Raw genomic sequence first — 42,149 nt, 5'->3', positions numbered from 1 at the left:
GCAAAAGATTGGCAACGTTTTGAAGAAGTATCTTTAGTACTTGCTGGTTTAGCAACACCTTTAGTGCTTTCTGTACATACCATTGTATCTTTTGATTTCGCAACATCAGTTATTCCAGGTTGGCATACAACGATATTTCCACCCTACTTTGTTGCAGGTGCGGTTTTCTCAGGATTTGCTATGGTAAACACACTTCTTATTATTATGAGAAAAGTGTGTGACCTTGAAGATTATATCACAGTACAACATATAGAATTAATGAACATTGTAATTATGATTACAGGTTCTATAGTTGGTGTGGCTTATATTACAGAATTATTTATAGCTTGGTATTCTGGTGTAGAGTATGAACAATATGCATTCTTAAACAGAGCTACTGGACCTTACTGGTGGGCATATTGGTCAATGATGTGTTGTAATGTGTTCTCACCACAATTTATGTGGTTCAAAAAATTAAGAACAAGTATTATGTTCTCTTTCTTTATCTCTATTGTAGTAAATATAGGTATGTGGTTTGAGCGTTTTGTAATTATTGTAACATCGTTACATAGAGATTATTTACCATCATCTTGGACTATGTTCTCTCCTACATTTGTAGATATCGGAATCTTTATCGGAACCATAGGTTTCTTCTTTGTACTATTCTTATTGTATTCACGTACATTCCCAGTAATTGCTCAAGCAGAAGTTAAGACTATTTTGAAATCATCTGGTGAGCGTTATAAAGCAATTAGAGAGCGTGGTGATAGTTTAGTTGGTACAGGTTCAGATGCAAGAACATCGAATTTGTTGTTAAGTAATGCAGTTCCAACAAAAAATGAAACACTTTTAACAAGCGATAATTCTGCAAAAGTGAACGATCTTTTAGCTAGTATTGGTGCTTTTGATATAGCCTCTGGTATTGTTGATGATTTAAAGAAAGTAAATGGTATTGGATCTAAAATGGAAGAAGTACTTAATAGTATAGGTGTTTATACGTTCCTACAGGTAAGTAAGATGACTAAAAAAGAATATGATTTGTTAGATTCAATTACTGGTTCTTTCCCAGGAAGAGCAGAACGTGATGATTGGTCTGGACAAGCTAAAAATTTATTAAATAACTAATATAGTATATGGAAGCTTCAAAAGTAATTCATGCTATTTACACAGATGATGATGTATTAATGCTAGCCGTTAAAAAGGTTAAAGCAGAAAAATATCACATTGAAGAAATATACACACCATTCCCGGTTCATGGACTAGATAAGGCCATGGGACTTGCACCTACGCGTTTGGCGATTGCAGCATTTATGTATGGCTGTGTTGGGTTGATAGTTGCCACAGTAATGATGAACTATATAATGATAGAAGATTGGCCTATGGACATTGGTGGTAAACCAAGCTTTAGTTACATAGAAAATATGCCAGCTTTTGTTCCTATTATGTTTGAACTGACGGTATTTTTTGCAGCTCATTTAATGGTAATAACTTTTTATTTGAGAAGTAGAATGTGGCCGTTTAAAGAAGCAGAGAATCCAGATCCGAGAACAACAGATGATCATTTCTTAATGGAAATTGCGATACACAACAATGAAGAATCATTGTCAGCACTTTTAAAAGAAACTGGAGCAGTTGAGATAAATATTATTGATAAAGAAGATGCACATTAATATGAAAGCTACACTCAAAATAACAGTAGTATTAGTAATGCTATTAAGTATAGTGTCTTGTAATAAAAAATCAGGGCGAAGCTATCAATATATGCCAAACATGTATGAATCGATTGGTTATGAAGCTTACCAAGAGTCAGAGATTTTTGAAGGTGGTATAGAAGCGCAATTACCAGCAGATGGATCTATTCCTAGAGGTGACTTTATGCCTTTTGAAATTGAGAATACAACAGAAGGTTATGAATATGCCAAAGCAAATTTAGCTAATCCATTAGATACGATTGAGCTTGATGACGATGTTGCAGGACCTTTATATAATATTTATTGTGCTATATGTCATGGTAATAAGGGTGCAGGTGACGGAATGTTAGCAAAAAAGGAATTGATTATTCCAGGAAGTTATGCGGATAAAGATATTACAGCAGGCAGTATTTACCATACTATATACTATGGTAAAAACTCAATGGGCTCTTATGCTAACCAACTGAATGAAAAAGAGCGTTGGCAAGTTGTAGCTTTTGTTGAGAAATTAACGGCTGATTTAAAAAAATAAGATTTAGATAAAGATTATATAAATGGAATATAAAATTTCAAATCGATTAAAATTAGGGGCTATTATCTTAATTGTTCTAGGAGCGTTAGGTGTAAGCTATGGTTTTTGGGATTCACATCAAATAGAAGATGTTGAAGATGTAAAAGAGCTATTAGCTAGTGAGTCACATCATGGTGAGAGTCATGACACAGAAGGTCACGGTGAAGAGCACGCAGAAGAAAGCCATGAAGAAGATCACGGTGAGTCTGCATCACATACAGAAGAAGGTCACGGAGATGAGGCATATAGTGCAGAAGCTGAAGATCATAAGATGACACATGAAGAGCATGTACTACATCAAATACATAACAGACCTTATTCAGCATTATACGTAGCAGCATTCTTTTTCTTTATGATAGCTTTAGGTGTATTGGCATTTTATGCGGTTCAGTATGCATCGCAAGCAGGTTGGTCACCAGTTATCTTTAGAGTTATGGAAGGGATTACGTCATACGTGTTTCCAGGTGGATTATTAGTTCTTGCAATTATTTGGGTTGCAGATAAACATTTATTTATTTGGATGGATCCAGATATTGTAGCGCATGATGCTATAATTCAAGGTAAAGAAAGTTGGTTAAATAAACCTTGGTTTTTTATTAGAGCTTTAATCTTTTTAGGAGGTTGGTCATTATATAGGCACTTTTCAAGAAAATTTTCATTGGCACAAGACGAAGCTGATGATAACAGATATTTTAAAAAGAACTTTAGAATTTCAGCAGCTTTTTTAGTATTCTTTATTTATACAGAATCGATGATGTCTTGGGATTGGATTATGAGTGTAGATCCACACTGGTTTAGTACATTGTTTGGATGGTACCTTCTAGCAAGTATGCTTGTAAGTGGAATTACTGTGATTGCAATGGTAACAATTTACCTAAAATCTAAAGGTTTTTTAGAGTATGTAAATGATAGTCATATTCATGATTTAGCTAAGTTTATGTTTGGTTTTAGTATTTTCTGGACTTATTTATGGTTCTCTCAATTCATGTTAATATGGTATTCAAATATACCAGAAGAAGTAACTTATTTTGTTACACGTATTGAGGACTATAATTTACCATTTTTTGGTATGGTAGTTATGAACTTTATATTTCCACTATTGTTATTAATGAATAGTGATTATAAGCGTGTCAACTGGTTTGTTATTATGACTGGTATCATAATTCTTTGTGGACACTATTTAGATATATTCAATATGATGATGCCTGCAACGGTTGGTGATAGATGGTTTATCGGAATCCCAGAAATAAGTTCCATATTATTATTTGCTGGTATCTTCTTATTGATTGTTTTCAGAGCTTTAGGAAAGGCACCATTATTAGCCAAAAGAAATCCATTTATTAAGGAAAGTGAAAATTTCCATTATTAATTTTTAAGAACAGAAACGATAATGACTGCTTTATTAACTATTATAATTGTAATTTTTGTAGCTGTTGCCTTATGGCAAATGGTGAAGATTTTTGATTTAGCTCAAGTTGGATCATCAAATACACAAGTAGCTGATGACAACGATAATAAGCTGCAAGGCTATTTAATGATGGGGTTCTTGGTGTTTATCTATGCTATAACTATTGCTAGTTTTTGGTATTTAGGTGACTTACCTCTAACATCTAATTCAGCATCAGAGCACGGTCCAGGAATTGATAATCTTATGATCATTTCTATGATTGTAATATTTATTGTTCAAACCATAACACAATTCTTATTGCACTATTTTGCTTACAAGTATAGAGGTGAAAAAGGAAGGAAAGCGTTATTCTATGCAGATAATAATACCTTAGAATTTATTTGGACAGTCATTCCAGTAATCGTTTTAGCTGGTTTAATTATTTGGGGTCTATTCACATGGAACGATATTATGAATATCGATGAAGATGAAGATCCAATGGTTATAGAGCTATATGCACAGCAATTTAATTGGAAGGCAAGATATGGTGGAGAGGATAATGTACTTGGTAAAGCTAATGTTCGTCTTATAGATAACGATAGAGCTAACGTTCTTGGTGTAGCCGAAGATGATCCAAATGCACAAGATGATGTTATAGTTACAGAATTACATCTACCAGTTGGAAGACCAATTCTATTTAAGATGCGTTCTCAAGATGTTTTACACTCTGCTTATATGCCTCATTTTAGAGCTCAAATGAATTGCGTACCAGGTATGGTAACTCAATTTGGTTTTACTCCTACAGTTACAACAGCTGACATGCGATTAAATCCTGATATTGTTGAGAAGGTTAAAAATATTAATGAATTAAGAAGAGACAGAAAAGCAGAGATTGAAGAAGCAGGTCAAGATTTACTTTATGAATTTGACTATTTGTTATTATGTAATAAGATCTGTGGAAAATCACATTACAATATGCAAATTAAAATTATTGTAGAAACTCAAAAAGAATTCGACGCGTGGATAGCAGAGCAAAAAACATTTGCTAATTCACTAAACTAACATTATAATTATTTAAGAAATATATAAAGAGATTATGTCAGCAACAGCAGATACACACGGTCACGATGACCACGACGTACATCATCACAAAGAAACTTTTGTAACTAAATATATATTTAGTCAAGATCATAAAATGATTGCAAAACAGTACCTAATTACTGGTACCTTAATGGGTGTTGTAGGTGTTTTAATGTCTATGATGATGCGTATGCAAATCGCTTGGCCAGAAGAGCCAAATGTATTGTTTGAAGCATTATTAGGAAAATGGGCACCAGAAGGTGTTATGGATGCAGATATTTACCTAGCGTTAGTTACTATTCACGGTACTATAATGGTATTCTTTGTATTAACAGCTGGTCTAAGTGGAACATTTAGTAATCTATTAATTCCACTACAAATTGGTGCTAGAGATATGGCCTCAGGATTCCTAAATATGGTTTCTTATTGGTTATTTTTTGTATCTAGTGTTATAATGGTTATATCACTATTTGTTGAAGCTGGTCCAGCTGCTGCAGGATGGACAATTTATCCACCTTTGTCTGCTTTACCAATGGCTCAAGGAGGATCTGGTATGGGTATGACGCTTTGGTTGGTTTCTATGGGGATATTCATTGCATCATCATTATTAGGATCATTAAATTATATCGTTACTGTTATCAATCTCAGAACTAAAGGCATGTCAATGACAAGATTACCATTAACTATATGGACATTTTTTGTCACAGCAATTATTGGTGTTATTTCATTCCCAGTCTTATTATCAGCAGTTTTATTGTTAATAATGGATAGAAGCTTTGGAACGTCATTCTTCTTATCAGATATATTTATACAAGGTGAAGTCTTACATTATCAAGGTGGCTCTCCTGTGTTATTCGAGCATTTATTTTGGTTTTTAGGACACCCAGAAGTATATATTGTATTATTACCAGCCTTAGGTATAACTTCTGAAGTTATTGCAACTAACTCTCGTAAACCAATCTTTGGTTATCGTGCGATGATTGCTTCAATTTTAGCGATTGCCTTCTTATCAACAATAGTTTGGGGTCACCATATGTTTATTTCAGGAATGAACCCATTCTTAGGATCTGTATTTACTTTTACAACGTTACTGATTGCAATCCCGTCAGCAGTAAAAGCATTTAATTACATAACCACACTTTGGAAAGGTAATCTACAACTGAATCCAGCTATGCTGTTTTCTATTGGTTTAGTTTCTACTTTTATTACAGGAGGTTTAACAGGTATCATTTTAGGTGATAGTGCTTTAGATATTAATGTACATGATACTTATTTTGTAGTAGCTCACTTCCACTTGGTAATGGGTATATCTGCTCTTTATGGAATGTTTGCCGGTATCTATCATTGGTTCCCTAGAATGTTCGGTAGAATGTTAAATAAAAACTTAGGATATTTACACTTTTGGGTAACTGCTATCTGTGCTTATGGTGTATTTTTTCCAATGCACTTTATAGGTATGGCAGGTTTACCGAGGCGTTATTATACAAATTCTAATTTCCCATTATTTGATGATACTACAAATGCTAATGTTATAATTACAATGTTTGCTTTAGTTGGTGGTATCTTCCAATTGGTATTCTTATACAATTTCTTTAGTAGTATGTTCTATGGTAAAAAGTCTGTACAGAATCCTTGGAAATCAAATACTCTAGAATGGACTTCGCCAGTAAAGCATATACATGGTAACTGGCCAGGTGAATTACCTACTGTATATAGATGGCCTTACGATTATAGTAAACCAGGGCATGATGAGGATTTTGTACCTCAAAATGTACCAATGAAAGAAGGAGAAGAAGAATTACAGCATTAGATATAATCACATAATATATTAATGAAAAGCCTTTCTAAATTTGAGAGGCTTTTTCTTTATATTTGTTTTGTATGAATGAAAACCTAGACCCATCTAACGATAACTTTACTCCAGAAGAACTTGATGTCGAAAAGAAGTTAAGACCATTAACTTTTGATGACTTTACAGGTCAAGATCAGGTATTAGAAAATTTACTTGTTTTTGTGCAAGCTGCAAATCTTAGAGAAGAAGCTTTAGACCATACATTATTTCATGGCCCTCCTGGGTTAGGAAAGACTACGCTAGCGCACATATTGGCTAATGAGTTAGAGGTTGGCATTAAAGTCACATCTGGGCCTGTATTAGATAAGCCTGGAGACTTAGCTGGTTTACTTACCAATCTCGACGAGCGCGATGTGCTTTTTATTGACGAGATACACCGTTTAAGTCCTATTGTAGAAGAGTATTTATACTCAGCGATGGAAGATTATAAAATTGATATTATGATTGAGTCTGGCCCAAATGCTAGGACGGTTCAAATCAATTTAAACCCTTTCACATTAATTGGTGCCACAACGCGTTCAGGTTTACTTACTGCTCCAATGCGTGCTCGATTTGGTATTCAAAGTCGTTTACAATATTATAAGACCGAATTATTAACAACAATAGTTCAGAGAAGTGCCTCTATTTTAAATATGCCAATAAGCATGGAAGCAGCAATAGAAATTGCTGGTCGTAGTAGAGGAACACCTAGGATTGCAAATGCTTTATTGAGACGCGTAAGAGATTTTGCACAGATTAAAGGAGACGGTAATATAGATATTAAAATTACAAGATTTGCGCTCAAAGCACTTAACGTAGATGCTTATGGCTTGGATGAAATGGATAATAAGATTTTAACTACTATTATCGAAAAGTTTAAAGGCGGACCAGTCGGTATCAGTACTATTGCAACAGCAGTAAGTGAAAGTACAGAAACTATTGAAGAGGTATACGAACCATTTTTGATTCAACAAGGTTTTATCATGCGTACTCCGCGAGGTAGAGAAGTTACTGAGCAAGCCTATAAGCATTTAGGGAAAATAAAAGGACCTAATCAAGGAGGTTTGTTTTAATATGAATTGTTATTCTGAATCTCTTTTATTGTGATAGACAACAAAATAAGATATACAAATTTAATTAAGACCGAAGCTAAGCGCCTCGGTTTTTTATCATGTGGTATTAGTAAGGCTGGCTTTTTAGAAGAAGAAGCACCACGACTAGAAAAATGGCTTAAAAATAATGCGCATGGTGAAATGCGTTATATGGAAAACCATTTCGATAAACGATTAGACCCAACGCTATTAGTTGATGGCTCTAAAAGTGTGGTTTCCTTATTACTAAATTACTATCCGTCAGAAATACAGAACGAAGATTCTTATAAACTTTCTAAATATGCATATGGTACAGACTATCATTTTGTAATAAAAGATAAATTAAAATCACTACTCTATTTTATCAAAGATGAAATAGGAGAAGTTCATGGACGTGCATTTGTAGATTCAGCACCGGTTTTAGATAAAGCTTGGGCGGCAAAATCTGGCTTAGGTTGGATAGGTAAACACTCTAATTTATTGACCCAACAAATAGGATCTTTTTATTTTATTGCAGAACTGATTATCGATTTAGAATTAGAATACGATTACGCAACAACAGACCATTGCGGAACTTGCACTGCTTGTATAGATGCTTGCCCAACAGAGGCTATTACAGAACCTTATGTGGTAGATGGGAGTAAATGTATTTCATATTTTACTATTGAATTAAAAGAAAACATTCCCACAGAATTTAAAGATAAAATGGATGATTGGGTGTTTGGCTGCGACATCTGCCAAGATGTTTGCCCTTGGAATAAATTCTCAAAATCGCATAACGAACCGTTGTTTAATCCACATCCTGAGTTATTAGATATGACTAAAAAGGACTGGGAAGAAATCACAGAAGATACCTTTAAAAAAGTGTTTAAAAAATCTGCTGTAAAACGGACTAAATTTGCTGGACTTGATCGTAATATCAAGTTTTTAAAAGAATAAATATGGAAATTCTTTTACATCTAAAACAGGTGCAAACAATTAAAGCTTAAATTGAAAAGAAATATCTATATTGGTATTCATTTTTTAAGATAGTTGGTACCTATATCAACTATTCAATTTCTTATCTTTGTAGCTTAATCCATTTTTAATATGAGTAAGCAAAGTAAACGTTTAGAAGCCTTATTATACCACGCTAAACCAACTCCAGGAAAGATAAAAGTTGTACCAACAAAAAAATATGCTTCGCAACGCGACTTATCTTTAGCATATTCACCAGGTGTAGCTGAGCCATGCTTAGAAATCGCAAAAGACATAAATAATGTTTACAAATACACAGCAAAAGGGAATTTAGTAGCCGTTATTTCTAATGGAACAGCAGTTTTAGGTCTTGGTAATATTGGGCCAGAAGCCTCTAAGCCAGTAATGGAAGGAAAAGGGTTGCTATTTAAAATTTTTGCAGATATCGATGTTTTTGATATTGAAGTAGACACTGAAGATGTAGATGCGTTTATTGAAACTGTGAAAAATATTGCACCAACCTTTGGAGGAATTAATCTTGAAGACATAAAAGCTCCAGAAGCTTTTGAAATAGAACGTCGTCTTAAGGAAGAATTAGATATTCCGGTAATGCACGACGATCAGCATGGTACTGCAATTATATCTGCTGCAGCATTATTAAATGCATTAGAATTAGCTGAAAAGAAAATAGACAGTGTAAAAATAGTGGTAAGTGGTGCCGGAGCTGCAGCAATATCTTGTACGCGTTTATACCAAGCTTTTGGTGCTAAGCGCGAAAATATTGTAATGTTAGACAGTAAAGGGGTTATAAGAAACGACAGAGAAACGTTAACATCTCAAAAAGCTGAATTTGCTACTGATAGAAAGATAGACACCTTAGGTGAAGCAATGCAAGATGCAGATGTTTTTATCGGCTTATCTCAACCAAATATAGTAATGCCAGATATGTTAATAAGCATGGCTGCTAATCCTATAGTTTTTGCAATGGCAAATCCCATTCCTGAAATCAGCTATCAACTTGCTATAGATACAAGGGAAGATATTATTATGGCAACAGGTCGTAGTGATCATCCTAATCAAGTTAATAATGTTCTTGGATTTCCATTTATATTCAGAGGTGCGTTAGATGTAAGAGCTACTAAAATTAATGAGGAAATGAAAATGGCTGCTGTTAAAGCTTTATCTAATTTAGCTAAAGAGCCTGTGCCAGAGCAAGTAAATATTGCCTATGCAGAAACCCGTTTAACATTTGGTAGAGATTATATTATACCTAAACCTTTTGACCCGAGACTAATCGCAGAAGTACCTCCAGCAGTAGCTAAAGCAGCTATGGAAAGTGGTGTTGCTAAAGAACCAATAGAAGATTGGGATCGTTATAAAAACTCATTACTAGAACGTCTAGGGTCTGATAATAAACTGGTAAGATTACTTTTAGGTAGAGCCAAAAATAATCCAAAGCGTGTTGTTTTTGCAGAAGCAGATCAATTAGATGTGCTTAAAGCAGCGCAAATTGCATATGAAGAAGGGATTGCAATTCCAATTCTTTTAGGAAGACGTGAGACTATTTTGTCTTTAATGGATGAGCTTGATTTTGATGAAGATATAGAAATTATAGATCCTAAATCTGATGAAGAAATAAACCGAAAGAATGTATATGCAGATGCGTATTGGCAACAAAAAAAGCGCAAAGGTGTTACAAAACATGCTGCTCAAAAAATAATGAGAGAACGTAACTATTTTGCAGCAATGATGGTCAATGAAGGTGATGCAGATGCGTTAATATCTGGCTACTCTGCAAATTACCCTAATGTTGTGAAACCAATGTTAGAACTTATTGGTATGGCAAAAGGTGTTACCAGAATAGCAACTACTAATATTATGATGACACAAAGAGGTCCTATGTTTCTAAGTGATACAGCCATAAATATTGATCCGACAGCAGAAGATTTGGCAAGAATAGCATACATGACGTCTAAAGTGACTAAAATGTTTGGTATAGATCCTGTAATTGCGATGACATCTTATTCTAATTTTGGGTCTTCAGATAATCCAAATGCAAAAAAAGTGAGAGACGCAGTTGCTTATCTTCATAAGACATATCCAGATATGATTGTTGATGGAGAGTTACAGATTGATTTTGCGTTAAATTCTAAAATGCTTCAAGATATATTTCCGTTTTCTAAATTGGCAGGTAGAAAAGTAAATACACTCATATTTCCAAATTTAGACACTGCAAATATCACCTATAAATTACTAAAAGAATTGAATAAAGCAGAGTCTATTGGGCCAATAATGATTGGAATGAATAAACCAGTTCATATTCTTCAACTTGGAGCAAGCGTTGATGAAATTGTTAATATGGTAACCGTTGCTGTAGTAGATGCTCAAGAACGCGAAAAGCGACAACAGAAGAAGTAATTTTTTACTCATGTATTATCATAATGTAATGTTAAATTTTTATTACATTTGGGCCTCTAACTATTAGAAATACATGATTACACACATAGAAGGGAAACTTGTTGAAAAAACCCCAACAGACATTGTAATAGATTGTAATGGCGTAGGCTATTTTATCAATATATCACTGCACACCTATTCTCAAATTCCTGATAGGGAAAATTTAAAGCTTTATACACACCTTCAAGTTAGAGAAGATTCTCAAAGTCTTTATGGGTTTTCGACTAAAACAGAGCGAGAAATTTTTAGATTATTAATTTCTGTTAGTGGTATTGGCACAAATACAGCGCGTACTATGTTATCTTCATTAACACCGCAGCAGGTGAAAGAAGGGATAGCAGGAGAAGATGTAGCATTAATTCAAAGTGTTAAAGGCATTGGTATAAAAACGGCTCAGCGTGTTATTCTAGATTTAAAAGATAAAGTGTTAAAAGTCTATGGTATAGACGAACTTTCTTTATCAACGAGCAATACTCATAAAAATGAAGCGTTATCTGCTTTAGAAGTTTTAGGATTTAATAAAAAACAATCAGAGAAAGTCGTAGATAGAATCTTAAAAGTTCAGCCAGAAGCCTTTGTAGAGCAAATTATTAAAGAAGCTCTAAAAAATTTATAATACAATTGAATAAAACTAACGATAACCAATTCAACTTATTTCGTTTTTTATGCATATTAGCTCTTGCTATGCTAGTAAATGGTATTGCTATAGCTCAAGAAACAGAACAAGAACAAGATACAACAAAGACAACATTTGCATTTGGTAAATTAAAGATGCCTAATCCGAATAGTATCGTTTCAAAATATACGTACGACCCTATTTTAGACAGATATATCTACACAGAAAAAATAGGTAGTTTTAATATTAATTATCCATTAATCCTAACATCAGAAGAATTTCAGCGTCTAGTATTACAAGAAAGATTAAAAGATTATTACAAAAAAATGGCCGATGCTGCGGCTGGTCAAAAAGACGGATTAGAAGAAGAGCGAAAAAATTTATTACCAGAGTTTACTGTCAATTCAGATTTATTTGAAACTATTTTTGGTGGTAATACTATTAATGTTGTCCCTAGTGGTTCAGCCGAAGTAGATTTGGGTGTTTTATTTTCTAAACAAGATAACCCCTCATTTTCGCCTCAAAATAGAACTAATTTCACGTTTGACTTTGACCAGAGAATTAGTTTAGCACTTTTAGGAAAAGTAGGAACGCGATTGCAGGTAACTGCTAATTACGATACTGAAGCAACATTAGACTTTCAGCAACTTATAAAGTTAGAGTACACACCAACTGAAGATGATATTGTTCGTAAGATAGAAGTTGGTAATGTGAATATGCCACTTAATAGTTCATTAATTTCTGGTGCGCAAAGTTTATTTGGTGTAAAGACAGAATTACAATTTGGTAAAACAAGAGTTACTGCTGTTTTTTCAGAACAACAATCTCAATCTAGATCTGTTGTTGCGCAAGGTGGAGGTACTTTAGAAGAGTTTGAGTTTTTTGCAAGAGACTACGATGAAAACAGACACTTCTTCTTAGCGCAATACTTTAGGGATGATTACGATGATGCATTACTACAATATCCATTTATTGATAATCAAGGACTTCAAATAACAAGAGTAGAAGTTTGGGTGACAAATAGAAATAATCAAACAGATAACGTTCGTAATGTAATTGCATTCCAGGATTTAGGGGAATCAGAAATAGACGATATTGGTTTAAACCCAATACCAGCTGGCTTTGTGAATAATCCAGGCGCTAGACCAGATAACGGAAATAATGATTTTGACCCAACAAATATTGGTGGAGCAGGTTCTTTATTAAATGACTTAGTAAGAGATATAACTGTTGTAGAGAACGGTGTAAATGTGCCAGTTAATGAAGGTTTTGATTATGGTAAACTAGAAGCTGCAAGAAAATTAGAAGAAGGAAGAGATTACTTTTTACATACGAGATTGGGTTATATTTCATTAAACCAAAGGTTGCTTAACGATGAAGTATTAGGTGTTGCCTTTCAGTATACAGTTGGTGGACAGGTTTTTCAGGTAGGTGAATTTGCTAATGATGGTGTAGAAGCAACAGGTGTAGATACAGGCGCAAACGGGAATGAGGTAATTTCTAATAATAGCTTAATTCTAAAAATGTTAAAAAGTGCTGTTACAGCAGTAAATCAGCCAATATGGGATTTAATGATGAAAAATATCTACGACACAGGTGCTTTTCAATTGAGTCAAGAAGACTTTAGATTAAATATTTTTTATACTGAGGCTTCACCATTAAATTATATCAGACCAGTCGAAGGTACAACGTTTCCAGTATTCGATAATAATACACCATTTGCTAGTGATGATACGCAAATAAATGAAACACCATTAATTAGATTATTCCACTTAGATCGACTTAATTTTAATAATGATCCACAAGAAGGTGGTGATGGATTTTTTGATTATGTTGATGGGCTCACAGTACTTTCACAAAACGGTAAAATTATTTTTACAAAAGCAGAACCTTTTGGGCGTTATTTATTTGATGTTTTAGATGATGATAATAATCCCAATAATAATGATGCGGATTACGATCAGGATACATTTTCTAACCCTAACCAAGAGAAGTATGTATATGATTTACTTTATAAGTCCACAAAAACAGAAGCTTTAGATGAAGCGGAAAAGAATAAATTTCAAATAAAAGGACGTTTTAAAAGTAGTGGAGGCGGAGGGATTCCAATTCCGTTTAATGCAGCAAGAGGTTCAGTACGTGTAACTGCTAATGGTCAGCTTTTAGTAGAAGGCATTGATTATACGGTAAATTATGCTGCAGGTCGAGTTGAGATTTTAGATGAAGCTTTAAAAGCATCTAATACGCCGATTAACGTAGATGTAGAAAATAATGCATTATTCGGTCAGCAAACAAGACGTTTTACAGGAGTAAATATAGAACATCAGTTTAATGAGGATTTTGTTTTAGGAGCCACATTATTAAATCTTAATGAACGCCCAATTACTCAAAAAGCAAATTTTGATTCAGAGCCTATAAACAATACTATTTTTGGCTTTAATGGTAATTATTCTACTGAAGTGCCGTTTTTAACTAGATTAGTAAATAAACTTCCAAACATAGACACAGATGTGCCTTCTAACCTATCTGTAAGAGGGGAATTTGCTTATTTATTACCTGGTGCACCTAAGGGTACTGATTTTAATAACGAAGCAACAGCATACATAGATGATTTTGAAGGAACACAAGGGGCTATACAGCTATTAAGTCCATTGTCTTGGTTTTTATCTAGTAGACCAGATGTGTTGCCTGGTAATGTTCCTGGTAACAGTGGGCCTGGTATACAAAACGGTTATGGTAGAGCATTTTTAAACTGGTATACTATTGATCCTATATTTTATAGCAACCAAAGACCAGACGGAATTACTGACGACGATGTTTCTGATTTAAACACCAGACGTATATTCATAGATGAGATATTTCCAGAACAAGATATAGCACAGGGACAAGCTTCAGTAATTAACACATTAGATTTAGCCTATTACCCAGCAGAACGAGGGCCTTATAATTTCGACCCCACAGCAACTGATGATACATTAAACCCCAACGACAGTTGGGCAGGTATTACTAGGCAAATTACTTCTACAGATTTTGAACAAGCTAATGTTGAGTATATAGAATTTTGGGTACAAGATCCGTTTTTAGATAACCCAACAAATACAGGTGGGAAATTATCAATTAATTTAGGTAATATTTCGGAGGATGTCTTAAAAGATGGCAAGAAGCAATATGAAAACGGATTACCAGAGGATGGTGATGTGTCCACGTTAAACCCTACAGCTTTTGGAGGTGTTGTGCCACAGAATCAATCGCTCATCTACACATTCGGAACTACAGGAGCGGAGAGAGCAAACCAAGATGTTGGTTATGATGGTTATGATGATATTGAAGAGCAGTTGCAATTTCCTGCTGCCTACTCTGGATTTGAAGATCCGGCAAAAGATAATTATAGTTTCTATTTAAACACAGATGGTGACATATTAGAAAGGTATAAGCGTTATAATGGCCAACAAGGAAATACACCAGATGCCTTCACAGATACAAATAGAGGATCAACAACACAACCCGATGTAGAAGATATAAATAGAGATAACACAATGAATACCATTGATAGTTATTTTGAATATGAAATAGATATTACACCAGCTACTTTAAATATTAATAATCCACTTATTTACGATATAAAAGAAGATGTAGAGGTAACCTTACCTAATGGTGATGTAAGAAATGATATTACGTGGTATCAGTTTAGAATCCCAATAAATGAACCAACAACTGCAATAGGTGGTATTACAGATATTCGTTCTGTACGATTTGCACGTTTATTTTTGAGTCAGTTTACAGAAAACACAGTAATGCGTTTTGCAACTTTAGACTTAGTAAGAAGTGACTGGAGACGTTACACGTTAGATTTAGATAATGACCCAGCAAATAATAGTGCTGATGCAGAGTTTAATGTAGCTATTGTTGGAGAGCAAGAAAATGGTGAAACTTATGTAATTCCACCAGGAGTAAGAAGAGAAGAGCTAAATAACAATAATAATATTATTAGACAAAACGAGCAATCTTTAGTACTTGAGACCTGCAATTTAGAAGCTACAGATTCTCGTGGTGTATTTAAAAATGTAAATGTAGATATGCGTCAGTACAAAAAACTACGTATGTTTTTGCACGCTGAGTCATCAGACAATCAAGGCTTAGATGATGGGGAGTTAATTGGTTTTATTAGAATGGGTAATGATTTTACGGATAACTTCTATGAAATTCAAATTCCATTAAAAGTCTCACCAAATACAACTAATCCAACAGAAAGAGAGGTTTGGCCTTTAGAAAACGAAATAGAAATTCCGTTAGAGTATTTACAACAAATTAAATCTAGAGGTATTTCGGGCGGATCTTTAACAGGTTTAAACCCTACGTTTTATAATATTATAGATGGTATTTTAATAGACACACCATTAGTAGACCCTAATTTACCATTTGCAGATATTAATGCAAGTCCAAGACAACAACGTATAGGTATAAAAGGGAATCCAAATTTTGGAGATATAAGAGTATTAATGGTTGGGTTAAAAAATTCAGGATCGTCTGTTGCCAATCAAACCGCTTGTGGCGAAGTTTGGTATAACGAATTAAGAATGTCTGATTTAGATAATGAAGGTGGTTGGGCAGCTGTTTTAAGCATGGACACAAACATTGCAGATTTTGCTAATGTTAGTGCTAGTGGTAGAAGAAGTACAGTGGGTTTTGGTGGTATAGATCAATCTCCAAATGAGCGAAGCAGAGAAGATGTTATACAGTATGATGTTGTTACCAACATACAATTAGGACAATTACTGCCAAAGAAATGGGGAGTTCAAATACCATTTAATTATTCGCAAAGCGAAGAAACAATAACGCCTCAGTTTGATGAGTTTTATCAAGATATTGAGTTGCAAACCCAACTAGATAATACGACTAATCAAGATTCTATATTAAACGTTAACGAAAATTATACAAAACGAAAAAGCATCAATTTTATAGGCGTAAAAAAACAAAGAACAGGAGATGCTAAGACGCGCTTTTATGATGTAGAAAATTTAACCTTCAACTATTCTTATAATAAAGTTGAACATAGAGATTTTGAAATTGAGAATGCTTTAGATCAAAATATAAGAGCTGGTGTTAATTACAATTATGTGTTCAATCCAATTAAAATAGAGCCATTCAAAAAGAACGATTCTTTATTTACCGGTAAATATTGGAAGATTTTAAAAGATTTTAATTTAAATTTATTACCATCTAGCTTCTCTGTAAATACAGATATTAACAGACAATTTAGTAAACAGAAATTTAGAGAAGTTGAATTAGGTGGCGACAATATTGGTATTGAAGAATTATTTAGAAGAAACTATACTTTTGATTTTCAATATACAATTAACTACAACCTAACAGATAATTTAAGCTTAAATTTTGTAGCGGCAAATACTAATATTGTTAGAAACTACTTTATTGACGATCGAATTAATGGGAGGCAAAATCCCGAATTAGATGTTTGGGATGGTTTTTTCGACTTTGGAGATCCAAACTTTCAGACACAACAGCTTCAAGTAAATTATGAATTACCATTATATAAAATCCCTGTATTAAGTTTCTTAAGAACAACTTATGCTTATAACGGTTCTTTTCAATGGCAAAAGGGTTCTGATCTTAATGAAGGTTTAATATTAGATGGTCAGACTTTTGATTTAGGGCATTCAATTCAAAATTCAAATACGCATAATATTAACACCACTCTAAATATGGAGACCTTTTACAAGACTATTGGATTGGTTAGAAAAGGTAATCAAAGAAATAGGGGAAGAAGTAGACAAACGGTTAAAAGTAGAACTCCAAGCCCAACTCCTGCTGCTGCAGATAAAGGTGCCACCGACCCAAACAAAGTTAGTACAGGGAAGAAAGCTTATAATACGTTTATAGATATTGTAACTATGGTAAAACGTATTCAGTTTGGTTATACTGAAAACAATGGTACGTTCCTTCCAGGTTATTTACCAACACCTGGTTTTGTAGGAACCTTAAGGCCAACATTGGGTTATACCTTTGGTAGTCAGAGAGATATTAGAGATATAACTGCTAGAAACGGATGGTTAACTGATTTTCAAGATTTTAATCAACAATATACTGAGGTTAAGAACACGACCTTAGACTATTCTGTAAATATTGAGCCTTTACGAGATTTAAAAATAGATCTTCAAGGTAATAGGACGTTTGCAGAAAGTTTTAGTGAGAATTTTAGAGTAGACAATACAGGAAGTGAGTCTACTTATGTGTCACTAACTCCAAATGCGTTTGGAAATTTCAATATTTCAACATCATTAATAAGGACAGCCTTTAGTAAAAGTGACGAAAATCAATCTGTGCCTTTTGATGATTTTAGAGCTAACCGATTAATTGTCGCTAACCGACTTGCTACAGAATTTTATGGAACGACTACCTTTGCTACAGATACAGAAGGGTATCCGCTTGGTTTCGGAAAAAATAGTCAACGTGTATTAGTGCCAGCATTTTTATCTGCTTATGAAGGCTCTAACCCAGATAAAGTAGAAACTAATAGTGCTTTTAGAGATATACCTATCCCTAATTGGCAATTAAAATATACAGGTTTAATGAAGATACCATGGTTTAAGAAAACCTTTAGACGTTTCTCTATACAACATGGTTACAGATCTAGATATACGATTAATCAATTTAGAACAAATTTAGATTTTGCACCAGCAAATAGAGGTCAAGAATATGATGACCAACCAGATGATGCATTAGACCAATCAGGAAACTTTAAAAACGGAACACTTTACAGTAACATTAACTTAGAAGAGCAGTTTAGTCCCTTAATTAGATTAGACTTTGAAATGAAAAACTCAATTAAAGTATTAGCAGAAATTAAAACAGATCGTTTATTGTCTTTAAGTTTTGATAATAATTTAATGACAGAAGTACAAGGGCGAGAATATACTTTAGGATTAGGTTATCGTGTAAAAGACTTAAAAATAAATGCAAAATTAGCAGGCCCAAAGCAAACTATAAAGAGTGATTTAAATATGCGTGCTGATATTTCTGTTAGAGATAATAAAACAATCATAAGATACTTAGATTTAGAGAATAATCAAATTACAGCAGGTCAAACTATTTGGGGATTAAAGTATACTGCCGATTATGCATTTAGTAAAAACCTAACAGCTATTTTCTATTTTGACTATACCTTCTCGGATTTTGCTATTTCTACATCATTCCCACAAACCTCTCTTCGATCTGGAATTACCATACGCTATAATTTTGGTAATTAATTTTGAAAACCTACAATTAAAAATATACATTTGTTTCTTTAATATTATATACAAATAATAATGAATATACCATCAGAATTAAAGTACACAAAAGATCACGAATGGATCAAAATTGAGGGTGATACTGCCATCGTAGGAATTACTGATTTTGCACAAGGTGAGCTTGGTGACATCGTTTATGTAGAAGTAGAAACAGTAGACGAAACACTAGATATAGAAGAAGTGTTTGGTACAGTTGAAGCCGTAAAAACAGTTTCAGATTTATTTTTACCACTATCTGGCGAGATTATAGCATTTAATGAAAGTCTAGAAGACGAGCCAGAAAAAGTGAACACAGACCCTTATGGAGAAGGTTGGATGATAAAAATGAAGTTTTCAGATGCTACTCAAGTAGAAGAATTACTTTCAGCAGACGATTACAAAGCGCTAATTAGTGGTTAAAAAATTACTGTTACTAGCTTCAATAGTCTACAGCATAACTCTGATGATAGTTAGTTTTATTAATTTGTATAATGTACCTAAGATAGGTTCTGGCCATGATGATAAAATTTATCATGTACTTGCCTATTCAATTTTAGCTTTTCTTTGGATGACTTATTTTAAGTCGTCTAATAAACCGCATATAATTCTTAGTGTTATAGTGAGTACTGTATTTTTTGGTTTAGTAATTGAAATACTACAACACCAACTTAACTCTAACAGAACGTTTGATGTATTAGATATATTAGCAAATTGTGTAGGTGTGCTTATTGGTACATTAATTGCAGTTAGATTATACATCTATAAGTTAAAATAACTCAAAGCCTTGTTTTTTTTGCTATTTATTAGTTAAATTAGCAATGTTATAATTAATAATAATACTATGGAACCGAAAAAGAATACTAAATCTGACGTGAGCCGCAATAGTTCGCTATTTTTTGCTGTAGGTCTTGCTTTAATGTTAGGTATTACTTACATGACAATAAATTATAAGACTTACGATAAAAGTGATATCGCTTTAGATTCTCTTAATTTAGATGACGAATTAGAAGAAGAAGTGCCTATTACAGAACAACTTGTTACACCACCACCACCACCACCACCACCACCACCTGCTCCAGAAATTATTGAAGTCGTTGAAGATGAAGAAGAAGTAGAAGAGACAGTTATTGAGTCTACTGAGACTGAAATGGATACTGAAATTGTTGAAGTTGAAGAAGTAGTTGTTGAAGAGGTAGACGAGGATATAGAAGTTCCATTTTCTGTAATTGAAAATGTGCCTGTTTTTCCTGGTTGTGAAAACAAAAAAGGTAATGCAGCGAAGAAAAAATGTATGTCCGAAAAGGTGAAAAAATTCGTAAACAAGAAGTTTAATGTAGACTTAGCAAGTGATCTTGGATTGGGTGCGGGTAAAAAAAGGATTTTTGTTTCATTTAAAATTGATAAAAACGGAAATGTAGTTGGTATTGGCGCCAGAGGACCACATCCAGGTTTAGAGAAAGAAGCTAAACGTGTTATTGGTTTATTGCCAAAAATGAAACCAGGTAGACAAAGAGGTAAATCAGTTATTGTCCCTTATTCTTTACCAATAGTATTTCAAGTACAAGACTAAGCATACTTTTTTATAATATTAAAAATCCCGTTCCAAATTAATTGGACGGGATTTTTGTTTTGGTACGCTTATTGTGACTTTATCATAATATTAACATGTAAATAATAAGTATTATGAAAAATTCAAAAAATAACTTTGGTAGTGCTGGTCAGAGCACTACTGAAGTAAAGAAATCACACAAGCATGATGCAAATTTACAAAAAAACTCAACTCTATACTTCCAAATAGGGTTGATACTTTGTTTATTGGGCACTTATGCACTCTTTGAAATGCAGTTTCAAGATCAAAATATTGTTATTGATTATGACACGGCAACAAATGAGACTATTACTCTTGATTATGTAAAACCTTTTATTGCTGAGGTTATTAAACCTAAAGAGCCTGAGCCATTACCAAGTACAGACTTAAAAGATATCTTTATGGTAGTTCTTAATGATACTCAGATTATTGAAAAGATTATAAATACACCAGATGCTCCAAAGGCACAGTCAGAGCCAGTAGCTATTGGTGATATACCAGATTTTAAGGAGCCGACAGAGGATATTATAGTTCCTTTTAGGCATATCGAAAAAGTACCAGTGTATCCAGGTTGCGAAAAATACGACACCAATGAAAAGCGCAGAAAGTGTATGTCCGATAAAATTAGTAAACTGGTAAGTAGAAAGTTTAACGGTGATATCGCAGAAGAGAATGGTCTTTCAGGTATTCAAACTATACAAATACAATTTACAATAGATAAGTTTGGTAATGTTATAGATATAAGAACAAGAGCTCCGCACCCAGCTTTAGAGAAAGAGGCAAAGCGCGTTATTAATAAGATTCCAAACATGCAGCCAGGCTTACAGCGTAATACTCCAGTTGGTGTTATTTACACGTTGCCTATCCGTTTTATGGTTAGAGATTAAAATTTACGCTTTAGTTTAAACGAAACCGTTATTCTTTAATAACGGTTTTTTGTTTTTAAGGTTACTAAAAAAAATAAGTATCTTTCAAACATCAAATTATTGTTTATTTATGAGGTATTTACTTCTTTCTTTTACAGTATTACTGGCTTCGCTTTTAAATGCTCAAACTATATCTACATACGAAAAGCCACCTGTATTTGATGAGTGCGAATCAAAAGCTGTAGAAGAACTTAGAGCTTGCTTTAATTTTACTCTAAACAACTTTGTTTACATCAACTTTAAAACACCAAGTATTGTAACTGAGAACTCTTACACTGGTGATGTACAGGTTTTGTTTGAGGTTGACACAGAAGGTAAATTCAAAGTAATTTTCATAGATGCGATTTACGAAGAGTTAAAAGAAGAAACGAGACGTGTATTTAATGAATTGCCAAAAATACAACCAGCAACGTATAATAGTCGGCCAATTTTTGTTCAATATAATATTACAATAGCAATACCATTAACAGAGCCAACTTTAAAAGAAAAAAAGAAAGAAGAAGTAGTTGTTTTGGAAATAGATAGTCTAAATACTATACTATCTAATGAGTTTGATGATATCAACAAGAATCTCAAGCCTTACGATAATAAGGAATATTCGAGTCAATTAAATATACCTTTTACACATTCATATTATGCAAGGTTTGATGGAGAAATGAATGTCATAGGTGCTAACAGCCATACAGCAGCAAAACCCTTTATATATAACGATGTTAAGAAATACTATGATATCGCAGCAGAAAAAGAAAGTTTAGCAAAGGAAACCAGCTCTTGGATTGGAAGAAAGCTTTACAATGAACACTTGGTACAGGTACAAGCAGAAGATTATTGGTTTACAGTAGATCCTATTTTAGATTTACAAGTGGGAAGAGATACCGAAGCAGATTTTAATACAACTTGGAATAATACACGTGGTGTTTTTATACAAGCAGGTTTCGGAAAACGTTTAAATGTAACGGCATCAGTTTATGAAAGTCAAGGACGTTTTGCACAATATTTTAATCAGTTTGCTGAAGGCTTAAAAGCATTTGGTCCCGATCCTGCAATTATTCCTGGAAGAGGAATTGCTAAGCGTTTTAAGGATAACTCTTACGATTACCCTGTAGCTGAAGCCTATTTATCTTACACACCAGCAGATTTTTTAAATATTCAGTTCGGACATGGTAAAAACTTTATTGGTGATGGATACCGTTCATTACTACAAAGTGATGTCGCAAGTCCGCATCCGTTCTTAAAATTAAGTGCCACCTTTTGGAAAATAAAATACACCAGTACTTGGATGTGGTTACGCGATGTAAGAGATGAAGTTGTTGAAGGTGGTGCATTTTTACCAAAGTATATGGCTAATCATTACTTAAGTTGGAATGTCTCTAAGCGCCTTAATATAGGATTATTTGAATCTGTAATGTGGGCAGATACAAACGGAAGAGGTTTTGATGTTAATTATCTAAATCCTGTAATATTTTTTAGAGCTATTGAGTTTCAAACGGGTCAAGATGCAGGTAATGCTATCTTAGGATTGAGTTCTAAATACAAATGGAATAATAAAGTTAACCTATACGGTCAATTCATTTTAGATGAGTTTTCTTTGAGTGATATTACTGGTGGAAATAAAAGCTGGAAAAATAAGTTTGGTTATCAATTAGGTGTTAAATATTTTGATGCTTTTAAAGTTGATAATTTGCTATTACAAGCGGAATATAACCAAGTACGACCATACACCTATTCTCATAATTCTATTATTCTTAATTATGCACATTTCAACCAACCAATGGCGCATCTTTGGGGCTCTAATTTCAGAGAATTAGTTTTAATAGGAAGATATAATTATAAGCGTTGGTTTGCAGATGGGAAGGTAATTATCGGTGAACGCGGCTTAGATTTCAATACTCCAGAGGATAGTTTTGCTTATGGTGGGGATATTTACAGTACTGAGAATAACAGACCTTTAGATACAGGTGTTACCATAGGACAGGGAAATAAAACCACTAGTTTTATGACGGAAATACAAGCAGGTTATTTACTGAATCCAACAACTAACCTTAAGTTATTTACAAATATTATTTATAGAGATTTTAATCCAGAAGCTGTCACTGCTTCCACTATGCATTCTAATACGCTTTGGTTTAGTATTGGATTGCGGACAGATTTGTTTAATTGGTATAATGATTTTTAGTCTTATCCTTTTAAGCCCTTATAAAACCAGTACCATAACCTAAATCATCATGTATTTATTAGACTAGAATCTAGTTTAGCTACTTCTTTGGACTTAACTATTATCAATTGCCTTTTGAATGTTAGTTCTTCGTGTTTCAAGCTTACTTAAAAAGTTTTTGTATTCTTCTATATTAGAAAGCTTGCCATGACCAATAATGATCTTAGTATCGTTGTCAATAACCATTAGACCACGTTTTGCCACATCGATATAACCATTAAAACTTCCGACAGAATTTAAATCTATATATGGGTAGCGACCATTAAAGTAAGTGTCACCAATATGAAGAACGTTACTTTCTGTAAAATATAATAATGCATCACCATCTGTTTGTGTATTAGCGACATGAAATATAGTTATGCCTTCTCCGTCTATAGTAATATTTAATTTATTATTAAATGTAATAACAGGTACTGCTTGTTTTGCTTTAAAGCTTCCATCGCGTTGTACTGCTTCAAGACGTTTTTCACCTTATCATGTGCAATAATAATTGCACCAGCTTTAGTCATATTTTCATTTCCGCCAGAATGATCTCCATGAAAATGAGTACTAACCAAAAATTTTAAAGGTTTATCGCTTAGTGTTTCTATTGCAATTAGATTTTTTTTAGATAAAGGAGCAAACTAATCATCACCAACAGAAACTCCAATATTACCACCTACGCCTTCAAGTATGTAAGTATGATTTGATAGTTTAGTTGTTTTTATTTCAACATTGTCAAACCGCTGTACATGTGTTGAAGTTAAAATAAATAATTAAGAGAATCGAAATTAGATAAACAGTTCTTGTGGCGAAGTTTTGGCTGCTTTTGGTCTTATAAAAACAAGTAAACTTACAGAAATTTACGAGCCTAATATATTTAACATTTTAAAATAAAAATCACAAACTAATATGTTTTCATAGCATAAGTCCTGTTTCTTAATTCTAATAGCGTAGCGATCTCCATTCTTAATAGAATAAAACTAAGATTTAACGTTGTCTATAATCAATTTTCAGACTATCTTTGCAATCGCTAAGAATAGAATTAAAACAGCACTTTTGAGTAGTACAAAATCTTCGATATCAAAGGCTTCTGCAATTACTGATTTTAAAGAAATCACAAAAATGGGATTATCCATTAGTGTTGTGTTTTCTGCAATAGCAGGTTATCTACTTGGAGCAGAAACTATAAATTTTACGACATTAATATTGTTAGCTTTTGGTGGCTATTTTATGGTTGGTGCATCTAATGCTTACAACCAAATCATTGAGCGCGATTTAGATGCGCTTATGGATAGAACAAAGAACAGACCCATACCAGCTGGTAGAATGACTGTTAATTCGGCTTTTATAATTGCGACGTCATTTACTGTTGCAGGTTTAATTACTCTATATATAATTAATCCTAAAACAGCGATGTATGGTGCGATTTCTATATTTCTTTATACAAGTGTTTACACACCCTTAAAAACAAAAACATCATTAGCTGTATTTGTTGGTGCATTACCAGGTGCTATTCCTTTTATGTTAGGTTGGGTAGCAGCACGAAATGATTTTGGTATTGAACCAGGTACTTTGTTTGCTATTCAGTTTTTTTGGCAGTTTCCTCACTTTTGGGCAATAGGTTGGTTTTTGCATGAAGATTATAAAAAAGGTGGTTTTTTTATGTTACCAACAGGTAAGCCAGATAAAGGTACAGCCGTACAAATTATAATGTATAGTGTTTGGACAATTATTGCATCTATAATACCAGTTTTAGGTTTTACAGGTGATCTAAAATTGTCTGTGGTTGGAGCTATTCTAGTATTTATGCTCGGTTTGGTGATGCTGTTTTATGCTTTTAAGTTATTTAGAGAACGCACGGTAAAAGTAGCTAAACAGTTAATGCTCTCCAGCGTTTTTTACATTACCATGTTACAAATAATATATGTAGTTGATAAATTTTTGAGATAGATGGATTTAACACAAGGAACACAACAAGAGAAAAGAGCAAGATCTAAGAAGATGATGCTATGGTTTGGTATTGGCTCATTAATTATGTCTTTTGCGGGTTTAACTAGTGCCTTTATAGTAAGCAGTAAACGAGAAGATTGGTTAAATGATTTTCAATTACCAAATGCATTTTTGATTAGTGTCGTTGTTATTATACTAAGTAGCTTAACTTTTATTTTGGCTAAAAAAGCCTTAACCCAGAATAATAGACAAATGGTAACGCTATGGTTAATGGTTACTTTGGTATTAGGAATTGGTTTTATATACAACCAGTTTAGTGGCTTTAGTCAAATTATAAATGATGGTTATAATTTTACCGGCCCAACAAGTAATGTTACAATTTCATTTATATATTTAATCGCAATGTTGCATATAGCGCATGTCATTGCTGGACTTATATCATTGATTGTTGTAATTTATAATCATTTTAAACAAAAGTATAACTCCAACAATATGTTGGGTTTGGAACTGGCGGCGAATTTTTGGCATTTTATAGATATACTATGGGTCGCTCTCTTTTTATTTTTATATTTTTTTAGATATATAAATTGATTATTTTTGTCAAATCTTAAAATTTAAATAAATTCTATGGATTCTACAGTAGCTAGTACTGGTACAGAAGGTAAAACTTGGGGAGGTGGCAATAAACCTCTAAAGGCAAGTTATGGTAAAATGATGATGTGGTTCTTCATTGTATCAGATGCATTGACATTTTCAGGTTTCTTGGCCGCTTATGGTTTTTCAAGATTCAAGTTTATAAATGAATGGCCAATTGCAGATGAAGTGTTTACACACTTACCATTTATTCATGACGGTGTGGATAGACCAATGATCTATGTTGCATTTATGACTTTTATTCTTATAATATCTTCTGTAACTATGGTGTTAGCAGTAGATGCAGGTCACCATATGAATAAAGGAAAGGTTACGATATATATGTTTCTTACTATTATTTTTGGAGCTACTTTCGTCGGCTCACAAGCTTGGGAATGGGCAACATTTATTCAAGGAGAATATGGAGCTGTTCAGACTAAGGGCGGTAATATTCTTCAATTTGGAGAGTATATTACCGAAGACGGAGAAGAGAAGTTTAAGCGTATTTCTATAGATGATTTTGCAGTACTACAACACACAGAACGTGTACAGCATGAGCGTAAAAATGGTCTTTGGTTTGTGACTGAAGAATCGTTGCCTCCTTATTCTGTAAATGAGATATATGATGGCTTAGCTGCCAATCCTAATATTTTGGTGAGAAATCAAATTATTAATGAAGAAGGTGAGAAAACAGTACTATCTAGAGAAGAGTCGTTAAAACAAATAAAGAATAATGGTAAGCTTGTTGTCAAAGGAGCTAATCTTAAAGTTAACGAATATGGAACAGCATTATTCGGTGATTTCTTCTTTTTTATAACTGGCTTTCACGGATTCCACGTGTTCTCTGGTGTAGTAATTAATATTATTATATTCTTTAATGTTATTCTCGGAACTTATGAAAGAAGAGGGAGTTATGAGATGGTCGAAAAAGTTGGTCTATACTGGCACTTTGTAGATTTAGTATGGGTATTTGTATTTACATTCTTCTATTTAGTTTAAAAAGAAATTAAGATTACGTTATGGCGCACGAACATAAATTAGAAATATTTAGAGGGCTTTGGAAATTTAAGTCTAACACACAGAAAATTTGGGGTGTCTTGTTTTTCCTTACTGTACTCACTGCTGTAGAGGTGGTATTAGGTATATATAAGCCAGACATTTTAATGTCTCCGTTAATAGATCCTTTTGAAGGTGGATTCCTTGCTATGATAGGTAATATCATATTGTCTCCAATTATATATATGAAGAGCTTAAACTTAATCTTTATAGTATTAACGATTGTTAAGGCCTATTATATCACATGGGACTTTATGCACATGCGAGATGAGACTGGTAGTATGAGAAAAATGGTAGTTTGGACAGCTGTATTCCTTATTTGTTATTTAATGTTTATCCTATTACAAGAAGGTGGTTATGTCTTTGGTGTATACAATTCTGAAGATGCATTAATCAAACGAGATTTTTAGACTTATTATATATAGTTTACACTGAGTATAGTCTTAGTGTTAAAAAATAATAAAAGGTGGTTTTTCTAAACCACCTTTTATTATTTTTGCATTATGAAAATAAGCAAAGTAAAACGTAACATAGTATTGGGTATTTTATTCTTCTTACCTGTTGCTTTTTTATTAATGCTTTATCCTGCCAAACATAATTATGACCCTTTAGATGTTGTTAATGAAAACGTCTCTGATATGGAATATTTCTACACAGACAGAGCGGATTCTGTTTTCTTAAAAGACAACATTACTGTTTTAGGATTCTTAGGAAAATCACCATTAAAAAAGTCTATAGCAGCTTCTAACCTTAAAGAGTTAGTCTATGATAAGTTTAAGGGTTTTAAAAAATTTCAGATTGTTATTGTCGTTCCAGAAGGTACAGAAGATGATGTAAAAGAGCTTAAAAAAGAAATAAACACATACGAAGATTTAAGATTTTGGCACTATGCTTTTGGAACAGAAGCAAAAATTAAGATACTTTATAATAACCTCAAATTTAAGAGTCCGTTAAACGAAGATCTGTCCACAGATAATGTATTTATAATAGATAAAGATTTAAACCAACGTGGAAGACTAGATGGTAGAGATGAGAAGCAAGTAGAGGATAATAAACCTGCTTTTAGCGTTTATTCGTACGATATGATTGAAGTCGCCGAGATTAAAAATATGATGAGCGATGATATACGTATTCTTTTTACTGAATACCGTCAAAAACGAAAAGGAAAATTTGAGGATTCAAATACAAGAAGAGATAAAGATTTAAAACAAACAGATGAGTAAAAAAACAAGTTATTCGTACGTAGGTATTACATTCATAATTCTAATATTCGGAATTATTTTTGTTCCTAAAATTATAGACCGTTTTAATAGTGGAGATGTAACTAGAGACGGAAGTAGAAGCGAAGATGTTTCTACCGCTAAAACATCAAAACAAACAAATAAAAGTGATTTAGCTTATATCGAAATTAATGGGACACCTAAAAAAGTACCAACGTTTAGTTTTATAAATCAAGATGGGAAAATGATCACAAATGAAGATTATTTGGGTAAAGTTTATGTTGTAGAGTTCTTTTTTACAACATGCCCAACAATTTGTGCTCCAATGAACCGAAATTTAGTAGAAATTCAGAACCAATTTACAGATTTTGATGATTTTGGAGTTGCGTCATTTTCTATTATGCCTAAGGTAGACACTCAAGAAGTATTAAAAGAATATGCAGAAAACTATGGTGTTACAAATCCGCACTGGAATTTAATGACTGGTGACCGTGACGAGATTTTTAAATTAGCAAATATTGGATTTAACATTTTTGTTGGGGACACCCAAGATGAATTTGGGTTTGAGCATTCTGGAGATTTTGCCTTAATAGACAAAGAGGGTTTTGTACGTTCAAGAAAAGATGATTTTGGAAACCCAAAGATTTTTTATAGAGGTTTTGTTCCTGAGGCTGACGGTGAAGATGAAGATGGGTATGTACAAGAAATCACAATTTTAAAAGAAGATATTGCTAAACTATTGAAAGAGTAATTATGAATACTATCGATTTAGAAAAAGAAAAAATATATAATAAGTGGATTATTGCTCTAGCGATAATAATTCCTTTGGTGGTCGCTGTTCTATCTAGAGTTAAACTTCAAGACTTTGGTATAGAAGTAGAGCCTTTAAGTTTCCTGCCACCAATTTATGCAACCACTAATGGCTTAACAGCAATACTGTTAATCGCGGCTATTATTGCTATCAAGAAAAAAAATATAAAGCTACATGAAAGACTTATGAAGTCTGCAATAACCCTTTCTGTGCTTTTCTTAGTGATGTATGTAGCTTATCACATGACGAGTGATTCTACTAAATTTGGTGGAGAAGGAAGTATTAAATACGTCTATTATTTTATTCTATTTACGCACATAGTATTGTCTATTGTTATTATTCCTTTCGTATTAATAACCTATGTAAGAGCAATAACTAACAATATAGAGCGTCACAAAAAAATTGCTAAAATTACATTTCCTATGTGGTTATACGTTGCAATAACAGGGGTCGTCGTTTATGTTATGATTTCTCCATATTATATTTAAGTATTGAAAACTAAATTAAACATATTACTTCTATTATTAGCTGTCTTCTTTACTTTAGATGTAGAGGCACAATGTGCTATGTGCAGAGCTGTTTTAGAAAGTGGCGAAGATCAATCTGCTGCAGAAGGTATAAACAATGGTATAGTTTATCTTATGGCAATACCTTATATTTTGGTAGGTTCTATAGGTTTTTATGTATACAGAAAATTCAATAAGCCGACTAAATCTGAAAATATAGATTAAGGCTGTAACATCTTTCATCTTAAATAGTCTTAATCATGAGTATTTCTAAAAGGAAGTCTTAACAATTTGTTGGGATAAAGAACTCATAGATTTGCTTAAAATTGCATGCGCAAACTAAGTACACTATGATTCAAATTAAAGATTTACATAAGTCTTACCAAATGGGAAGTAATTCTCTGCATGTACTTAAAGGAATAAACTTTAATGTTAAGGAAGGTGAACTTGTATCAATAATGGGATCTTCAGGCTCAGGGAAGTCTACTTTACTAAATATTTTAGGAATGTTAGATGAGGCCGATCAAGGCCAGTATATTCTCGATGGTGTTCCCATAAAGAACTTAAACGAAAAAATTGCTGCACAGTACAGAAATAAATTTTTAGGATTCATCTTTCAATCTTTCAATTTAATAAATTATAAGTCTGCTTTAGATAATGTTGCGCTCCCATTATATTATCAAGGGTTAAAGCGCCAAGAGCGTATGGAAAAAGCTGAACATTATTTAGAAAAAGTGGGTTTAGCACAATGGTCTCACCATTTACCAAGTGAAATGTCTGGAGGTCAAAAACAGCGCGTAGCAATAGCAAGAGCTTTAGCTAGTAATCCAAAGGTTTTGTTAGCAGATGAGCCTACAGGAGCTTTAGATAGTAAAACGTCTTATGAGGTTATGGATCTTATACAGGGTATAAATGATGAAGGGAAAACTATTTTAATAGTTACACATGAAGATGACATTGCACACATGACTAAGCGTATTGTTAATCTAAAAGATGGTGTTATTATAGATGATAGTAAAGTAGAACAAATTAGAGCCAAACAAAATGTTTGATATAGAACGTTGGCAAGAAATATTTCAGACGTTAAGTAAAAATAAGTTAAGAACTATTCTTACAGGGGTTTCTGTGGCTTCAGGTATTTTTATCTTTATAGTACTTCTCGGGTTTAGTACGGGTGTTCAGAATGGCGTTAAAGAGAAGTTTTCTGGAGATGCTACCAATAAAATAAGTGTAAGAGCGGGCCGTACTACAAAACAATACAAAGGTCTTAACCCTAACAGGCGTATCCAATTAAAAAATGAGGATTTCGAGAATATTTCTAATACCTATGGCGATTATTTAGAATACAAATCTGGCGGTTATTCTAGTTGGGGATCTCAATTAGTTTATAAAAACGAATTTGGAAATTTTTACATTAGAGGTGTGGATCCAGACTACCAATTTATTGCAAAGGCCAGCATAACGGAAGGACGTTTTATAAATGAAGGAGATATTAATGAAGCGCGAAAAATTATTGTAGTTAGCAATAAAACAAAAACCGAATTATTTAAGGGTAAAAGCCCAATTGGGGAAACAGTATCTGTAAAGGGCGTTAATTTTAAGGTTGTAGGCGTTTATGGCGATCCAGGTGGAGAACGTGAAGAAAGCCAGGTATTCATTCCATTGACCTCAGCTCAAATTGCGTTTAATGGAGGTACTGATATAAGAGATATGTCTTTTACCGTTGCAATGTTAGATAATTTTGATGACACTGTTGCATTTTCACAAAACCTAGTTGCAAGTATTGAGAGTGACATCAGAACAAAATACACCATTGCGCCAAACGATAGAGCCGCGATACGAGTTGACAATACATTGGAAAAAGCCCAAAAAATCTATTCATTAAGTGATATGATTAAGGCTATTTTTTGGTTTGTAGGTATTGGTACAATCATAGCTGGTATTGTAAGTGTAGGTAATATTATGATCATTATTGTTAAAGAACGCACCAAGGAGATTGGCATAAGAAAAGCATTAGGGGCGGAACCACTTTCCATTATTGGTATGATTTTACAAGAATCTATTTTCGTAACGATGTTCTCAGGCTTATTCGGCTTGGTTATAGGTCTTGGGCTACTTGAGTTTGTAGGGCCAACAATTGAAAGTGATTTTATTAAATACCCACAGGTAGATTTTTATACAGCACTTATTACGGTTTTTATATTGGTAGCTGCAGGAACTTTAGCAGGTTTTATTCCTGCGTATCGGGCAGCAAAAATAAAACCTATTGTAGCACTAAAAGACGAATAATATGTTTAGTAAAGACCGTTGGAACGAGATACTAGAGAGTCTAACTGCTAATAAGTTTAGAACCTTATTGACAGCGTTTGGTGTGTTTTGGGGAATTACCATTTTGGTGTTATTACTAGCTTTAACAAATGGTTTAAAAAATGGTGCAACGGTTGAGTTTAGTGATTTTGCCACGAATTCTATTTTGACTTGGTCGCAAGGTACTTCAATAGCTTATAAAGGTTTGCCAAGGCGCAGACGTTTTAGCTATAAGTTAGATGATATTGAAGCATTAAAAACTCAATTTCCTGAGATAAAGTATGCTTCTCCAAGAAATAAGCTTGGAGGCTATCGTGGAGGAAATAATGTCATAAGAGGAACTAAAATTGGTGCTTTTGGAATTTTTGGCGACTATCCAGATTATATTAAGCAAGAACCCATGGATATTCTTGAGGGTCGCTTTGTGAGCTATTCTGATATAGAAGCTAAGCGAAAGGTTTGTGTTATAGGTGTCGATGTGATTGCAGGTTTATACGATAAGGAAGAAACCGTTATAGGCTCTTATATTGAAATCAATGGCGTTAATTTTATGGTGGTTGGAACCTTTAAAAAGCCAAATAGTCAAGGGGATGCTGAGGAAGAGGCTAATGCTATAATTATTCCTTTTACGACTTTTAACCAAGCCTTCAATCAAGGAGATCGAATTTATTATATGGTTATAACTGCTTTCGATGCTTTCGATATTACAGAACTCAAGGAATCTATATTTAGTTTTCTAAAAGCGAGACATAACGTTCATCCTAATGATATGCGTGCTTTAGGACATCGCGATCAGTCTTTAGAGTTTAAAAAGATATCAGGGCTTTTTAGTATTCTATCTGTAGTCGGATATTTTGTAGGAGCACTTATTTTATTATCTGGAATTATTGGTATTAGTAATATAATGCTTATTTCGGTAAAAGAACGTACCAAAGAGATAGGTGTAAGGCGTGCTCTTGGAGCATCGCCATGGAATATTAAATCACAAATCCTGCAAGAAAGTTTAATTCTAACAATTATTTCAGGTATGACTGGAGTCGTATTTTCTGCAGCTATGATTTGGCTATTGAACTATTTAATTGAACAAAATGGGCCTGTTCAGAATTTTATAAATCCAAGTGTAGGTATGCAAGTTATTATAACAGCTATAACTTTATTGACTGTTTCAGGACTATTGGCAGGTTTAATTCCGGCTAATAATGCAACCAAAATGAAGCCAATAGATGCTTTAAGAATTGAATAAATTAGAAAAACTATAATTATACATGAAACGCACATCAACCGTTATTACCCTTGTAGTCATTGTAGCTGCATTTGCTACAGCTTTAATATATCTATGGAATAAAAACCAAGAAGACCCAGTGACATATACTACTGAAAAAGCTTCGAACCAAACTATTGTGCTAAAAACGATGGCTACTGGTAGTATTGTTCCAAAAGAAGAAATATTAATTAAACCAAATATCTCTGGTGTTATCGAGCAAGTATTTATTGAAGCAGGTCAATATGTAAATTCAGGAGATTTAATTGCTAAGATTAGAGTTATTCCTAATGTATCTTCTTTAACCAGCGCAAAAAATAATATTGCATCTAACCAAAATGCATTGCAGACAGCAGAAATTAATTACAAGACACAAAAAGCTATTTATGAGCGTCAAAAGGAACTTTTCGATAAAGGTGTAATTGCTGCAAACGAGTTCGACCAAGTAAATAATACTTTTCTACAAGCAAAACAACGTGTAGAACAATCTAGAATTGACGTTACACAATCGCGTCAAAACTATGATATTATCAAAACAGGAACGACGTCTGGTTTGGGTAATATTGCACAGACCCAAGTAAGAGCCACGGTATCAGGTATGGTATTAGATGTTCCAATAAAGGAAGGGAATCAAGTAATTGAAGCAAATAACTTTAATGAAGGAACTTCAATTGCATCCTTAGCGGATATCAAAAAAATGATTTTTGAAGGAAAAATTGATGAAAGTGAAGTTGGTAAAATTAAAGAAGGCTTACCATTAGAAATAATTATTGGTGCGCTTGAAAACGTAAAATTTGATGCTATTTTAGATTATATAGCTCCAAAAGGAGTCGCAGAAAATGGAGCTATTCAATTTGCAATAAAGGGGTCTCTAAAAAATATTGACTCTACTTTTATTAGAGCAGGATTAAGTGCAAATGCTTCAATTATTTTAGATAGAGCAGATAATGTTTTAGCTATTAAAGAAGCTCTAGTTCAATACGATCCTAAAACGAAGAAGCCTTTTGTTGAGATCGCTGTCGGAGACCAAAAATTTGAAAGAAGAGAAGTGGAGTTAGGTCTTAGTGACGGTATCTTTGTTGAAGTGAAAAGCGGTATTTCAGAAACAGATGAGATTAAGGTTTGGAATCAATTACAAGGTGTACCAAAATATGGTGGACGTTAATTAATTATAATTTATTGTAACACTTAGAGATTTATAGAGACAAATAGACATTATGAAAAAATCAATCATCATAGCATTACTTCTTTTTGGGGTTTTTGCACAGGCACAAAATAAAAAATGGACGCTTACAGAATGTGTAGTCTATGCTTTAGAGAATAATATTTCGATTAAGGATAGTGAGCTAAACATAGAACTTGCAGATATAGAAAAACTAACTGCGCAAGGTAACTTTATACCTAGTCTTAACCTTGGTAGTGGCGTTTCTGAGAATACAGGTCTTAGTTTTAACCCTGTTACTAATAATGCACAAACAACGACATTTCTTTCTGCTTCGGGAAACATTAATGTAGGTTACACTTTATTTAATGGATTAAGAAACTTTAGACAATTGCAACGTGCAGATATTTCTAAGCTTTCAAGTCAGTATCGCTTAGATAAAATGAAAGATGATATTTCACTTTTTGTAGCGAATGGTTATCTTTCCGCTATACTTAATAAAGCTAATCTAAAAGTTTTAAAAGCACAAAATGAAGTAACTAAAGAACAAATTCAAAGAACTGAAGAATTGGTTGACGCTGGCTCTTTACCTAGAGGTGATTTATTAGAAATTAAAGCTACAGACGCTAGTGAGCAACAATTAATTATTAATGCAGAGAATAATATTCAAATTTCATTAATAAGTTTAGCGCAGTTGTTACTTATAAAGGATTACGAAAACTTTGATATTGAAGATGAGGGTTATGATATCGTAGATACAGGAATCACCGATAAAAATATTTCTGAAATTATTGCTTCAGCAAAACAGAACAGATCTGAAATAAAAATAGCAGAACAAAATGTAGAATTAGCAAATATAGATTTAAAGATTGCTAAAGGTGCCAACCTGCCAACATTGTCTGCGTTCTTTGGTTATAACACAAGATTTGCCAATACAACATCTTTTTCCCAATCAGTAGACCCAGATAATCCAATATCTACCCAACAAATTGGTACGGTTGAAGGCACTGGGCAGGCCGTTGTAAGTGATTTTCCAAATGTAATTATTTCAGAGGCAGCTGCAGATCCATTTATAAATCAGTTATATCAAAATGATGGTATTGGTTATGGACTACAGTTAAGTATCCCAATATTAAACGGATTTAATGTTAGAGGTAATGTGCAAAGAAATAGAGTAAATTTAGAGCGTTCAAAGTTTCAATTAGAGCAAGCAGAGTTAGATTTAGAATCTACAGTATACCAAGCTTATGTAGACGCTAAAGGATCTTTGAAATCTTATGAAGCTGCTAAAACAGCTTTAGAATCACAACAATTAGCTTACGAATACGCTAAGGAGCGTTATGATGTAGGCTTAACAAATGCATTCGATTTTAGTCAGTCTAAACTAAGATATGATAATGCTAATATTGAATTAAATCGAGCTAAATACGACTACATTTTCAAGTTAAAGGTACTAGAGTTATTTTTCGGAATACCTGCAACTGATCTAAAATTTTAATTATGAGTAAAACAGTAAAAATTATTATAGGAATTGTCATTCTTGCACTTGTACTTTTAGTTGCAGGTTCAAAAATGGGTTGGTTCGGTAAAAAAGGAAACTTTAAACAAGTTATTGTAAAAGAGGTAGCGCTTAGAGATATTATTGAGACTGTATCTGCAACAGGAAAAATTCAACCAGAAGTCGAAGTAAAAATATCTTCTGAAGTTTCTGGGGAAATATTAGAATTGCCATTTAAAGAAGGGCAAGAAGTTAAAAAAGGGGATTTGTTAGTGAGGGTGAATCCGGATTTAATTCAGTCTGCGGTTAGTAGATCAGAAGCGTCTTACCAAAACGTAAGAGCTGGTTTAGAACAAGCTGAAGCTTCGTTAAAGCAAGCTAAAGCAGATTACGATAGAAGTAAAACACTTTTTGAAAAGGGGGTAATTTCTAAAGCGGATTGGGATAGAGCTATAGCATCTTTCGAAACTGCAGAAGCAGGAAAAAGGTCTGCATATTACAGTGTTCAAAGTGCAGCTGCTACGGTGAATGAAGCCAAAGATAATCTGAATAGAACCACGATCTATGCTCCAATGAGCGGTACAATATCTTTATTGAGTGTAGAATTAGGTGAGCGTGTGGTTGGTACACAGCAAATGGCTGGTACAGAGATATTACGTGTTGCAAACCTTAATAATATGGAAGTTGAGGTAGATGTTAACGAAAATGATATTGTAAAAGTAAACATTGGTGATTCTACGATTGTTGAAGTAGATGCGTATTTAAAGAAAGAATTTAGAGGTATAGTTACAGAAATCGCTAATTCTGCTGCTGGAACTTTAGCCGCAGATCAGGTAACAAATTTCAAAGTAAAAGTTAGAATTTTAGAAGAGTCTTACAAGGATTTAAGTGAAGGGAAGCCAGAAACATACTCACCTTTTAGACCAGGGATGACAGCGACAGTAGATATTATTACAAAGCAACGTAAAGATGCAATTTCAGTTCCAATAAGTGCTATTGTGATTAAATCTGATACAAGTTCTACTAAAAAACCTTACAGTAAGGTAGTCATGAATGATGATGATGGGCTAAAAGTAGAACAAAAATTTGAATGTGTTTTTGTAAACGAAAATGGTAAAGCTAAATTACGAGTAGTCAAAACTGGAATCCAAGATGATACCAATATTGAAATAGTTTCAGGATTAAGTAAAGATGATAAAATTATTACAGGACCATACAATATAGTTTCTAAGACACTTAATCCAGGTGATTTAATTGAAGAAAAGAATAATAAATCACAAACTTCAGAAAGTAAAGAAACTGAAGGATAACAGATCAACTGCTAATGGCATTAGTACTTAATATTGAAACAGCAACAACAAATTGTTCAGTCTCTCTATCTAAAGATGGGGAGACTTTAATATTAAAAGAGGATAATACTCCTGGGCATTCTCATGCTGAGAAGTTACACCTGTTTATTGATGATGTATTAAAATCTGCAGAAATAGAAGCTTTAGAAATTGATGCTATAGCGGTAAGTAAAGGTCCTGGTTCTTATACAGGTTTGCGTATTGGTGTTTCTTCTGCAAAAGGTTTGTGTTATGCACTAGATAAACCCTTAATAGCAATTGATACATTAGAGAGTTTAGCACACCAAGTAAGCGCTAACGACGGTTTTATTATACCTATGTTAGATGCGCGTCGTATGGAAGTTTATTCAGCTATTTATAATTCTAATTTCGAAGCGCAAAGAGAAATTAGAGCTGAAATATTAACCGAGGAGAGTTATAGTTCGCTCTTAGAACATCATAAAGTTTATTTTGTTGGTAGCGGAGTAGAAAAAACAAAAACGTTAATACAACATCCTAATGCTATTTTTGTGGAAGGTAAATTACCATCTGCAACTGAAATGTCTAAGCTTTCAGAATTAAAGTATAAAATAAGCGACACCGAAAATGTCGCTTATTTTGAACCTTATTATTTAAAAGATTTTATGACTTTAAAGAAAAAAGCTTAACCTTTTTTCTTAATTTCTACTTGATGTGGATAAGGTATTTCAATACCAGCAGTATCTAGAGCTTCTTTAACATTTTCAGTTATTTCAAAATAAACCGCCCAATAATCTTCAACAGTACACCAAGGTCTAACTACAAAATTAATAGAACTATCTGCTAATTCTGAAACTGCGATAGTTGGAGCAGGTTCTTTTAAAATTTTTGGATGGGATGCTAGAACCTTACTAAAGACCTCTTTGGTTCTTTTAATGTCAGAATCGTAGCCTACACCAAAGACTAGATCAACTCTTCTTGTACCTTCAGTTGAAAAATTAATAATGTTGCCATTAGATAATGCTCCATTAGGTATAATTATTTCTTTATTTGAAAGGCCAATAAGTTTGGTTGTAAAAATTTCTATTTCTTTTACAACACCAACCTCCCCTTGGGCCTCTATTAAGTCGCCAATTTTAATAGGTTTAAAAATCATAATTAGAACACCACCAGCAAAATTCCCTAAAGATCCTTGTAAAGCGAGTCCAATGGCCAAACCTGCAGCAGCAAGCACAGCAGCAAAAGAAGTTGTTCCAATGCCTACACTACCTAATACCACAATGACTAAAACGATTTTTAAAGCCCAATTAATAAGATTTATTAAGAATTTTTCTAAACTCTCGCCATAATCGGCCTTTGCCATTACTTTTCTTAGACCCTTAAGTAGCATTTTAATTACCCAGTTACCGATTATCCATATCAGAATAGCTACAATAAGCTTTGGTCCGAATTCAATAATTAAGTTGTAACCTGCGTCAATCCATTTTTGTGCGTCCATGTTGGTTTTTTAATAAATTACTCAGCAAATTTTAGACCGAGTAGTAGTTAAATAAAATATATTAAAGTGTATTATTTAATTTTGAAACCCAATTTAAATGCGATTATAAATTTAATAGATATTATCCATTAATGGCATTAACAGTAATGGAATTATCATTAAGTAATTCTTTTAAGGTGTTTTCTATCCCGCTTTTTAAAGTAAATGTTGAAGATGGGCAACCACTGCATGCGCCTTGCAATAAAACTTCTACTTTTTTGGTCTCAGCATCATAAGACTTAAACTCTATATTACCTCCATCACTTTCAACAGCCGGTTTAATATATTCTTCAAGGATATTTATAATCTTTTTTGATATATCATCTAAAGCTTCAAATTTTTGCTCAATAGCTTCTTCTGTTTTATTCAGTTTTTTAGGTGCATCGTCATTTAAAATAGTTTTACCTTCTTCAACATAAGATTTAATAAATTCACGAAGTTGAACTGTTATTTCTTCCCATTCAATTATATCAAATTTGGATATAGAAATAAAGTTTTTTTCCATAAAAATATTCTTTACAAAAGAAAATTGAAATAAAGCAGTAGCTAGTGGTGATGGTTTAGCAGTTTCAATAGAAGTAAATTCGTATATACTAGGAACCAATACCTTATTACAAACAAATTTTAAAACACCTGGGTTTGGTGTGCTCTCAGCATACACAGTAACTGCTGCTTTAGGTTTAGCAGCGTCTTCAGTTACTATAATACCACCTTTAGATAAATAATCTTCAATTTGAGTAGCAACCTCGTTCTGTACATCTTTCCACTCTACTATGTCGTAGCGCTCAATAGCAATAAAATTTGAAGAGATATATACTTTTTTTACAAATGGAAGATAGAACAGTTCTTGCGCTAAAGGCGAATCTTTTGCGTCGTCTATATTGTTGAATTCGAAACTGTTATGATTTGTTAAAAATCGGTCAGCTTCAAATTTTAAAATAGTTTCGTTAGAAGTCGGTATTATAGAAATATTTGTTTTCGACATTTTTTTTTGCAAAAATATGAAATATCAATCGGAAACGTTCATCCTTTAGATTATGTTTTGTGTCTAAAATCTTAAGTCAATTCATTTAATTTGTTTAAATTTCGTCCTCATTAAATAAAACCGCTTAAAATAAATATACCATTGCTAGTATTTATTTGAGTTAGTTTGGAAAAACTAAACGTAAAATCACTATGGGTTTATGATGTTTTTTTGAACATTATTAGTGATTTTCATAAAGCAGTTGAGTTAATATAAATTACTCATGAAAAAGATATTTTACTTCTTAGCTTTTTTTATAACAACGGTGAGTTACTCACAAGACGTATCTATGCAAAACGGAACGTTTAATCGCTGTTCTCCGGATAAATTTTATGATTCAGGTGGGGAATTTGGTTTTTATGGTAATGACGAGAATTTAGTAACTACAATATGTCCACAAAATGCAAATGAATTTATAATATTAGATTTTATTGCGTTTTCCACGCAACAAGGTCTTAATGGTGATGAAATGAATATCTATGATGGTGATGATATTTCAGCACCACTTTTGGGTTCATTTATCGGTCCTGTAGGTCCATTCACTATAAGTGCATCTGCTGCAAATGTTTCGGGTTGTCTTACTGTAGAGTTTATCTCTTCCGACTCAGGAAATGCAGATGGCTGGGAAGCTGATATCTTATGTGCTACACCATGTCAAACAATTTCTCCATCAATAGATAGTACTATGCCAGTAGCAAACGCTTCAGGTGTAGTGAGTATATTACCTGGGGATACAGTAGATTTTTCTGGCAGTGCGACTTTTACAGTTGATGGCACTAACGCTACATATGATTGGGATTTTGGCGATTTAAATACAGCTACAGGCACTGATGTAAGTAATACATTTACTACTGCTGGTACGTATACCGTAACCTTAACAGTAGGCGATGACAACCCTCAGGGTTGCTCAATTTCTACAACAATAACAGTTTTTGTTTTAGGTCCTAATGTCGTAGTAGATCAAGACACATTTACACCAGAACAGCTTATTGAAGATGTTTTAGTAAATAGTCCTTGTGCTACAGTTACAAATATTATATCATCTACAGGAACTAACTTTAGTCCTACAGAGCCAAATGGTATAGGGTATTTTACTAGTAATGGTATTGATTTTCCGTTTGAAGATGGTTTGCTCCTAACTAGTGGTGATGCAAGTGCCGCAAGAGGTCCAAATGATAATGCTATGAGTGCAGGAAGTGGTGCATGGCCTGGAGATTTAGAATTAGATGCTGCGGTAGGCATTAACTCTAACAACGCATCATTTATTCAATTTGATTTCACACCATTAGCGGATAGTATAAGTTTTGAATTTCTAATGGCTTCAGAGGAATATGATATGGGTAGTTTTGAATGTAATTTCTCAGATGCTTTTGCTTTTTTATTAACGGATTCTATGGGTAATACTACGAATTTAGCTGTATTACCTGGTACCAATACGCCAATTTTAGTAACTAATATTCATCCATTTAATGGATTTTGTCCTGCAATTAATGAACAATTTTTTGGTGAATACACACCTAATAACGGTCCTCCAATTTCTTTTGATGGAAGAACAGCTGTCTTTACAGCACAGTCAGCAGTAATTCCAGGGGAACAATACACTATTAAATTGGTTGTAGCAGATGCAACAGATACACAACTTGATTCTGGGGTGTTTTTAAAAGCAGGTAGTTTTGATTTAGGTGGTGATTTAGGAGATGATATTACTATTGCTGCAGGTAATGCAGTATGTGGAGGTGCATCTATAACTTTAGATACATCAGTAGTTACAGCAAACCATGTTTGGTACCTTGATGGTGTTGAAATACCAGGAGAAACTACGTCAACACTTACAGTGGACGTCGCAGGAACATATACGGTTGATGTTGTATTTACAGGAGTATGTCAATCTTCTGATTCTGTAATAATAGAGTTTAAAGCAAATCCAATAGCTAATGCACCACAAGATTTAATTGATTGTGATGCTGGTGGTGGTTTTGTAGAATTTGATTTATCAGAAAATGATGATCATGTTCTTGGTGCTCAGGACCCAACAGTTTTTGTTGTAAGTTATCACCTCACAGAGCAAGATGCAATTGATAATTTAGGTGCTTTACCAAATAATTATACAAATATTGTTAATCCACAAATCATTTGGGCTCGTATAGCGGAAAACACTCAAGAGTGTTTTGATACAATAGCTTTCTCTATCGCAGCATCCCCTCAACCCGACATAAACCC

36 protein-coding genes are annotated in these 42,149 nt (G+C 33.3%); 32 read left to right on the top strand and 4 right to left on the bottom strand.

Annotation, left to right across the window (positions count from 1 at the left end):
- From nrfD to B2U95_RS09935, 16 genes are all read left to right on the top strand, one after another.
- On the top strand, window positions 1-1,104 hold a 1,104-nt coding region (gene nrfD, locus B2U95_RS10010; protein ID WP_296315791.1), incomplete at its 5' end, for an NrfD/PsrC family molybdoenzyme membrane anchor subunit.
- A gap of 8 nt (window positions 1,105-1,112) precedes the next feature.
- Entirely contained in the window at window positions 1,113-1,649 is a 537-nt protein-coding gene (locus B2U95_RS10005; RefSeq protein ID WP_296315789.1) for a DUF3341 domain-containing protein, read from the top strand.
- A 1-nt stretch (window position 1,650) separates the two neighbouring features.
- Window positions 1,651-2,202 carry a c-type cytochrome gene (locus tag B2U95_RS10000; RefSeq protein WP_296315786.1) on the top strand — a complete coding sequence of 184 codons (552 nt, stop codon included), beginning with the start codon at window positions 1,651-1,653 and terminating at the stop codon, window positions 2,200-2,202.
- 22 nt (window positions 2,203-2,224) lie between these two features.
- Window positions 2,225-3,610: a quinol:cytochrome C oxidoreductase gene (locus B2U95_RS09995; RefSeq protein WP_296315784.1), complete on the top strand. Its 1,386-nt coding sequence runs from the start codon at window positions 2,225-2,227 to the stop codon at window positions 3,608-3,610.
- 21 nt (window positions 3,611-3,631) lie between these two features.
- On the top strand, window positions 3,632-4,690 hold the full coding sequence (locus B2U95_RS09990) for a cytochrome c oxidase subunit II (RefSeq protein WP_296315781.1): 1,059 nt from the start codon (window positions 3,632-3,634) through the stop codon (window positions 4,688-4,690).
- A gap of 34 nt (window positions 4,691-4,724) precedes the next feature.
- Window positions 4,725-6,518, top strand: coding sequence for a cytochrome c oxidase subunit I (locus B2U95_RS09985; RefSeq protein WP_296315778.1), 1,794 nt, complete (start codon window positions 4,725-4,727; stop codon window positions 6,516-6,518).
- A gap of 71 nt (window positions 6,519-6,589) precedes the next feature.
- Window positions 6,590-7,612: a Holliday junction branch migration DNA helicase RuvB gene (gene ruvB, locus B2U95_RS09980; RefSeq protein ID WP_296315775.1), complete on the top strand. Its 1,023-nt coding sequence runs from the start codon at window positions 6,590-6,592 to the stop codon at window positions 7,610-7,612.
- A gap of 30 nt (window positions 7,613-7,642) precedes the next feature.
- On the top strand, window positions 7,643-8,569 hold the full coding sequence (gene queG, locus B2U95_RS09975) for a tRNA epoxyqueuosine(34) reductase QueG (RefSeq protein ID WP_296315773.1): 927 nt from the start codon (window positions 7,643-7,645) through the stop codon (window positions 8,567-8,569).
- Window positions 8,570-8,719: 150 nt separating this feature from the next.
- Window positions 8,720-11,005 carry an NADP-dependent malic enzyme gene (locus B2U95_RS09970; RefSeq protein WP_296315770.1) on the top strand — a complete coding sequence of 762 codons (2,286 nt, stop codon included), beginning with the start codon at window positions 8,720-8,722 and terminating at the stop codon, window positions 11,003-11,005.
- 73 nt (window positions 11,006-11,078) lie between these two features.
- Window positions 11,079-11,660, top strand: a complete 582-nt coding sequence (ruvA, locus tag B2U95_RS09965) for a Holliday junction branch migration protein RuvA (RefSeq protein ID WP_296315767.1) — start codon at window positions 11,079-11,081, stop codon at window positions 11,658-11,660.
- Between the two features lie 5 nt (window positions 11,661-11,665).
- Window positions 11,666-18,925 carry a cell surface protein SprA gene (gene sprA / locus B2U95_RS09960; RefSeq protein WP_339614609.1) on the top strand — a complete coding sequence of 2,420 codons (7,260 nt, stop codon included), beginning with the start codon at window positions 11,666-11,668 and terminating at the stop codon, window positions 18,923-18,925.
- 60 nt (window positions 18,926-18,985) lie between these two features.
- Complete coding sequence (gcvH, locus tag B2U95_RS09955) at window positions 18,986-19,366, top strand: glycine cleavage system protein GcvH (RefSeq protein WP_296315765.1); 381 nt, start codon at window positions 18,986-18,988, stop codon at window positions 19,364-19,366.
- A 43-nt stretch (window positions 19,367-19,409) separates the two neighbouring features.
- On the top strand, window positions 19,410-19,721 hold the full coding sequence (locus B2U95_RS09950; RefSeq protein WP_296315760.1) for a VanZ family protein: 312 nt from the start codon (window positions 19,410-19,412) through the stop codon (window positions 19,719-19,721).
- 66 nt (window positions 19,722-19,787) lie between these two features.
- A complete protein-coding gene (locus tag B2U95_RS09945; RefSeq protein WP_296315756.1) occupies window positions 19,788-20,516 on the top strand; it encodes an energy transducer TonB in 729 nt (242 codons plus the stop codon).
- A gap of 113 nt (window positions 20,517-20,629) precedes the next feature.
- A complete protein-coding gene (locus tag B2U95_RS09940) occupies window positions 20,630-21,421 on the top strand; it encodes an energy transducer TonB (protein ID WP_296315755.1) in 792 nt (263 codons plus the stop codon).
- Window positions 21,422-21,530: 109 nt separating this feature from the next.
- Window positions 21,531-23,636, top strand: coding sequence for a gliding motility protein RemB (locus B2U95_RS09935; protein WP_296315752.1), 2,106 nt, complete (start codon window positions 21,531-21,533; stop codon window positions 23,634-23,636).
- Between the two features lie 93 nt (window positions 23,637-23,729).
- On the opposite strand, the gene B2U95_RS09930 is transcribed toward B2U95_RS09935, so the two are convergent.
- Complete coding sequence (locus B2U95_RS09930; protein WP_296315749.1) at window positions 23,730-23,861, bottom strand: hypothetical protein; 132 nt, start codon at window positions 23,859-23,861, stop codon at window positions 23,730-23,732.
- 197 nt (window positions 23,862-24,058) lie between these two features.
- Entirely contained in the window at window positions 24,059-24,232 is a 174-nt protein-coding gene (locus B2U95_RS09925; RefSeq protein ID WP_296315747.1) for a hypothetical protein, read from the bottom strand.
- A 481-nt stretch (window positions 24,233-24,713) separates the two neighbouring features.
- Between B2U95_RS09925 and cyoE the strand changes: the two genes are divergently transcribed.
- From cyoE to tsaB, 15 genes are all read left to right on the top strand, one after another.
- Window positions 24,714-25,607: a heme o synthase gene (cyoE, locus tag B2U95_RS09920; protein ID WP_296315743.1), complete on the top strand. Its 894-nt coding sequence runs from the start codon at window positions 24,714-24,716 to the stop codon at window positions 25,605-25,607.
- A complete protein-coding gene (locus B2U95_RS09915) occupies window positions 25,608-26,198 on the top strand; it encodes a cytochrome c oxidase subunit 3 (protein WP_296315742.1) in 591 nt (196 codons plus the stop codon). It begins immediately after the preceding gene.
- 36 nt (window positions 26,199-26,234) lie between these two features.
- On the top strand, window positions 26,235-27,239 hold the full coding sequence (locus B2U95_RS09910; RefSeq protein ID WP_296315741.1) for a cytochrome c oxidase subunit 3: 1,005 nt from the start codon (window positions 26,235-26,237) through the stop codon (window positions 27,237-27,239).
- A gap of 20 nt (window positions 27,240-27,259) precedes the next feature.
- Window positions 27,260-27,706 (top strand): cytochrome C oxidase subunit IV family protein, encoded by a 447-nt coding sequence (locus B2U95_RS09905; protein WP_296315738.1) that lies wholly within the window; start codon window positions 27,260-27,262, stop codon window positions 27,704-27,706.
- Window positions 27,707-27,799: 93 nt separating this feature from the next.
- The gene (locus B2U95_RS09900) at window positions 27,800-28,519 is read left to right on the top strand and encodes a hypothetical protein (protein WP_296315735.1); all 720 of its coding nucleotides are present in this window, start codon (window positions 27,800-27,802) and stop codon (window positions 28,517-28,519) included.
- The gene (locus tag B2U95_RS09895) at window positions 28,512-29,267 is read left to right on the top strand and encodes an SCO family protein (RefSeq protein ID WP_296315732.1); all 756 of its coding nucleotides are present in this window, start codon (window positions 28,512-28,514) and stop codon (window positions 29,265-29,267) included. Before B2U95_RS09900 ends, B2U95_RS09895 begins: the two co-directional genes overlap by 8 nt.
- A 2-nt stretch (window positions 29,268-29,269) precedes the next feature.
- Entirely contained in the window at window positions 29,270-29,815 is a 546-nt protein-coding gene (locus tag B2U95_RS09890) for a DUF420 domain-containing protein (protein WP_296315730.1), read from the top strand.
- Between the two features lie 3 nt (window positions 29,816-29,818).
- Entirely contained in the window at window positions 29,819-30,058 is a 240-nt protein-coding gene (locus B2U95_RS09885; RefSeq protein WP_296315727.1) for a hypothetical protein, read from the top strand.
- Window positions 30,059-30,183: 125 nt separating this feature from the next.
- Window positions 30,184-30,885: an ABC transporter ATP-binding protein gene (locus B2U95_RS09880; RefSeq protein WP_296315725.1), complete on the top strand. Its 702-nt coding sequence runs from the start codon at window positions 30,184-30,186 to the stop codon at window positions 30,883-30,885.
- Window positions 30,878-32,122, top strand: a complete 1,245-nt coding sequence (locus B2U95_RS09875) for an ABC transporter permease (RefSeq protein WP_296315722.1) — start codon at window positions 30,878-30,880, stop codon at window positions 32,120-32,122. The genes B2U95_RS09880 and B2U95_RS09875 overlap by 8 nt, the downstream gene beginning before the upstream one ends.
- Window position 32,123: 1 nt before the next feature.
- A complete protein-coding gene (locus B2U95_RS09870; RefSeq protein ID WP_296315719.1) occupies window positions 32,124-33,383 on the top strand; it encodes an ABC transporter permease in 1,260 nt (419 codons plus the stop codon).
- 22 nt (window positions 33,384-33,405) lie between these two features.
- Entirely contained in the window at window positions 33,406-34,566 is a 1,161-nt protein-coding gene (locus B2U95_RS09865) for an efflux RND transporter periplasmic adaptor subunit (RefSeq protein ID WP_296315717.1), read from the top strand.
- A 52-nt stretch (window positions 34,567-34,618) separates the two neighbouring features.
- Entirely contained in the window at window positions 34,619-36,061 is a 1,443-nt protein-coding gene (locus B2U95_RS09860) for a TolC family protein (protein WP_296315714.1), read from the top strand.
- Between the two features lie 2 nt (window positions 36,062-36,063).
- Window positions 36,064-37,371: an efflux RND transporter periplasmic adaptor subunit gene (locus B2U95_RS09855; RefSeq protein ID WP_296315711.1), complete on the top strand. Its 1,308-nt coding sequence runs from the start codon at window positions 36,064-36,066 to the stop codon at window positions 37,369-37,371.
- Between the two features lie 14 nt (window positions 37,372-37,385).
- A complete protein-coding gene (tsaB, locus tag B2U95_RS09850) occupies window positions 37,386-38,057 on the top strand; it encodes a tRNA (adenosine(37)-N6)-threonylcarbamoyltransferase complex dimerization subunit type 1 TsaB (RefSeq protein ID WP_296315706.1) in 672 nt (223 codons plus the stop codon).
- On the opposite strand, the gene B2U95_RS09845 is transcribed toward tsaB, so the two are convergent.
- Window positions 38,054-38,866 carry a mechanosensitive ion channel family protein gene (locus tag B2U95_RS09845; RefSeq protein WP_296315703.1) on the bottom strand — a complete coding sequence of 271 codons (813 nt, stop codon included), beginning with the start codon at window positions 38,864-38,866 and terminating at the stop codon, window positions 38,054-38,056. The genes tsaB and B2U95_RS09845 overlap by 4 nt on opposite strands.
- Window positions 38,867-38,987: 121 nt before the next feature.
- On the bottom strand, window positions 38,988-39,890 hold the full coding sequence (locus B2U95_RS09840; RefSeq protein WP_296315699.1) for a NifU family protein: 903 nt from the start codon (window positions 39,888-39,890) through the stop codon (window positions 38,988-38,990).
- Between the two features lie 262 nt (window positions 39,891-40,152).
- Here B2U95_RS09840 and B2U95_RS09835 point away from each other — a divergent pair.
- Window positions 40,153-42,149 (top strand): choice-of-anchor L domain-containing protein (locus B2U95_RS09835; RefSeq protein ID WP_296315697.1); only part of this gene is annotated, 1,997 nt, incomplete at its 3' end.

The organism is Winogradskyella sp. UBA3174 (assembly GCF_002364335.1).
GTDB lineage: Bacteria > Bacteroidota > Bacteroidia > Flavobacteriales > Flavobacteriaceae > Winogradskyella.
Note: the sequence above shows the minus strand (reverse complement) of the source record. Positions and strands in the feature narration are given on the sequence as shown.

Bases quoted from the DNA above. Each gene is read 5' to 3' on its own strand.
- B2U95_RS10005 (WP_296315789.1), top strand. From the start codon at position 1,113: ATGGAAGCTTCAAAAGTAATTCATGCTATTTACACAGATGATGATGTA.
- B2U95_RS09890 (WP_296315730.1), top strand. From the start codon at position 29,270: ATGAATACTATCGATTTAGAAAAAGAAAAAATATATAATAAGTGGATT.
- B2U95_RS09860 (WP_296315714.1), top strand. From the start codon at position 34,619: ATGAAAAAATCAATCATCATAGCATTACTTCTTTTTGGGGTTTTTGCA.
- B2U95_RS09930 (WP_296315749.1), bottom strand. From the start codon at position 23,861: ATGGTTATTGACAACGATACTAAGATCATTATTGGTCATGGCAAGCTT.
- tsaB (WP_296315706.1), top strand. From the start codon at position 37,386: ATGGCATTAGTACTTAATATTGAAACAGCAACAACAAATTGTTCAGTC.
- B2U95_RS09990 (WP_296315781.1), top strand. From the start codon at position 3,632: ATGACTGCTTTATTAACTATTATAATTGTAATTTTTGTAGCTGTTGCC.
- B2U95_RS09865 (WP_296315717.1), top strand. From the start codon at position 33,406: ATGAAACGCACATCAACCGTTATTACCCTTGTAGTCATTGTAGCTGCA.
- B2U95_RS09900 (WP_296315735.1), top strand. From the start codon at position 27,800: ATGAAAATAAGCAAAGTAAAACGTAACATAGTATTGGGTATTTTATTC.
- B2U95_RS09940 (WP_296315755.1), top strand. From the start codon at position 20,630: ATGAAAAATTCAAAAAATAACTTTGGTAGTGCTGGTCAGAGCACTACT.
- B2U95_RS09875 (WP_296315722.1), top strand. From the start codon at position 30,878: ATGTTTGATATAGAACGTTGGCAAGAAATATTTCAGACGTTAAGTAAA.
- ruvB (WP_296315775.1), top strand. From the start codon at position 6,590: ATGAATGAAAACCTAGACCCATCTAACGATAACTTTACTCCAGAAGAA.
- B2U95_RS09995 (WP_296315784.1), top strand. From the start codon at position 2,225: ATGGAATATAAAATTTCAAATCGATTAAAATTAGGGGCTATTATCTTA.
- ruvA (WP_296315767.1), top strand. From the start codon at position 11,079: ATGATTACACACATAGAAGGGAAACTTGTTGAAAAAACCCCAACAGAC.
- B2U95_RS09910 (WP_296315741.1), top strand. From the start codon at position 26,235: ATGGATTCTACAGTAGCTAGTACTGGTACAGAAGGTAAAACTTGGGGA.
- B2U95_RS09855 (WP_296315711.1), top strand. From the start codon at position 36,064: ATGAGTAAAACAGTAAAAATTATTATAGGAATTGTCATTCTTGCACTT.
- B2U95_RS09945 (WP_296315756.1), top strand. From the start codon at position 19,788: ATGGAACCGAAAAAGAATACTAAATCTGACGTGAGCCGCAATAGTTCG.
- gcvH (WP_296315765.1), top strand. From the start codon at position 18,986: ATGAATATACCATCAGAATTAAAGTACACAAAAGATCACGAATGGATC.
- B2U95_RS09905 (WP_296315738.1), top strand. From the start codon at position 27,260: ATGGCGCACGAACATAAATTAGAAATATTTAGAGGGCTTTGGAAATTT.
- B2U95_RS09845 (WP_296315703.1), bottom strand. From the start codon at position 38,866: ATGGACGCACAAAAATGGATTGACGCAGGTTACAACTTAATTATTGAA.
- B2U95_RS09970 (WP_296315770.1), top strand. From the start codon at position 8,720: ATGAGTAAGCAAAGTAAACGTTTAGAAGCCTTATTATACCACGCTAAA.
- B2U95_RS09840 (WP_296315699.1), bottom strand. From the start codon at position 39,890: ATGTCGAAAACAAATATTTCTATAATACCGACTTCTAACGAAACTATT.
- B2U95_RS09915 (WP_296315742.1), top strand. From the start codon at position 25,608: ATGGATTTAACACAAGGAACACAACAAGAGAAAAGAGCAAGATCTAAG.
- B2U95_RS09935 (WP_296315752.1), top strand. From the start codon at position 21,531: ATGAGGTATTTACTTCTTTCTTTTACAGTATTACTGGCTTCGCTTTTA.
- B2U95_RS09880 (WP_296315725.1), top strand. From the start codon at position 30,184: ATGATTCAAATTAAAGATTTACATAAGTCTTACCAAATGGGAAGTAAT.
- B2U95_RS09950 (WP_296315760.1), top strand. From the start codon at position 19,410: ATGATAGTTAGTTTTATTAATTTGTATAATGTACCTAAGATAGGTTCT.
- B2U95_RS09870 (WP_296315719.1), top strand. From the start codon at position 32,124: ATGTTTAGTAAAGACCGTTGGAACGAGATACTAGAGAGTCTAACTGCT.
- B2U95_RS09895 (WP_296315732.1), top strand. From the start codon at position 28,512: ATGAGTAAAAAAACAAGTTATTCGTACGTAGGTATTACATTCATAATT.
- B2U95_RS09985 (WP_296315778.1), top strand. From the start codon at position 4,725: ATGTCAGCAACAGCAGATACACACGGTCACGATGACCACGACGTACAT.
- B2U95_RS10000 (WP_296315786.1), top strand. From the start codon at position 1,651: ATGAAAGCTACACTCAAAATAACAGTAGTATTAGTAATGCTATTAAGT.